Source organism: Enterobacter sp. 302C9 (assembly GCF_034106085.1).
Taxonomy (GTDB): Bacteria; Pseudomonadota; Gammaproteobacteria; order Enterobacterales; family Enterobacteriaceae; genus Enterobacter; species Enterobacter asburiae_B.
Window position 1 is genome coordinate 280,987 of the sequence record NZ_JAWNBW010000003.1, and the last position, 56,748, is coordinate 337,734.

Annotated in this window: 54 protein-coding genes, 1 tRNA gene, 1 other RNA gene and 1 pseudogene (2 of these 57 cut by a window edge); 28 read left to right on the forward strand and 29 right to left on the reverse strand. The window is 56.4% G+C overall.

Going from position 1 to position 56,748, the window contains the following annotated elements:
* A pseudogene (gene pgaB, locus UR289_RS09350) lies at window positions 1–1,757 on the reverse strand (poly-beta-1,6-N-acetyl-D-glucosamine N-deacetylase PgaB); it reaches 181 nt to the left of the window's first position.
* A gap of 8 nt (window positions 1,758–1,765) precedes the next feature.
* Window positions 1,766–4,204 (reverse strand): poly-beta-1,6 N-acetyl-D-glucosamine export porin PgaA, encoded by a 2,439-nt coding sequence (gene pgaA / locus UR289_RS09355; RefSeq protein WP_320709841.1) that lies wholly within the window; start codon window positions 4,202–4,204, stop codon window positions 1,766–1,768.
* A gap of 672 nt (window positions 4,205–4,876) precedes the next feature.
* Between pgaA and UR289_RS09360 the strand changes: the two genes are divergently transcribed.
* The 3 genes from UR289_RS09360 (at window position 4,877) to UR289_RS09370 (ending at window position 6,442) form a co-directional block, all read left to right on the forward strand.
* Window positions 4,877–5,428, forward strand: coding sequence for a helix-turn-helix domain-containing protein (locus tag UR289_RS09360; protein WP_064673297.1), 552 nt, complete (start codon window positions 4,877–4,879; stop codon window positions 5,426–5,428).
* A 131-nt stretch (window positions 5,429–5,559) separates the two neighbouring features.
* The gene (locus tag UR289_RS09365) at window positions 5,560–5,853 is read left to right on the forward strand and encodes a DUF1493 family protein (RefSeq protein ID WP_231113503.1); all 294 of its coding nucleotides are present in this window, start codon (window positions 5,560–5,562) and stop codon (window positions 5,851–5,853) included.
* Window positions 5,854–6,019: 166 nt separating this feature from the next.
* On the forward strand, window positions 6,020–6,442 hold the full coding sequence (locus UR289_RS09370; protein ID WP_320709844.1) for a hypothetical protein: 423 nt from the start codon (window positions 6,020–6,022) through the stop codon (window positions 6,440–6,442).
* A gap of 140 nt (window positions 6,443–6,582) precedes the next feature.
* On the opposite strand, the gene UR289_RS09375 is transcribed toward UR289_RS09370, so the two are convergent.
* Both UR289_RS09375 and UR289_RS09380 read right to left on the reverse strand, forming a co-directional pair.
* Window positions 6,583–6,658 (reverse strand) — tRNA-Phe (locus UR289_RS09375).
* Between the two features lie 95 nt (window positions 6,659–6,753).
* Window positions 6,754–7,470: a DUF554 domain-containing protein gene (locus UR289_RS09380; RefSeq protein ID WP_029740735.1), complete on the reverse strand. Its 717-nt coding sequence runs from the start codon at window positions 7,468–7,470 to the stop codon at window positions 6,754–6,756.
* Between the two features lie 181 nt (window positions 7,471–7,651).
* Here UR289_RS09380 and UR289_RS09385 point away from each other — a divergent pair, with 181 nt between their 5' ends.
* Window positions 7,652–9,787, forward strand: a complete 2,136-nt coding sequence (locus UR289_RS09385) for an ornithine decarboxylase (RefSeq protein WP_320709845.1) — start codon at window positions 7,652–7,654, stop codon at window positions 9,785–9,787.
* A gap of 113 nt (window positions 9,788–9,900) precedes the next feature.
* Here the strand turns inward: UR289_RS09385 and UR289_RS09390 are convergent, their stop codons facing one another.
* Window positions 9,901–10,593: a response regulator gene (locus UR289_RS09390; RefSeq protein ID WP_320709847.1), complete on the reverse strand. Its 693-nt coding sequence runs from the start codon at window positions 10,591–10,593 to the stop codon at window positions 9,901–9,903.
* The gene (locus tag UR289_RS09395) at window positions 10,583–12,208 is read right to left on the reverse strand and encodes a sensor histidine kinase (protein ID WP_033146622.1); all 1,626 of its coding nucleotides are present in this window, start codon (window positions 12,206–12,208) and stop codon (window positions 10,583–10,585) included. Before UR289_RS09395 ends, UR289_RS09390 begins: the two co-directional genes overlap by 11 nt.
* A gap of 345 nt (window positions 12,209–12,553) precedes the next feature.
* On the opposite strand from UR289_RS09395, the gene UR289_RS09400 reads away from it, so the two are divergent.
* From UR289_RS09400 to citG, 8 genes are read left to right on the forward strand one after another with little or no spacing between them, the layout of a single operon-like run.
* The gene (locus tag UR289_RS09400; protein WP_033146621.1) at window positions 12,554–13,915 is read left to right on the forward strand and encodes a 2-hydroxycarboxylate transporter family protein; all 1,362 of its coding nucleotides are present in this window, start codon (window positions 12,554–12,556) and stop codon (window positions 13,913–13,915) included.
* A 17-nt stretch (window positions 13,916–13,932) separates the two neighbouring features.
* Complete coding sequence (locus tag UR289_RS09405) at window positions 13,933–14,796, forward strand: fumarylacetoacetate hydrolase family protein (RefSeq protein WP_021242089.1); 864 nt, start codon at window positions 13,933–13,935, stop codon at window positions 14,794–14,796.
* Window positions 14,797–14,806: 10 nt separating this feature from the next.
* On the forward strand, window positions 14,807–15,829 hold the full coding sequence (gene citC, locus UR289_RS09410) for a [citrate (pro-3S)-lyase] ligase (protein ID WP_033146620.1): 1,023 nt from the start codon (window positions 14,807–14,809) through the stop codon (window positions 15,827–15,829).
* Between the two features lie 16 nt (window positions 15,830–15,845).
* Window positions 15,846–16,139, forward strand: coding sequence for a citrate lyase acyl carrier protein (gene citD, locus UR289_RS09415; protein ID WP_008499773.1), 294 nt, complete (start codon window positions 15,846–15,848; stop codon window positions 16,137–16,139).
* On the forward strand, window positions 16,136–17,011 hold the full coding sequence (gene citE, locus UR289_RS09420) for a citrate (pro-3S)-lyase subunit beta (RefSeq protein WP_069303293.1): 876 nt from the start codon (window positions 16,136–16,138) through the stop codon (window positions 17,009–17,011). Before citD ends, citE begins: the two co-directional genes overlap by 4 nt.
* A 10-nt stretch (window positions 17,012–17,021) precedes the next feature.
* Window positions 17,022–18,539, forward strand: a complete 1,518-nt coding sequence (gene citF / locus UR289_RS09425; protein ID WP_320709853.1) for a citrate lyase subunit alpha — start codon at window positions 17,022–17,024, stop codon at window positions 18,537–18,539.
* A gap of 2 nt (window positions 18,540–18,541) precedes the next feature.
* A complete protein-coding gene (gene citX, locus UR289_RS09430) occupies window positions 18,542–19,081 on the forward strand; it encodes a citrate lyase holo-[acyl-carrier protein] synthase (protein ID WP_087823215.1) in 540 nt (179 codons plus the stop codon).
* Complete coding sequence (gene citG / locus UR289_RS09435) at window positions 19,059–19,862, forward strand: triphosphoribosyl-dephospho-CoA synthase CitG (protein ID WP_087823216.1); 804 nt, start codon at window positions 19,059–19,061, stop codon at window positions 19,860–19,862. Before citX ends, citG begins: the two co-directional genes overlap by 23 nt.
* Window positions 19,863–19,941: 79 nt before the next feature.
* Here citG and UR289_RS09440 read toward each other — a convergent pair whose 3' ends face one another.
* The 4 genes from UR289_RS09440 to mutY form a co-directional block, all read right to left on the reverse strand.
* Complete coding sequence (locus UR289_RS09440) at window positions 19,942–21,198, reverse strand: nucleoside permease (protein WP_320709855.1); 1,257 nt, start codon at window positions 21,196–21,198, stop codon at window positions 19,942–19,944.
* A gap of 272 nt (window positions 21,199–21,470) precedes the next feature.
* Entirely contained in the window at window positions 21,471–22,547 is a 1,077-nt protein-coding gene (gene mltC, locus UR289_RS09445) for a membrane-bound lytic murein transglycosylase MltC (protein WP_033146615.1), read from the reverse strand.
* 56 nt (window positions 22,548–22,603) lie between these two features.
* A complete protein-coding gene (locus UR289_RS09450; protein ID WP_023309138.1) occupies window positions 22,604–22,876 on the reverse strand; it encodes an oxidative damage protection protein in 273 nt (90 codons plus the stop codon).
* 26 nt (window positions 22,877–22,902) lie between these two features.
* Window positions 22,903–23,955, reverse strand: coding sequence for an A/G-specific adenine glycosylase (gene mutY / locus UR289_RS09455; RefSeq protein ID WP_172620502.1), 1,053 nt, complete (start codon window positions 23,953–23,955; stop codon window positions 22,903–22,905).
* Between the two features lie 144 nt (window positions 23,956–24,099).
* Here mutY and trmB point away from each other — a divergent pair, with 144 nt between their 5' ends.
* From trmB to UR289_RS09470, 3 genes are read left to right on the forward strand one after another with little or no spacing between them, the layout of a single operon-like run.
* The gene (gene trmB / locus UR289_RS09460; protein ID WP_033146613.1) at window positions 24,100–24,819 is read left to right on the forward strand and encodes a tRNA (guanosine(46)-N7)-methyltransferase TrmB; all 720 of its coding nucleotides are present in this window, start codon (window positions 24,100–24,102) and stop codon (window positions 24,817–24,819) included.
* Entirely contained in the window at window positions 24,819–25,145 is a 327-nt protein-coding gene (locus UR289_RS09465; protein WP_014885198.1) for a YggL family protein, read from the forward strand. Before trmB ends, UR289_RS09465 begins: the two co-directional genes overlap by 1 nt.
* 56 nt (window positions 25,146–25,201) lie before the next feature.
* Entirely contained in the window at window positions 25,202–25,918 is a 717-nt protein-coding gene (locus UR289_RS09470) for a DUF2884 domain-containing protein (protein ID WP_024906551.1), read from the forward strand.
* Window positions 25,919–26,000: 82 nt separating this feature from the next.
* Here UR289_RS09470 and UR289_RS09475 read toward each other — a convergent pair whose 3' ends face one another.
* The 6 genes from UR289_RS09475 to UR289_RS09500 form a co-directional block, all read right to left on the reverse strand.
* Entirely contained in the window at window positions 26,001–26,339 is a 339-nt protein-coding gene (locus UR289_RS09475; RefSeq protein WP_087823217.1) for an endonuclease domain-containing protein, read from the reverse strand.
* Window positions 26,340–26,402: 63 nt separating this feature from the next.
* Window positions 26,403–27,545 (reverse strand): radical SAM family heme chaperone HemW, encoded by a 1,143-nt coding sequence (gene hemW, locus UR289_RS09480; RefSeq protein WP_320709859.1) that lies wholly within the window; start codon window positions 27,543–27,545, stop codon window positions 26,403–26,405.
* Entirely contained in the window at window positions 27,538–28,131 is a 594-nt protein-coding gene (locus UR289_RS09485; RefSeq protein WP_320709862.1) for an XTP/dITP diphosphatase, read from the reverse strand. The genes hemW and UR289_RS09485 overlap by 8 nt, the downstream gene beginning before the upstream one ends.
* Window positions 28,132–28,134: 3 nt before the next feature.
* A complete protein-coding gene (gene yggU, locus UR289_RS09490) occupies window positions 28,135–28,431 on the reverse strand; it encodes a DUF167 family protein YggU (RefSeq protein WP_320709864.1) in 297 nt (98 codons plus the stop codon).
* On the reverse strand, window positions 28,428–28,994 hold the full coding sequence (locus tag UR289_RS09495) for a YggT family protein (RefSeq protein WP_224979626.1): 567 nt from the start codon (window positions 28,992–28,994) through the stop codon (window positions 28,428–28,430). Before UR289_RS09495 ends, yggU begins: the two co-directional genes overlap by 4 nt.
* Window positions 28,995–29,015: 21 nt before the next feature.
* A complete protein-coding gene (locus UR289_RS09500) occupies window positions 29,016–29,717 on the reverse strand; it encodes a YggS family pyridoxal phosphate-dependent enzyme (protein ID WP_320709867.1) in 702 nt (233 codons plus the stop codon).
* Window positions 29,718–29,734: 17 nt separating this feature from the next.
* Here UR289_RS09500 and UR289_RS09505 point away from each other — a divergent pair, with 17 nt between their 5' ends.
* Window positions 29,735–30,715 (forward strand): type IV pilus twitching motility protein PilT, encoded by a 981-nt coding sequence (locus tag UR289_RS09505; protein ID WP_320709869.1) that lies wholly within the window; start codon window positions 29,735–29,737, stop codon window positions 30,713–30,715.
* Window positions 30,716–30,725: 10 nt separating this feature from the next.
* Here UR289_RS09505 and ruvX read toward each other — a convergent pair whose 3' ends face one another.
* From ruvX to metK, 8 genes are all read right to left on the reverse strand, one after another.
* On the reverse strand, window positions 30,726–31,142 hold the full coding sequence (gene ruvX / locus UR289_RS09510) for a Holliday junction resolvase RuvX (protein WP_029739223.1): 417 nt from the start codon (window positions 31,140–31,142) through the stop codon (window positions 30,726–30,728).
* On the reverse strand, window positions 31,142–31,702 hold the full coding sequence (locus UR289_RS09515; RefSeq protein ID WP_008499752.1) for a YqgE/AlgH family protein: 561 nt from the start codon (window positions 31,700–31,702) through the stop codon (window positions 31,142–31,144). The genes ruvX and UR289_RS09515 overlap by 1 nt, the downstream gene beginning before the upstream one ends.
* Before the next feature lie 87 nt (window positions 31,703–31,789).
* The gene (gshB, locus tag UR289_RS09520) at window positions 31,790–32,737 is read right to left on the reverse strand and encodes a glutathione synthase (protein WP_033146605.1); all 948 of its coding nucleotides are present in this window, start codon (window positions 32,735–32,737) and stop codon (window positions 31,790–31,792) included.
* Window positions 32,738–32,756: 19 nt separating this feature from the next.
* Complete coding sequence (gene rsmE / locus UR289_RS09525; protein ID WP_320709872.1) at window positions 32,757–33,488, reverse strand: 16S rRNA (uracil(1498)-N(3))-methyltransferase; 732 nt, start codon at window positions 33,486–33,488, stop codon at window positions 32,757–32,759.
* 51 nt (window positions 33,489–33,539) lie between these two features.
* A complete protein-coding gene (endA, locus tag UR289_RS09530; RefSeq protein WP_023333343.1) occupies window positions 33,540–34,247 on the reverse strand; it encodes a deoxyribonuclease I in 708 nt (235 codons plus the stop codon).
* Between the two features lie 94 nt (window positions 34,248–34,341).
* Window positions 34,342–34,839 (reverse strand): SprT family zinc-dependent metalloprotease, encoded by a 498-nt coding sequence (locus UR289_RS09535; RefSeq protein ID WP_033146604.1) that lies wholly within the window; start codon window positions 34,837–34,839, stop codon window positions 34,342–34,344.
* Between the two features lie 58 nt (window positions 34,840–34,897).
* Entirely contained in the window at window positions 34,898–36,295 is a 1,398-nt protein-coding gene (gene galP, locus UR289_RS09540; RefSeq protein WP_023309123.1) for a galactose/proton symporter, read from the reverse strand.
* 359 nt (window positions 36,296–36,654) lie between these two features.
* Window positions 36,655–37,809: a methionine adenosyltransferase gene (metK, locus tag UR289_RS09545; protein WP_010435443.1), complete on the reverse strand. Its 1,155-nt coding sequence runs from the start codon at window positions 37,807–37,809 to the stop codon at window positions 36,655–36,657.
* Between the two features lie 663 nt (window positions 37,810–38,472).
* On the opposite strand from metK, the gene yqgB reads away from it, so the two are divergent.
* The 3 genes from yqgB to speB all read left to right on the forward strand — a co-directional run bounded on the left by yqgB (window position 38,473) and on the right by speB (window position 41,718).
* The gene (gene yqgB / locus UR289_RS09555) at window positions 38,473–38,604 is read left to right on the forward strand and encodes an acid stress response protein YqgB (RefSeq protein ID WP_127341063.1); all 132 of its coding nucleotides are present in this window, start codon (window positions 38,473–38,475) and stop codon (window positions 38,602–38,604) included.
* Window positions 38,605–38,612: 8 nt separating this feature from the next.
* Entirely contained in the window at window positions 38,613–40,589 is a 1,977-nt protein-coding gene (gene speA, locus UR289_RS09560; protein WP_023309121.1) for a biosynthetic arginine decarboxylase, read from the forward strand.
* Window positions 40,590–40,797: 208 nt separating this feature from the next.
* Window positions 40,798–41,718, forward strand: coding sequence for an agmatinase (gene speB, locus UR289_RS09565; RefSeq protein ID WP_014071686.1), 921 nt, complete (start codon window positions 40,798–40,800; stop codon window positions 41,716–41,718).
* Window positions 41,719–41,769: 51 nt separating this feature from the next.
* On the opposite strand, the gene UR289_RS09570 is transcribed toward speB, so the two are convergent.
* Entirely contained in the window at window positions 41,770–43,038 is a 1,269-nt protein-coding gene (locus UR289_RS09570) for an OprD family outer membrane porin (RefSeq protein ID WP_320709875.1), read from the reverse strand.
* 210 nt (window positions 43,039–43,248) lie between these two features.
* The gene (locus UR289_RS09575) at window positions 43,249–44,007 is read right to left on the reverse strand and encodes a M48 family metallopeptidase (RefSeq protein ID WP_021242066.1); all 759 of its coding nucleotides are present in this window, start codon (window positions 44,005–44,007) and stop codon (window positions 43,249–43,251) included.
* A 272-nt stretch (window positions 44,008–44,279) separates the two neighbouring features.
* Here UR289_RS09575 and tkt point away from each other — a divergent pair, with 272 nt between their 5' ends.
* The 7 genes from tkt (at window position 44,280) to UR289_RS09610 (ending at window position 52,671) form a co-directional block, all read left to right on the forward strand.
* Window positions 44,280–46,271, forward strand: a complete 1,992-nt coding sequence (tkt, locus tag UR289_RS09580) for a transketolase (protein WP_045355615.1) — start codon at window positions 44,280–44,282, stop codon at window positions 46,269–46,271.
* A gap of 341 nt (window positions 46,272–46,612) precedes the next feature.
* Window positions 46,613–47,632, forward strand: coding sequence for an erythrose-4-phosphate dehydrogenase (epd, locus tag UR289_RS09585; protein ID WP_032660071.1), 1,020 nt, complete (start codon window positions 46,613–46,615; stop codon window positions 47,630–47,632).
* 49 nt (window positions 47,633–47,681) lie between these two features.
* Window positions 47,682–48,845: a phosphoglycerate kinase gene (gene pgk, locus UR289_RS09590; protein WP_023333323.1), complete on the forward strand. Its 1,164-nt coding sequence runs from the start codon at window positions 47,682–47,684 to the stop codon at window positions 48,843–48,845.
* Window positions 48,846–48,937: 92 nt separating this feature from the next.
* A complete protein-coding gene (gene fbaA, locus UR289_RS09595; RefSeq protein WP_029739216.1) occupies window positions 48,938–50,017 on the forward strand; it encodes a class II fructose-bisphosphate aldolase in 1,080 nt (359 codons plus the stop codon).
* Between the two features lie 186 nt (window positions 50,018–50,203).
* Window positions 50,204–51,058, forward strand: coding sequence for a small-conductance mechanosensitive channel MscS (gene mscS / locus UR289_RS09600; RefSeq protein ID WP_033146600.1), 855 nt, complete (start codon window positions 50,204–50,206; stop codon window positions 51,056–51,058).
* 145 nt (window positions 51,059–51,203) lie between these two features.
* Complete coding sequence (gene argO / locus UR289_RS09605) at window positions 51,204–51,839, forward strand: arginine exporter ArgO (protein ID WP_021242063.1); 636 nt, start codon at window positions 51,204–51,206, stop codon at window positions 51,837–51,839.
* 91 nt (window positions 51,840–51,930) lie between these two features.
* Window positions 51,931–52,671, forward strand: a complete 741-nt coding sequence (locus UR289_RS09610) for an oxidative stress defense protein (protein WP_182931171.1) — start codon at window positions 51,931–51,933, stop codon at window positions 52,669–52,671.
* A gap of 48 nt (window positions 52,672–52,719) precedes the next feature.
* On the opposite strand, the gene argP is transcribed toward UR289_RS09610, so the two are convergent.
* Window positions 52,720–53,613, reverse strand: a complete 894-nt coding sequence (argP, locus tag UR289_RS09615) for a DNA-binding transcriptional regulator ArgP (RefSeq protein ID WP_008499727.1) — start codon at window positions 53,611–53,613, stop codon at window positions 52,720–52,722.
* A gap of 127 nt (window positions 53,614–53,740) precedes the next feature.
* Here argP and rpiA point away from each other — a divergent pair, with 127 nt between their 5' ends.
* Window positions 53,741–54,400, forward strand: a complete 660-nt coding sequence (gene rpiA, locus UR289_RS09620; protein ID WP_014885151.1) for a ribose-5-phosphate isomerase RpiA — start codon at window positions 53,741–53,743, stop codon at window positions 54,398–54,400.
* 266 nt (window positions 54,401–54,666) lie between these two features.
* Complete coding sequence (gene serA / locus UR289_RS09625) at window positions 54,667–55,899, forward strand: phosphoglycerate dehydrogenase (RefSeq protein WP_023309113.1); 1,233 nt, start codon at window positions 54,667–54,669, stop codon at window positions 55,897–55,899.
* A gap of 108 nt (window positions 55,900–56,007) precedes the next feature.
* Here serA and UR289_RS09630 read toward each other — a convergent pair whose 3' ends face one another.
* Window positions 56,008–56,604, reverse strand: a complete 597-nt coding sequence (locus UR289_RS09630) for a 5-formyltetrahydrofolate cyclo-ligase (protein WP_032660084.1) — start codon at window positions 56,602–56,604, stop codon at window positions 56,008–56,010.
* A gap of 24 nt (window positions 56,605–56,628) precedes the next feature.
* Window positions 56,629–56,748: non-coding RNA, 6S RNA (gene ssrS / locus UR289_RS09635), on the reverse strand; it runs 64 nt beyond the window's last position.

Below are 56,748 nucleotides of genomic sequence, written 5' to 3' on the forward strand. Positions count from 1 at the left end.
TCCCTGGCCTGCAGCTCGAAAATGGTTTTATCAAGCGCGCCGGGGCGTGCGGCGACCGCGTTAACCAGACGCGTCAGCCAGGCATCGCTCTCGTCTGCCGGAACGGACTCCATCAGCGGCATGGCCATCGGCACCGTCCAGTCGTACTCCGCCAGAAAATCATCAAGATTCTGCGCGAACCACGCCTCGCTTTCGGGCTGCAGAATGGGTAAGGCGAACATATTGCGCGCGGTTTTTATCTGCGGGCCGCGGATATGCTTCACCGCCAGGCTCAGGGCGTGGGTAAACCCGATGAGCGTCTGGCTTTTCTGGCGCGTGGTGTTCTGACCGGCATCGTCCACGTCCGTCAGCGCCGCATCGTCATGGAACAAAATCCCGTTGAAGCTGGCATAGCGGGCCAGATCTTCATAGATGTCCGTCACCTGCTGGCGCACCTGCGGGTCCCACGGGGAGAGCCGGATATAGGGCTCGGTGGCTTCGCGCAGCTGGCCGGTTTGACGATCCCGGCGCTGCACGCGCGGCAGGGAAAGATCGAGATCGAACGAGAGCACCGGCATCCACGCGAGGACTTTTACCCCGGCGCGGGTTTGCAGCTGCCAGGCGACAAAATTAAAGAGATCGGCCCGAACCGGCAGCCGACGGTTGGGGAAATAGAGCGCCTTGATCCTGCCGTCGCCCTGCGGGTCGGCAAACGCCTGCAGGAAAACATGGCTGATCTTCATGTCGTAAACCCGCTGGATCAGCCTGTTGATATTTTGGGTCTGCTGGGCCGGATCGGGATCGTAAACGTAGTCGAGATCGACGTGCATGACGCGCACGGGATCGCGCTCCTAAACCTGGCTGACCGTGCTGGCAAACGCCTTGAGCGAGGGATTCCCGGCGATCAGCAGGCGGGGGATGTTGCCCAGATCCTGCACGTTCCCCAGCCCGTCCTCAAGGGTGAAGGCCAGCCGGTAACCCTGCTGTCTGGCGATCGCAAGCGACGTACCGCTGGCGGCGCCGTAGGGCCAGACCCAGGCGCGCGGCGCCTTGCCCGTCACCTGCGTGATTTTTTCAGTCACTTTGCGAACGTCATCGCCGATCCGCTGGTTGAACTGCTGGTCGGTTTCATAGCGACCCGTGGCTTTGTCATAAAAGCGGTTGGCGATGGCCGGCTCGCGGCTGCCCTGCGGGTTGGCCGGAATGCCGTAATGCGAGGCCCAGGTATGCGATCCGATCTCAATCAGCGGGGAGTGGCTGAGCTCGCGCACCATGTCCCACGTCGCGAAGCGCTCGCGGGGCGTCATCAGGCCGCCGAAGTTAACTTTTTGATTTGCCGGCGTATCCACCCAGCTGCCCACCGGCGCCCACAGCGCGGGGACGTTCCAGGCCTGAAGCAGCGGCCAGACGCGGGTGTAAAAGCTGCTGTAGCCGTCGTCAAAGCTGAGCAGAACGGCTTTTGGCGGCAGCGTTTTTTTCCCGTCATGGGCATCGAGAATGTCCTGCACGCTGATGGCGTGATAGCCGTTGTGCAGAAGCCAGCTTATCTGCTCGTTTAACGCGCTGGTGCGAACGGAGAGATAGCGCTGATCGGCGGCATCGTCTTCGACGTCGTGGTAGGCCAGGACCAGAAACTGGTTCTCCGGCCAGGGTTTACTCGCCTCCAGCTGCGGCCTCTCTTTGGGCGCAATGAACGAGATCGCCTGCGCGCAGACGCTCGCGCTGAGGCAGAGCCAGCCGAGGAGTATCAGGCTCACGGAAAAACGTGTGTTCAGCATATTCATCCTTAAAAGCGTAAAGTCGCGTCAAACGTGACGGAGAGATTGCTCTCGCGTTTGCCGTCGTAAGGGCGTTTATCCCAGTTCAGCATCACGCCGGTATCAATGACGTTGTTCCACTGGACGCGCTGTCCGTAACCCAGCAGGGCGATGGCACCAGCGGACTGATTTTTCTGCCAGTAGCTGCCGCCTCCGACCACGAACTGCTGGCTCCAGAGGGTGTCGTAATGTCGGTACATTTCATGGTCAACGGCCAGGGCAGCCGTCACGGACAGATCCCGCGCCGGGTTGTAGTAGAGCGTGTCGCGCAGGCTGTTTTTACTGGCGGCGATCCCCGGCTCGAGATCCAGCGTCAGGGACGGGGTCTGCCAGAGACGCTCCTTGCCCGTGAGGGTGTATTCCTGGCGGCGGTTATGATCGGAGAAGCGGCTGAGGGCGGCGCTGAACTGGTACTCACGCCGCTCGTTTTGATACCAGCGCACCCCGCCTTCACCCCGGTTGGCGCTAATACCGTTGCGTAACGCCCGAAGGGGCGTAGTGCGCGACAGGCGTTCCAGGCTGCCGCTGACCTGCCAGCTATCGTTCACAAAGTACGTTGTTGCGAGGCGAGCGCCCGGCTTGTTTTCGCCGTGATAGCGGTTGCTGGAAAGCTCGGCTTCGAGCTGGAGGTCGCGTGGCCGCCACTCGACGCCGCCCAAAAGGTGACGGCTGGTGCCTTTGCCCTCATCGAAATTACTCTGCGCGTAGCGGGTGCCCGCAAACAGCCGCCAGCTGTCCGCTACGGGTGGGCCATAGAGCGTGGCGTCCCAGCTCAGGTCGTGCGTCCCGCTGACGGGGCTATCGGAGTGCAAACCCTTGCTCGCGTTGAGGCGCAGCTCGGACATGTGGTGGACCGTCCTGAGCCTGTCGAGACGCCTGGCGCTGCGGTCGGCAGGCGCGCGGGCAAGCACGTCGTCGGCCAGTAAATCCATCTGTCGCCACTCCTGTAGATCCATCGCGACGTAAGCCTGCTGTTGCTCTAGCTCTGTATTGGACGGCTCCAGCGCCTCCGCCTTTTTCAGCGTTTGCTCGGCCGCGCGCGGCAGGCCCCGCGCCTGAAGCAGGGTGGCGTAGTCAATCTGTAATCCCTGATTGCCCGGCGCCGTTGTCGCCAGACGGTGCGCCAGCGTTTCGGCTTCCGGCAGGGCATTCGTCGCCAGCAAATAGTTAAAGCGGAGCGACTGCCCGGTAAGCCACCGATCGTTCGGCTGAGGGGTAGGGGAGCCGAAATCGTAGCGGGTCCACGGGACGTTGCGGGTCTGGCGCTCAGCATATCGGCGGGCGGATTGATAATCTCCCGTATCCAGCCAGGCGTAGAAAAGCGCGTGCTCCTCGTCCTGCGGGTCGGAAGCGTATTGCGGATAGCGTTGCAGAAGCGCGAAGGCGGCGGCCGCGTTTTTCTCCTGAAGATACGCGGAAATCACCCAGCCGATTGCCCAGCCCGGCACCGGATGCTGGGCTGCCGTAAGATCCTGATATTCGCTAATCACCCGTGGGTAATCAGCATGGGCGTATAGCGCGCCAAGCCTGTCTATACGCGCCAGAACGACGTCTTCCGCCGCCTGCGGATCTTTTTGCCAGCGGGAAAGCAGATCGTCGTATCGATTCAGCGTGGATTGCGCAAGCTGCAGGCGCTCCTTTTCTGTTCTGCCGGGCACATCGGCAAGGCGAACCCGTTCGGCGGCGGCATTACGCTCAAGACGGCGATGCTCCGCGGGGGACAGCGTGACGCTTTGTGAAAGCTGGAGCGCGGGGGTGTTCACCCGGCTATCCGTTAGCGCGTCGATCAGCTCGCTGAGGAGCGCTTTATTCTCAGGCGCGATATTCAGCGCGCGCGTGTCTGCCAGAAGCCGATCCCAGCTTTTTCCCTGGCGTAACCAGGCATACGAGAGCGTCTCAAGATGTGCCTGAGAGGGATTTTCCGCCACCAGCCGTTGGGCTTCCTGCAGAGCAAGCGTGTCCATGCGGGCATCGGCGAGAGTTTTTATGTAGCCGATACGATACTCGTCGTTATCCGGCGCAAGGCTACGCGCCTCTTTCCAGCGCGCCAGGGCTGGCTGCCAGGCTTTTTTATTCCGCCAGGATTGCGCGACGGCAGCAACGCCGTGGGCGGGCAGCGGCATATAAATACCGTAACGCTGCCAGACCTGAATAACCTCGTCATCATGACCTGCCCAGGACGCAACCTGTAACCAGTCCGCAACGTGTTCTGGCGTCAGGGCATGCTGCTGCTGATAACGCTGAAGATAATCGAGAAACGGCGAGTAATTACCGTTACGCGCCTGTTGAATCTGTTGCTCATATACGGATTCAGTAGCCTGAGCCAGAACAGGAAAGAGGAATAACAGAAACAATAATGTTGGGGCGCGATAAAAGAATAACGTATTGAAGCGAAGCGATCTTTCCATATCTATTTGCCATTTGTTTATCATGAATCCATTGCATAACACGGCCGCCTTTAAACTCAGGGTTAAAGGCCATAAATGAGAACATTAAATCTGAATGCAGTGATGTTACGGGGTACTTACCTAAAGGTAATTATGGATCCTTATCTCAGTGGACTGGGTGAAAGCTAATGTACACCTGATATGTTGCCGGATAAATATGTTGAAATGGGGCTGTGTTGTTTTGAGATAATTCTGTATCGAGTGGTTTTTGGCGGTTTTATTGAAATGATTGTTTATTTGTAACTGATTGATATATTGGTATTTTATTTATATTGTGACAGCTTTGTATATATTTTTAATGTGGTTTATCTGCCTCAATTAAAGTACTTTCTGGTGCATGTTTGGGAAGTTTCATGACAAAAACTCTTAATGTTTAGAGAAGTGACTTTTCTGCGATTGTTTTTTATTTATAATTAATGGCAGCCATTGAATGATAGTCTACAGGAAGTCTTACTCATCAATGTCTGTATTGAGGGATGTCCAAAGCCAGAATACATTTATCGTTAATATAACAGCGCTATAAAACGAAGGCGGCCTTCTTTGCGAGGGATCGTGCTTGCTTTAATCTAAAAGGGATGGTTAGTGGCAACTTCAATTGTTTTAGTGACTCAGGATCGCTACCTTGTCAGGGGGATGCGGATATTTTTCCCGGATATTATCCTGCTCGACTCGATTGACAGAAACATATTTGATAACGGTGCAGATGAATATTCTGTATTGATTGATAGTCGTTCTCCGCTCCGTTTATATGATTACCTGATACGCCATCCGGCTAGAACGAAAAAAACAATCTGCTGCGTTATGCTCGATATGCGACACCGCGAGGAGAATCTGCTCAGTATGAAGTTATTTATGAACACGTCGCTGACTGCGCCGGATATGGCGTCGTTATTTAACCTGGTGCTCAATATGAAGGGCAGGCGCCTGACCACGAAGTGGCTGCTTAACTTACGGCTTAGCACACACGAAGCGATCATGCTGCGGTTGCTGAGGGCAGGGATGCCGATGGAAGCCATTGCCGATGAGCTGAATACGTCGGTGAAAAGCCTCTATCGCAAACGCACGGCGCTCTCGGAACGCCTGGGGGCGGAGAACTTCAACGAGGCGTGTTTGTTTATCTTTAAAAACAAACTGCTGGACGCAGGTGGGAACGATCCCTGGGGTGGGGAAAAACCAAAAGCATAGAACTGACTTGAGGGCGGTATTCTGAGTTTTGAGAAAACTGGACGGTGACGACATCCTTGTTTTAGCTATGGATTTACTCTGGCTCAAAACGAGAGAAAGGACGTTGTAATGGACACGGTTGAAGAGTCTGGTTGGAAATTTTTCTGATGCTACATGATGAGCAAGAATTGTTAGATTACCTCACTGAGAATTACAGTGACCGTAAATCTCCGGCAAAGAAAGAATGGACCTTCCAGGAGCATTTCAATCTCATACCTGAAGATCTTGAGGACATGCTGCTTGACCTTTTCCCCCGGTACGGAATTGAGTACAGCAACTTTGTGATGGACCATTATTTTGAACCGGAGCTGTTTTGGTTTCAGTTTCGGCTCAGAAAAAAATTCCGCGATCGGCAGTACAAACCGCTATCTACCGGCGGATGTTAGGTGGCAGAAAATGATCGGGTGGCGGTTGGATTTTGGGGGAGAGGAAACGCGTATTATAATGAAAAACGAATAGTATCTTCTGCTCTTCAACCCCGTTTATGAACTGCCAGAGGCTAAGCCATGTGTTTTATCCTGAGCGGGTGATACCAGAAGGAGACTCCTGGAAGTGATTGAAAAATTTAAAAGGACGTTAGAAATGAATAAATATCTGTCTGGTCTGTGTGTTGTTTCTTTTTTTTATTTTTCTTCAATAGGTTACGCGCACTCTGCGGGGCAAAATAAAGTTCAGGTTAGTATCAAACCCAGCAGCGCTAATGGAGGATATATCCCGGTAATTTCTGATGCAGATGAAATCGAGCCTTCTGATTTCAGGGAGTCGGATCTACAGGAGATGCAGAATAGCCTGAGTAAGATGAAGTCCGACAACCGCAAAGTCGATGAACTAACTCAGAAGGTTTTACAGCTTGAGAGAAAGAATTCTGAGCAGGAGAGTAAGATCGAGCGATTGCAAAGAAGCCTTGATGACATGAAGCGGAGCAACGACAACCTTTCAAATCAGGTCAGCAATTTATCCGGCAAAATTAAGTGATAAAAAAGAGCCACCGCCTGTATTAACTTACCGGGCTATTAGCGTAAGCGTGCCTGCATTAAAGCCACGCTTATCAGCGCCCAGAAATCGGCCGTAGCCATAAAGCAAAAACCCAGCCATAGGCTGGGTTTTCTAAATAGTGGTGCCCGGACTCGGAATCGAACCAAGGACACGGGGATTTTCAATCCCCTGCTCTACCGACTGAGCTATCCGGGCAACGGGGCGCATTAAACCCGATCTGCCCCGTGGCGTCAACGAAAAATGTTGTTTTCGTTACAGACTGCGCAATCTCTCACCATTTCGCCGCATCCTTAAGCGAAAAAGTGCGTCCAGAGCGCGGAGAGCGGCATGGCGAGCAGCAGTGCGGGCAGCATGTTCACCACGGCAAACATCTTAATCCCACAGATGCGCAGCCCGGTCGCCAACAGCAGCAGGCCGCCGACGGCGGTAAAGTCTGCCATCATTGCCGGCGTGGTGAGCGGGAGAATCAACGTGGCGCAGGTGGCGAGTGCCAGCTGAATTAGCAGCATCGGCACGCAAATCGCGGCAACGGCAATGCCGAGCGTGGTGGCAAAAATAGTGGCCGTAAAGAAATCAAGAAACGCCTTCGCAATCAATATGCTTGGGTCGCCCGTCATCCCCTCCTGCATCGAACCGAAAATCCCGGTGCCGCTGGCGCAAAACAGAATAATGATGGCGACGTAGTTCTGAATAAACGACTCGTGCGTACCGTGTTTCGCCTTGCCGCCCGGTCGGGCAATCAGGTTTTTGGCTTTACTCACCGCGCTGTTAATGCCTTTTTCCAGATAGCAAAATTCGCCAATCAGCGCGCCGAGCAGGGTGGCCAGCACCATCACCGGCAGGTTGGCGCATTTGATCACTAAAAGAATACCGATCCCTAACGATGCCAGGCCGAATATTGAGGGCATGGAGGTGCGAATACGCTCCGGCAACCGCTGGCTCAGAACGGCGCCGAGTACGCCGCCCAGCAATACGGCGCCTGCGTTAATAAATGGCCCGATAACCAAAGTTAACTCCTGTTATTTAATCATTGATATTGCATTATTATGGCACGGCAGGGCTGCGCGGGCCTTAGCTTTGGTTGATTTCGTGCATACTGATTCCTTCTTGCACCTCAAAATAAAAGGTGACATTATTGCGCGAATTTTCTCCTCCCTGTCTCACCGCCCGGTGAGGGTAACTGCGCCTATGAAAACCATGAAAATTGCCGTCAGCCGCGAGCTGCTCTCCACTGTGTCTACGCACCGCGAAAAGGTGACGCTGGACAGCACTGATTTTACCGATGTGGCGGCCGTCGTCATCACAACAGCTGAAAGTCGCAGCGGCATTCTTGCACTGCTGAAACGCACGGGCTTTCATTTACCGGTGTTTATTTTCTCGCAGGAGCCTACGGACGTACCCGACGGCGCTACCGCGGTTATCTCGGGTAAAGCTCAGGAGTTTCTGGAACTGGAGACCGCTGCCAGTCGTTACGAAGAGAATCTGCTGCCGCCCTTTTTTGACACCCTGAGCCAGTATGTGGAGATGGGCAACAGCACTTTCGCCTGTCCGGGCCACCAGCACGGGGCCTTTTTCAAAAAACACCCGGCAGGGCGACAGTTCTATGATTTCTTCGGTGAGAACGTGTTTCGCGCCGACATGTGCAACGCCGACGTGAAGCTGGGCGATCTGCTGATCCACGAAGGGTCCGCCAAGCACGCGCAAAAGTTCGCGGCGAAAGTGTTCAACGCGGACAAAACCTACTTCGTGCTGAACGGCACCTCAGCGGCCAATAAGGTGGTGACCAACGCGCTGCTGACCCGCGGCGACCTGGTGCTGTTCGATCGCAATAACCATAAGTCTAACCACCACGGAGCGCTGATCCAGGCGGGCGCCACGCCGGTTTATCTTGAGGCCGCGCGTAACCCGTTTGGCTTTATTGGCGGGATTGACGACCACTGCTTTGACGATGCCTATCTGCGGGATCTTATCCGCGAGGCGGCGCCGGAGAAGGCCGACGAGGCGCGCCCGTTCCGCCTGGCGATCATTCAGCTTGGCACCTACGACGGGACGATCTACAACGCCCGCCAGGTGATCGACAAGATCGGTCATCTCTGCGACTACATCCTCTTTGACTCCGCATGGGTGGGTTACGAGCAGTTTATTCCGATGATGGCGGAAACGTCCCCGCTCTTGCTGGAATTGAACGAGAACGATCCGGGAATTTTCGTGACCCAGTCGGTGCATAAACAGCAGGCCGGGTTCTCGCAAACGTCGCAGATCCATAAAAAGGATAACCACATTCGCGGTCAGGCGCGTTTCTGTCCGCACAAGCGGTTGAACAACGCGTTTATGCTGCATGCCTCCACCAGCCCGTTTTATCCGCTGTTCGCAGCGCTGGATGTGAATGCCAAGATCCACGAAGGTGAAAGCGGACGCAGGCTGTGGGCGGAGTGCGTCGAGCTGGGGATTGAAGCGCGCAAGGCAATCATTGCGAATTGCCATATGATCAAACCGTTTATCCCGCCGGTGGTGGCGGGGCGGCCGTGGCAGGATCATCCGACGCACGCCATCGCCAGCGAGCTGCGCTTCTTCAGCTTTGAGCCGGGGGCCAAATGGCACGGCTTTGAGGGCTATGCCCGCGAGCAGTACTTTGTCGACCCGTGCAAGCTCCTGCTGACCACGCCGGGTATCGATGCTGAAACCGGGGAGTACACGGATTTCGGGATCCCGGCGACGATTCTGGCGCACTACCTGCGCGAAAACGGCATCGTGCCGGAGAAATGCGACCTCAATTCGATCCTGTTCCTGCTGACGCCTGCCGAAAGCAGCGAGAAGCTGGCGCAGCTGGTGGCGATGCTGGGCCAGTTCGAACAGCATATTGAAGACGACACGCCGCTGGCGGACGTGCTGCCGACGATCTTCCAGAAATACCCGGTGCGCTACCGGGATTACACCCTTCGCCAGCTGTGCCAGGAGATGCACGATCTCTACGTCAGCTTTGACGTGAAGGATCTGCAGAAGGCGATGTTCCGCAAGGAGAGCCTGCCTGAGGTGGTGATGAACCCGCAGGATGCGAACCGGGCCTATATTCGCGGTGACGTGGAGCTGGTTCGCATACGTGATGCCGCAGGGCGCATTGCTGCCGAAGGGGCGCTGCCCTATCCGCCGGGCGTGCTGTGCGTGGTGCCGGGTGAGGTCTGGGGCGGGGCGGTACAGCGTTACTTCCTCGCGCTGGAGGAGGGCGTCAACCTGCTGCCGGGCTTCTCGCCGGAGCTGCAGGGGGTTTACAGCGAGAAGGATGCCGACGGGATTAAGCGGCTGTATGGGTATGTATTGAGATAGTGCGGGCTGTTGCCCTCACCCTAACCCTCTCCCACAGGGAGAGGGGATTGCACGGGGCCGTCTTTTCACCCTCGCCCCTTTGGGGAGAGGGCCGGGGTGAGGGGAACGTTTCATCAAACCGCACTACGCTTGTACATCCTCCTCGGATGCCCAATCTTGCCGTACAGCATCTCCACCGTCAGAAAACCTGCCTCCACGCAGTGCTCCAGATAGCGCCGGGTGGTGGTTTTGCTTAATCCGGTTTCGCTCACCACCTCATCCACGGTAAAGCAGTGCGTTGCCTTGTCGTTGAACAGCGTCTGCACACGCGCCAGCGTATTTTCCTCAATGCCTTTACTGCCGTTGTCCAGGCGGTAGTTTTTCGCCTGGAGCTGATACAGCGAATCCACGTTCTGCTGGTCGACAATCTTCCACACGCGCTGCTGTTCCGCAAACTGCACAAACCGCTCCAGCGACTGGCTGAGCCGCTTCCAGGAGACGGGTTTGAGGATGTAGTCGAACGCGCCGTTGCGAATCGCCTGGCTGCAGGTGTCCATATCGCTGGCGGCAGTAATAAAAATCACCGAGCAGTTGGCGCGGGCCAGCATGGGGTTATTGATAAGCGAGATGCCTTTGCCGTCCGGCAGGTAGTTATCCAGCAGCATCAGCTGCGGCTGTTTGCTTTCAAGCGCTGCCTGGGCCGCAGCCAGCGACGAGGCAATGCCCACCAGCCTCAGACGCGGGTGTTTGCCTATCAGCTCCGCGTGCAGTTGCGCCAGTTCGTTCTCGTCTTCAACAATCAGTACGTCGATAAGTTCATGTTGCATAGTCGGTGTCTTCCAGTTGCCGGGCGATTCCCGTGGCCGGGATAAACAGGGAGAAAATGGCGCCGCGCGGGGTATTATCGGCAACTTCTATCGCGCCGCCAGCCTGTGTGACGTAGCTTTCGATCAGATACAGGCCAATCCCATGATCGCCGCGCGTTTTGGTGGTGATGCCGCGTTCAAAGATCCGGTCACGCATCTCCGGTGTAATGCCAACGCCCTGGTCGGCGACTTCAATAATCAGCTCCTTTTCGCTGAGCTTTATCAGCACTTCTACCGGCGCGTGGGGAAGCGGCGACCGCTGTGTCGCTTCGATGGCGTTATCCAGCAGGTTGCCAATAATCGAAATCAGCTCTTGCTCACCAAGGGGCAGGAACGGTCTGTCCAGCCGACAGCCCGGGTCGAAACACAGCTCGACGCCTTTCTCCCGCGCGCGGGCGGCTTTCCCCAGCAGCAGGCCGCACAGGGTCGGGGAACTGAAGCGCGAAGAGATAAAGTCCAGCAGCTCCTGGGCATGTTCCGACTGCGCCTGAATGTAGCCAATGGCTTCCTCATAGCGGCCCATGTGCAGCAGGCCGGAGAGGGTGGTCATCCTGTTTAACTGCTCGTGGCGCATAATGCGCAGGTTATCGACATAGCGTTTTACCTGGCTGAGCTGGGCGCTCAGCGAGTCGATCTCGTTGCGATCGCGGAAGGTGATCACCCAGCCCTGCAGCGACCCCTCAAGCATGATGTGCACCCGGCTGGCAATCACCGTGAGATCGTTAAAACGACAAATCTCGTCATGGGTATCTTTCGCCAGCATCGTCTGCGTGTCGAAGAACGGGACCGGATCGATCACCTGGCTTATCAGCTGTCCGCGCAGCTCGCGGGCCGGCTGGCTCAGGCCCAGCAGCTTGCGCGCCGCCTGGTTGATGACTTCAATCCGCCGCCGATCGTCAATGGCAATCACGCCTTCATAAATAGACTCCATCATCGCCTTCTGCTGGCGCACCAGCAGGCCGATCTCGCGCGGCTCAAGGGAGAAGATCTGCTTCTTGATGCTGCGGGTAAAGAACCAGGAGAAGATAAAGAGAGCGATCAGCAGCAGCACGGCGGCAATCAGGATATTGACCACTTTGCTGACGGTAATGGTATCAAGGTAGCTGGTCAGATAGCCTACTGAAACAATGCCGACCACCTGTCCGGCGGCGTTGAAGATGGGGGCTTTACTGCGCAGCGAAATGCCCAGCCCGCCTTTGCGAATGGTGGTGGTGCTTTTACCCTGCAATACGGCTTCATTGTCTCCGCCAACCAGGGTTGTGCCCACTCTGTCGGCAAAGACGGAATGAAAAAGATGCTGCCCCTTATTATCACCAATCACAATAAAGCTGGCGTCACTGTGCGCAGAAATCTTTTGCATAAAATCATGGATGGCGCTGATATTCTTTTGTTCAACTTCATTACGCAATGTCGGAATAAGCGCAATCTCTTCAGCCTGTATTTTGGCACGCGTACTCATTTCCTGATAAAGCTGTTTCCCGACGTCGGCATAATAATATCCGCCCAGCAGCGCGAAAAGCACCGAGAAAAAGGCAACCAGCGAAATAAACAGCTTAATCTGGAAAGAAACTTTCATAACTATCACGCGAGGTAGCAGCAAAGATCGCCAATATATCATCTTTTTTCGCGCTGACGCCCGCTTTGCCGAAAACTTGTGATCCCTTGCACAGCGGGCGCTGTAAAAGCGTTATGCTGAAGGCTAACGTGCTTCGGGCTTCCCGGACAAATGTTATTTGTTTGTTCAATTCGGAAAAGAAACCATAAAAACCACGGCAATAAATAAGGTATAAATCACATTAAATAAAAGAAACCATTAAAACCATAGCTGCCATTAAAACTTCGCTTTTAATATGCCATCCCTCACATAAAGTAAGCCTTTGTGACTCTAAGCTGAACGCACAAAATAACCAAGGGGCTTATTATGAGCACAACTGACGATTCTTTCTCTGTTACCCACGACCCGATTGAAATTCAGCGGCCTTCGCTCAAAGAGCGCTGGTGGCATATTATGGATACCTGGAAAGTTGGGATTATTCCTCTGCCGCTGTTCGTTCTGGCGGGCGCGCTGATTGCGATTGATTGCCTGGGCGGAAAACTGCCGAGCGATATCGTGGTCATGGTGGCAACGCTGGCCTTCTTCGGCTTTGCCTGCGGCGAGTTTGGCAAACGCCTGCCGATTGTCGGCAAGCTCGGCGCGGCGGCGATTTGCGCCACCTTTATCCCTTCCGCGCTGGTCTATTATGGTCTGCTGCCGGACGTGGTGGTCGAGTCCACCACCAAGTTCTACAAATCCACCAACATTCTCTATCTCTACATCTGCTGCATTATCGTCGGCAGCATCATGAGCATGAACCGCACGGTGCTGATTCAGGGTTTCCTGCGCATCTTCTTCCCGATGCTGTGCGGTGAAGTTGTCGGCATGCTGGTGGGAATGGGCGTCGGCCTGGCGCTGGGTCTTGAGCCGTTCCAGATCTTCTTCTTTATCATTCTGCCGATTATGGCGGGCGGCGTCGGGGAAGGGGCAATCCCGCTTTCCATCGGCTATGCCACCCTGCTGCACATGGACCAGGGCGTGGCACTCGGCCGCGTGCTGCCGATGGTAATGCTCGGCGGTCTGACGGCAATCATCATCTCCGGCTGCCTGAACCAGCTCGGTAAACGCTTCCCGCACCTGACTGGTGAAGGTCAGCTGATGCCTAACCGTGCGAATGCCGATGCCACCGTCTCTCAGCCTGCATTTTCCGGCAAAGCGGACGTCACCACTATCGCCTCCGGCGCGCTGCTGGCGGTGCTGCTCTACATGCTGGGCATGCTCGGCCACAAGCTGATTGGCCTGCCAGCACCAGTTGGCATGCTGTTTATGGCGGTCCTGGTGAAACTCTGCAACGGCGCCTCTCCGCGCCTGCTGGAGGGCTCTCAGGTGGTGTACAAATTCTTCCAGACCTCCGTGACCTACCCAATCCTCTTCGCCGTCGGCGTGGCTATCACCCCGTGGCATGAACTGGTGGCGGCGTTCACCGTCAGCAACCTGCTGGTAATTGTCAGCACCGTTTCCGCACTGGTGGCAACCGGCTTCTTCGTCGGCAAAAAGATTGGTATGCACCCGATTGATGTCGCCATCGTCTCCTGCTGCCAGAGCGGCCAGGGCGGTACCGGCGACGTGGCGATCCTGACCGCAGGCAACCGTATGAGCCTGATGCCGTTCGCCCAGATTGCTACCCGTATCGGCGGGGCGATTAACGTCTCTGTCTCACTGCTGATTCTGGGCAACTTCCTCGTTTAAGTTTTCAGGAAAGAACAATGAAACTCGCAAGCTTTTTATACCAGGGAAAACGCAGCTACGGCATCGTCCAGGCCGACGGCGTGATTGATTTAGGCCGCCGTCTCGGCGACCGCTACAGCGACCTCAAGGCGCTGCTGCAGGGCAACGGGCTGGCGCAGGCCACCCGCTACCTGAACGATGCCGTGGACGTTCCGATGAGCGCCATCACCTTCTTACCGGTGATTGAGCAGCCGGAAAAAATCCTCTGCGTGGGCATGAACTATGCCGACAAGCGCAAGGAGTTTGACCAGCATAACCCGGCCCCGACGCTGTTTGTCCGCTTCCCGGATTCACAGACCGGCCACAACGAGCCGGTGCTGAAGCCGCGCCATTCAAGTGAATTCGACTATGAAGGCGAGCTGGCGGTGATCATCGGCAAAGGTGGGGAGAACATCAGCCGCGACGACGCCCTGCGCCACGTAGCGGGCTACAGCTGCTACATGGACGGCTCCGCCCGCGACTGGCAGCACACCTGGTTCACCGCCGGTAAAAACTGGCGCAAAACCGGCGCGTTTGGGCCGTGGATGGCGACGGCAGATGAGATCCCTGATCCGCACCAGCTTGCGATCCGCACCTGGCTGAACGGCCGCATGGTGCAGGAAGACAATACCAGCAGCATGATCCACAAGGTGGCGGAGCTTATCGAATACATCAGCACCTTTACCCGCTTAAGCCCGGGCGACGTGATCATCACCGGCTCGCCTGGCGGAGTGGGTAAAAAGCGTAACCCGCCGCTGTTTATGAAAGAGGGCGATCGCATTGAGGTGGAGATCGAGCATATCGGTCATCTGAGCAACGTGATCGTGGAAGCGCCGGCCGTTGGGCTTGCGGCGGCACACTGAGTAAGGCGGCATGAACAGTCAACCCATCGATTTTCGCCACACCCTCGTGGCGAAACATCCGGAACGCTTAAGCCAGATCCGTTACCTGCTGGCAGACAGCGGCCTTGGCCTGGACAACGACATCACGCTGTTTGTCGAAGCCTGGTCCGGCTCGCAGCTGGTGGGTTGCGCAGGGCTTGCTGCCAACGTCATCAAATGCGTGGCGGTCAACGAGCAGCTTCGCGGCGAGAACCTCAGCGCGCGGCTGCTGGCAGAGGTGGAAAATGCGGCGCTGGAGTGCGGCCATTTTCACCTCTTCCTCTGCACCCGTCCGTGCAACCGGGAGCGCTTTGCCCGCAGCGGCTTCTGGCCGATTGCCCAGAGCGGAAACAACGCGGTGCTGATGGAGAACACCCCGCAGGGGATCGAACGCTACTGCCGTTCCCTGCGCGCGAAGCGCAAGTGCGGGGAGAACGTTGGCGCGATAGTGATGAACGCCAATCCGTTCACCCTCGGCCACCGCCATCTGGTGGAGCAGGCGGCGCAGCGGTGCGATGCCCTGCACCTGTTCGTGGTGCGTGAAGACGCCTCGTTCTTCCCGTTCAGCGCGCGCCTCGAGATGGTGCGCGCGGGCGTAGCGCATCTGCCGAACGTGTTGGTGCATGAAGGCTCGCAGTACATCATCTCCCGCGCCACCTTCCCGGCCTACTTCCTGAAGGAGACCGGCAAAGTGCAGCAGGCGTGGAGCGAGATCGACGTGCTGATCTTCCGGGACTTCATCGCCCCGGCGCTCGGCATCACGCACCGCTTCATCGGCTCGGAGCCGTTCTGCGATATCACCCGCCAGTACAACCAGACGCTGCACGACCTGCTGGCCTCGCATATCGAGGTGGTGGAAATGCCGCGCATCAAGGCCACCGGCAACGCTATTTCAGCGTCCGAAGTGCGCCGCTTACTGAAGACACAGCAGTTTTCCCGGATCCGGGAGATTGTCCCGGACTCCACCTTCGCGCATCTCGAAACGCATTACCGTGCGAGTGCGGAAGTCGCTTAACTACCAGGAATTTATCATGAAAATTGTAAGGGAGGCGCTGGCCGGAACGCAGGAGTCCAGCGACCTGATGGTGAAAATCGCTCCCGCTCACGGCGAGCTGGAGATAGTCATCCACAGTGAAGTGATTAAGCAGTTTGGCGAGCAGATTCGCCAGGTGGTCAACGACACATTGCGCGCCATGAACGTGCACCAGGGATTAATCATTATTGAAGACAAAGGGGCGCTGGACTGTGTGATCCGCGCCCGCCTGCAAAGCGCGCTGATGCGTGCCGCCGATGAACAGGCCATCAACTGGGGGGCGCTGAAATGAGCAAACTCCGCCGCAGCATGCTGTTCCTGCCGGGCGCTAACGCCGCCATGCTCTCAACCGCCTTTATCTACCGTCCCGACTCCATCATGTTTGATCTTGAGGACGCCGTCGCCCTGCGCGAGAAGGATACCGCGCGCATGCTGGTGTTCCACGCCCTGCAGCACCCGATGTATCAGGATATCGAAACCGTAGTGCGTATTAACCCGCTCAGCACGCCATTTGGCCTGCTGGATCTGGAAGCCGCCGTGCGGGCCGGCGTGGACGTGATCCGCCTGCCGAAAACCGACACGCCGGACGATATCTACGAGCTGGAAAGCCATCTCGAGCGTATCGAACAGGAGTGCGGCCGCGAGGTTGGCTCCACCCGCGTGATGGCGGCGATTGAATCGGCCATTGGCGTCATCAACGCCGTGGCGATTGCCCGCAGCTCTCCGCGCCTCATCGGGATTGCGCTGGCCGCCTTTGACTACGTGATGGACATGCAGACCGAGCGCGGCGACGGCACCGAGCTGTTCTACGCCCGCTGTGCCGTGCTGCACGCCGCCCGCGCGGCGGGCATCGACGCCTTCGACGTGGTGTGGTCAGACGTTAACGACGAGGCCGGGTTCCTGCGCGAGGTCGATCTGATCCGCAAGATGGGCTTTAACGGCAAATCGCTGATTAACCCGCGCCAGATTGACCTGCTGCACAACGCCTACGCCCCGACTCAGGAAGAGGTGGATCACGCCAAAAGGGTGATTGAGGCGGCAGAAGAGGGTGAGCGTAACGGCCTGGGCGTGGTGTCGCTCAACGGCAAAATGGTGGATGCACCGATTATTAACCACGCGCAGGTGGTGCTGGAGCGCGCGGCGGCCTCCGGCGTGCGTCGGTAAGGATAAAATAATGGATCAGACAGAACTTCTTCACGTGAACTTCCCCCATCTGCGGGACTTAAAACCCTTTGATACCGCCCACAGCGCCACGCCGTGGCTGGCGGACAGCGACGCGAAGCACAGCCGCAAGCTCTGCGCCTCTGTTGAAGAGGCGGTTAAGCGTTGCGGCCTGCAGGACGGGATGACCATCTCCTTCCACCACGCGTTTCGCGAAGGCGACCGGGTGATCAACACCGTCGTGGCGCTGCTGGCGCGAATGGGCTTCAAAAACCTGACGCTGGCCTCCAGCTCGCTGATGACCTGTAACGACGCACTGATCGAGCATATCGAAAGCGGCGTCATCACCCGGATTTACACCTCGGGCATGCGCGGCAGGCTGGCGGATGCCATCTCCCACGGGCTGATGGACGAGCCGGTGCAAATTCATTCCCACGGCGGGCGCGTGAAGCTGCTTCAGGACGGCGAGCTGAATATCGACGTAGCGTTTCTCGGCGTGCCGTGCAGCGATGAATTTGGCAACGCCAACGGCACGCACGGCAAATCGTGCTGCGGCTCGCTGGGCTATGCGATGGTGGACGCGCACTTCGCCCGCAAGGTGGTACTGCTGACCGAAGAGCTGGTGCCGTTCCCCAATATGCCCGCCAGCCTGGTTCAGGACCAGGTGGACTACATCGTGCAGGTTGAAAGCGTGGGCGACCCGGCGAAAATCAGCGTCGGCGCGGCGCGCGTCACCAGCAACCCGCGCGAGCTGATGATCGCCCGCTATGCGGCGGACGTGATTGAACACTCCGGCTACTTCAAACCGGGATTCTCGATGCAGACCGGCTCCGGCGCGGCGGCGACCGCCTGCACGCGCTTTATGGAAGAGAAGATGGAGCGCAGCGGCGTGAAGGCGCGCTTTGCGCTCGGCGGCATCACCGGCAGCCTGGTGGATTTACACGAGAAGGGGCTCATCGAAAAGCTGCTCGATACCCAGTGCTTTGACGGTCAGGCGGCGGCCTCGCTGGCGCGCAACCCGAACCACGTGGAGATCTCCACCAACGTTTACGCCAACCCCGGCAGCAAGGCTGCAAGCTGCGACCAGCTCGACGTGGTGATCCTCAGCGCTCTCGAGATCGACGTCGATTTTAACGTCAACGTTATCACCGGCTCCGACGGCGTGATGCGCGGCGCGTCCGGCGGACACTGCGACGTGGCCGCCGCGGCAAACCTGACCATCGTCGTCGCGCCGCTGCTGCGCAGCCGTATTCCGACGGTAGTGAAGCGCGTCACCACGCGCCTCACGCCGGGTGAGAGCATCGACGTGCTGGTCACCGACCACGGCATTGCGGTCAACCCGGCGCGCCCGGAGATCCGCGAGCGCCTGCTGGAAGCCGGGCTCAAAGTTGTGGATATCAGCGCGCTTTACGAGCGGGCGATTTCCCTGACGGGCGTACCGAAACCGATTGAATTTACCGACAAAATCGTCGGGGTGATCCGCTACCGCGACGGCAGCGTGATCGACACCGTGCGACAGGTAAAGGAGTAGTTATGACAATAGCGACACCCGTGCGGGCGGGTGTCAGCCTGGACGAACTGCTGGCGGCGAAAGAGCGCCGCGCAGCGCGCCAGGCTGACATGCTTGAGCACTATCAACAACCGGTGATTTCCCTCACGCTGGTCACGCCAGGGGAAATCAAAGACAGCCTGCGCTATCGCAATACCATGGGCGTGGCGCTGCAAATGTGCGACCAGCTGCTGTGGGAAAACCGCTGGCAGGTGCTGGACCGTCAGGTGCTGTGGCTCCCGACCGGGCCAGAAGCCCTGTGGTGCGTGGCCCATCCCGCGGTGGAAATCAAAGCGCACTGCGCGGAGCTGGAGCAGACGCACCCGCTCGGCAGGCTGTGGGATCTGGACGTGATCTGCCCTCAGCACGGCCACGTCGGGCGTCAGTCGCTGGGGGCGAATCTCAGACGCTGCCTGATCTGCGACGAACCCGCTCATGCCTGTTCCCGTTCGCGCAATCACCCCCTTGAGCAGGTGGTTTCCCGCGTGGAGAAGACGATCGATGACTGGTTTGCTCGCGACTAAACCGCGCCCGGTTGACGTGCCCGCGCTTGCCGAGGCGGCGCTATGGCAGGAGCTGGAGCTGACGCCCAAGCCGGGGCTGGTGGACAAGCTCAATAACGGTTCCCATCGCGATATGGACCACGCGCTGTTCGTCCGCAGCATTGCGGCGATAACGCCGTGGTTTTCGCGCTTTGCCGAACTCGGTAACGCGCATGCGGATAAACCCGCTGACGCACTGCTTCGCATTATCCGCCCGATGGGGATGGCCTGCGAGCAGGCGATGTACGCCGCGACGAACGGAGTGAACACCCACAAGGGCGGGATTTTTGCCCTGGGTTTACTGTGCTTCGCTGCCGGACGTGTGAAAAATATCTCCGCAGATAGCCTCTGTTGTGAGGTGAGTAACATCTGCAGCGGGCTGGTGTCGCGGGAACTGGCCGCGCGCAGCGGACAGGCGACGGCGGGCGAGCGGCAGTTTCAGCTGTACGGCTTAACCGGCGCGCGCGGAGAGGCGGAAAGCGGCTTTGCGACGGCGCGTAAGGCGCTGGCGCAGTGGAGCGGACTGTCGCTTCACGGCCTGCTGTTGCGCCTGATGGCGGTTAATCAGGACAGTAATCTCGTCTCACGCGGCGGCATTGAAGGGCTACGCTACGTTCAGGGATACGCGCGGGAATTACTGGCGAGTGGCTGGGATCGCGAGGCGCTGCTTAAGATGGATAAGGCATTGATTGAACGCAATCTGAGCCCGGGCGGCAGCGCGGATTTACTGTCAGTGGGGTGGGTGCTCTCTGCAATAAAATAGCCGGGTGGCGGCTTCGCCTTACCCGGCCTACGGTCTGGTTTTGTAGGCCCGGTAAGCGCAGCGCCACCGGGCACAACAATCAATGCGTGATCGGCTGCGCACCGTGCGGCTCGCGCACGTGCTTGTACTTGAACAGCGCGATGAACGCGAAGAACAGCACCAGCGAGTACGCCGCGAAGATCAGCCAAACGGGCTGCCAGTTGGTGATGCCGTTGGTGGTGTACATCTCAACCACTTTACCGCTTACCACGCCGCCCAGAATACAGCCGAAGCCGTTGGTCATCATCAGGAACATACCCTGCGCGCTGGCGCGGATTTCAGGCTTCACCTCTTTTTCCACAAACACCGAACCAGAGATGTTGAAGAAGTCGAAGGCGCAGCCGTAAACAATCATCGACAGCACCAGCAGCACGGTACCAAACGCGCTCGGGTCACCGTAGGCGAACAGGCCGAAGCGCAACATCCATGCTGCGATACTGATCAGCATGACGTTTTTGATGCCGTAGCGGCTCAGGAAGAACGGGATGGTCAGGATGAACAGCGTCTCAGAGATCTGAGAGATGGACATCATCACCGACGCATGTTCAACGATAAAGCTGCCGGAGAACAGCGGGTTGTTATCGAAGCTGTGCAGGAAGGTGTTGCCGAACATGTTGGTGATCTGCAGCTCTGCGCCCAGCAGCATGGAGAAGATAAAGAAGATCGCCATGCGTTTGTTTTTAAACAGCGCGAACGCGTCCAGGCCGAGCATGGTGCTCCAGCTCTGGTTTTTCTGCTGGTTAGAAACCGGAATGGTTGGCAGCGTCAGGGTGAAGATCGCCAGCACCACGGAGAGCGCCGCACCGATATAGAGCTGCATATGGCTCAGTTCGAAGCCCGCGAAGCTCACGCCCCACATCGCCATGATAAAGCCGATGGTACCCCAGATACGGATTGGCGGGAAATCGGTCACGATATCCAAATCCGCGGATTTCAGGCGGTAGTAGGAGATGGTGTTGATCAGGCCAAGCGTTGGCATATAGGCCAGCGAGTTAAGCAGGATCACCATGAACATCGCCCCCGGCGTGGTCACCTGGGCTGCCATAAACAGCGTCCCCGCGCCCACCAGATGGCAAAGCATGTACAGCCATTTCGCACTCAACCATTTATCCGCCACGATGCCCAGCAGCGTTGGCATGAAGACAGCCGCAATACCGAGCGAGCTGTATACGGCACCGATTGACGCACCGTCGAACTTGAGCGTCACAAACATATAGGAGCCGAGTGTGGTCAGCCAGCTACCCCACAGGCAGAACTGCAGAAACGACAATATTTTAAGCTGCAGCTTAAGGTTCATGTTACTTTCCTCACAAGTGAGCGGGAGATATGTTGTTTTGGGAACATTCAGGGTTGTTATTTGATGCAATTCTATCAGTTGGCAACAATATGTTTTGTTACCTCCCGCAAAAAAATGCAATCCACATTAATTTGCAGTTTGGATTGTGATGCAAATAACATTTTCGTATGGGTGGGGTTGGATAGGTGCGGCCTGATGCCCTCACCCTGACCCTCTCCCACAGGGATAGGGGAAACAGAACACCTTCTCCCAGAGGGGAGAAGGTGTGCCGATCACCGGCGACGATAGTTCTTCTGCGCCGTATTCACCTTATACAGATAGCGACGGGATTCCGCAGACGGGTGACGAGTGGTGAGGGTAGAGTAGACATCCCCCGGCGCCATGCTGTTGATGATGTTCGCGGCCTGCACTTTGTCATTCGAGAAGACGCGCAGCACGCTGCCCGCGCCGCCGTTATAGGCGGTGATCACCGCATAGCGGCGCGACGTTGGGTTATCAATTCCGCCCAGGTACACATTGTTCAGCATCGCCAGGTAGGCGGTGCCGGTATCAATGTTGCTCTGCGGATCGAACAGATAGCTGCGGCTCGGCGTGCCGGATTTCCCCTGCGCGCGGAAGACGTCTTTACCGGCGCTGTGCTGCACAACCTGCATCAGCCCCAGGGCGTCGGAACGGCTCACCGCGTACGGGTTGAACGAGGATTCGGTCTGCATAATCGCCAGGATCAGCGACTCATCCACGCCGTACTTGCGCGAGGCCTGACGCACCATCCCAATGTACTTATGCGCACGCTTGTCGAGGTGGTTCGGGACGAGGTTGATGGTGACGCTGTAGATAATCTTCAGACCGTTAGAGCGGCTTTTCAGGCGCGTCTGCAGCAGGTAGTCGGCAAATTTCGTGGCGCGACCTTCCCAGCGGATCGGCTGACCGGTCTGATCGACGACCTGGCCGTACAGGAACGGCTCTTTCGAGATAGTGATATCGTCGGCATCGGAGTAGAGATCGATAGAACCCGGATCGTCACCCATCAGCAGGGTTTTGACGATCGCCTGACGCAGTCGTGCCGCAGGGTCGGTGCCTGCGATGGTCTCAATCGTGATCGTACCCTCATCAAAGTTGATGTGGCTACGGGTCTGATAGGCGTCGGTGTACTTAACGTAGTCCTTAGGTCCGGCAATAAGAACTTCGTTAAATCCCCATATGTTCTCGATGTTGTGGGCAAACTGCCCCATCAAAATGTCAAAACCGTTGGTGTCCTTGATCCAGGCTTCGTTGTAATCTTCGCCTTTTTTTGACGAACACGAGACAAGCAACGGCGCAACAAGGGCTAGCGCTAAAAGTTTTTTCATCATTCCGGGAGTGCGTGTTGTGTTTGCTTTAACGGCGGGGTTTCCCCCGCACGCTGTTATTTTTCCGGTGGCGTATAGCCTTCGATGTGCACGTCTTTACCTTCGAACAGGAAGCTCACCATCTCCTGCTCCAGCAGCTTGCGGTGTTCCGGGTTCATCATGCTGAGTTTTTTCTCGTTGATCAGCATGGTCTGCTTTTTCTGCCACTGTCCCCAGGCTTCTTTGGAGATTTCATTGTAGATGCGTTTACCCAGGTCGCCCGGATAAAGCTGGAAATCCTGGCCTTCAGCGTCACGCTGCAGGAAAGTACAAAAAATCGTTCTGGCCATACTCATTCCTCTTTTTCTTGTCGATGCTAAACCATTGCACCGGCACGTAATTGCTGTAACAGGCGCTCCACGGGAGCCGCCAGTCCGACTGATGGCGGTTGCGCTAAGTTATACCAGAGAGCGGTGCCTTCATCCATGCACGAGGCAAATGACGACACGGGAAGCCACATGGGTACAATGTCCAGGTGGAAATGGCTGAACGTATGGCGAAACGCGGTCAGCTGCGTCAGGTTATCGGCAGCAATCCCGCGCTGTTTAAGCCATTCACGCAGCAAATCTTCATCTTCAAACTGTGGGAAGCAGTATAGACCACCCCACAGACCGCTCGGTGGACGCTGGGCGAGGAAGACCTCGTCGCCGTGCTGCATCAGCAGCATATAGCCGGTGCGCTCCGGCAGCGTCTGTTTGGGTTTCTTACCTGGATATTGCGCCCATGAATGGTTGGCATACGCCACGCAGAGATTATTCACCGGGCAGAGTTCGCATTTCGGTTTTGAGCGCGTGCAGACCAGCGCGCCGAGATCCATCATCGCCTGGTTGAAACGCTCGACGCCGTTGGCCGGGGTGACCGCTTCACTTATTTCCCAAAGGCGTTTTTCGACGTCCTTCTTCCCCGGCCAGCCGTCGACGGCGTAGCAGCGTGCCAGCACGCGCTTCACGTTGCCGTCGAGGATCGGGAAATGCTTCCCTAAAGACAGGGAGAGAATGGCGCCTGCGGTTGAACGTCCTACACCGGGCAAGTCCGCCACCTCGTTGAAGGTTTCCGGGAATTTCCCGTTGTGGCGCGTCGCGACCTGCTGTGCGGCCTTGTGAAGGTTACGCGCCCGGGCGTAATAGCCAAGACCGGTCCACAGGTGCAGGACCTCGTCCAGCGGCGCGTTGGCCAGATCGGTCACCGTCGGGAAGCGCGCCATAAAACGCTCGAAGTAAGGGATCACCGTGGCGACCTGCGTTTGTTGCAACATCACCTCGGAGAGCCATACTTTGTAAGGTGTTTTTTCAATTTGCCAGGGCAGGGTTTTACGCCCGTATTTGTCGTACCAGTCCAGCACCTGGGCTGAAAATTGAGAGGCTTGCATGGTCATCGATTCGCATAATCAGGGACGCAGATTGCAGCACAGCGTCAATCTGCTGTAAACCGGATCTTTCCCATGCTTGCATAGAAGCCTTAACTTTGGATAATGCCCGTTTCCCGAACATTCTCACAAGCAGACAACTCTTTTATGAAAAACGACGTCATTTCACCGGAATTTGATGAAAACGGTCGCCCGCTGCGCCGTATTCGCAGCTTTGTCCGCCGTCAGGGCCGCCTGACAAAAGGGCAGCAACATGCGCTGGACAACTACTGGCCGGTGATGGGCGTTGAGTTCAGCGAGCAGCCTCTGGACTTTACCGAACTGTTCGGCCGCGAAGCACCCGTCACGCTGGAGATCGGGTTTGGTATGGGCACCTCGCTGGTGGCCATGGCGAAAGCGCGACCGGAGCAGAACTTCCTCGGTATCGAAGTCCACTCCCCGGGCGTGGGTGCATGCCTGGCAACGGCCCATGAAGAGGGCGTTGAGAACCTGCGCGTGATGTGTCACGACGCGGTGGAAGTGCTGCATAAAATGATTCCTGACAATTCTTTAACCATGGTTCAGCTCTTTTTCCCTGACCCGTGGCACAAAGCACGTCATAATAAACGCCGTATCGTTCAGGCGCCGTTTGCCGAGCTGGTGAAAAGTAAGCTGAAGCTGGGCGGTGTCTTCCATATGGCGACCGACTGGGAACCGTATGCGGAACATATGCTGGAAGTGATGTCGTCGCTGGACGGGTATAAAAACCAGTCTGAGAGTAACGATTATGTACCGCGTCCGGAATCGCGTCCGGTAACGAAATTTGAACAGCGTGGCCACCGTCTTGGTCACGGTGTATGGGACTTAATGTTCGAGAGGGTGAAATAATGGCAAAGAATCGTAGCCGTCGTCTGCGTAAAAAGATGCACATCGAAGAATTCCAGGAAGTGGGCTTCTCCGTTGCGTGGCGTTTCCCGGAAGGCACCAGTGTAGAACAGATCGATCAGGACGTGGATGCGTTCATCAATGACGTGATTGAGCCAAACAAGCTGGCCTTCGACGGTAGCGGCTACCTGGCCTGGGAAGGTCTGATCTGCACCCAGGAAGTGGGTAAATGCACCGAAGAACATCAGGCCCTGGTACGTAAATGGCTTGAAGACCACAAGCTCGAAGATGTCCGCGTCAGCGAACTTTTTGACGTTTGGTGGGACTAATAAAGCAGTAAGGGGCCAGCATTAGCTGGCCCATTTTGTCTGAGGGAGTGTTTAAGATGCGCAAAACGTTGCTGGCTGTTGCTTTGATGGCAACCGGATTCACCGCCCATGCGGATTATCAATGTAGCGTCACCCCGCGTGATGACGTGGTGTTAAGCCCGCAAACCGTGCAGGTCAAAGGCGAGAACGGCAATCTGGTGATTACGCCGCAGGGGAACGTCACCTTTAACGGCAAGCAGTACAACCTGACTGCCGCACAGCGTGAGCAGGCGAAAGACTATCAGGCCGATTTGCGTACCGCGCTGCCATGGATTAATGAAGGCGCGCTGACCCGCGTTGAGAAAAGCCGCGTCGCGCTGGATAAGATCATCACCAAAGAGGTGGGTGAGAGCAGCAATATGCGCACCCGCCTGACGAAGCTGGACAAGCAGCTTAAAGAGCAGATGAACCGCATTATCGAGACGCGCTCCGACGGCCTGACGTTCCACTACAAGGCGATCGATCAGGTCCGCGCTGACGGGCAGCAGCTGGTGAATCAGGCGATGGGCGGCATCCTGCAGGACAGCATCAACGAAATGGGGGCAAAAGCCGTGCTGAAGGGCGGCGGTAACCCGCTGCAGGGCGTGCTGGGCAGCCTAGGCGGCTTGCAGACCTCCATTCAGAACGAGTGGAAGAACCAGGAAGATGATTTCCAGCAGTTCGGCAAAGACGTGTGTAAACGCGTGGTGTCGCTGGAAGATAGCCGGAAGGCGCTGGTGGGGACGCTTAAGTAAGATCTCTGCGCGCTGGGCCCCTCACCCCGGCCCTCTCCCCATGGGAGAGGGTGTAATCGTTCCCTCTCCCTGTGGGAGAGGGTTAGGGTGAGGGCATCAGGCATTGCAGTCGTTGCAGAATAGCTATCAACACCTCCTCCTCATTAGCCCTGAATTCATTATTCCAGAACCGCAAAACTTCCCAGCCGTTTGCGTTTAAGAATGCTGTTCTTCGTAAGTCATACGCCTCTTCATTCTGATGCTGACCCCCGTCCAGCTCAACGATCAGCTTTGCCTTAAAGCAGGCGAAATCCACGATGTACGGACCAACAGGCTTCTGCCGACGAAACTTATACCCAAAGAAGCGACGACCCCTGAGCAAATACCAGAGGCGTAATTCTTCGGGCGTCATTTGTTTGCGGAGTTGTTTTGATTTTTCCATCCCCACACTCTGCCAGCCTTTCCCTCAGCCGGCAGAGCGGGATGCAAAATCCTGAATCAGCCTTCAGGATTCTTCGGCGAGGAACAGCTCAAGAAGAGAGTTTAAGAACAGCTTGCCGTGCTCGGTGATCTGCCAGTATTCCTCGCTCTCGGTGAGATACCCCTGCGCCAGCGCCTCGTCGATCTGCGGGCGAATCACCGATTCCGGCAGCCCGGTGTAACGCGCAAATTCCGCGCGCGGCGCGGCTTCCAGCAGACGGAAGCGGTTCATAAAGAACTCAAACGGTTTATCCGCCGCCTCGACGTCGTGCTGACGCTCCAGGTAACGCCCTTCCATATACCCGCGCGGGTGGCGGGTTTTAGCGGTGCGCAGAATGCGCCCGTCCGGGAAGGTCACCTTGCCGTGCGCGCCGCAGCCAATTCCCAGGTAATCGCCAAAGCGCCAGTAGTTCAGGTTGTGCTGGCACTGGTAGCCCGGCTTCGCATATGCGGACGTTTCATACTGCTGATAGCCCGCAGCGGTCAGCAGCCTGTGACCCTGCTCGAAGATATCCCACAGCGCGTCGTCGTCCGGCAGCACCGGCGGGCGGGAACCGAACAGCGTGTTTGGCTCGATGGTGAGCTGGTACCACGACAGGTGCGGCGGGTTCAGTTCGATCGCCTGGCGCAGGTCGTCCAGCGCCTCTTGCAGAGACTGATCCGGCAGGCCGTGCATCAGATCGAGGTTAAAGCTGCGAAGGCCCAGCCCGGTCGCCAGGTGTGCCGCGCGCTTTGCCTCTTCCGGGCCGTGAATGCGCCCCAGACGTTTCAGCTTCGGCTCGCTAAAGCTCTGCACGCCGATGGAGATGCGGTTCACGCCCGCGCGCTGATAGTCGACAAAACGGTCGGCCTCAACGGTGCCGGGGTTGGCTTCCATCGTAATTTCCGCATCCGCCGCCAGGTTCAGGCGCGCACGCACGCCGTCCAGCAGCGTCTGCATCGCCGGGCCGGACAGCAGGCTCGGCGTACCGCCACCAATGAAAATGGTCTTAACTTCACGTCCCTGTGCGTAAGCGACATCGGCGTCCAGGTCGGCCAGCAGATGCGCAACGTAGTCATCGTGCGGCACTTCGCCCTTCAGCGCGTGCGAGTTGAAATCGCAGTACGGGCATTTCTGCACGCACCACGGGATGTGAATATACAGACTCAGAGGCGGCAAATTAGCCATTACGCAGTGCTTCCAGTAACAGTTTCAGCGCGCGTCCACGGTGGGAAATCGCGCTTTTCTCTTCGCGGGTCAGTTCCGCAGCGGTTTTGCCCTCGGTCGGGACAAAGAAAATCGGGTCGTAGCCAAAGCCGCCGTTGCCAGCTGCTTCATGGGTAATCACGCCCGGCCAGCTGCCGTGGCAGACAATCGGCGTCGGGTCTTCCGCGTGGCGCATATAGACCAGCACGCAGTGGAACTGCGCGGTGCGCTGTTCGTCCGGTACGTCTTTCAGGGCGACAAGCAGCTTTTCCAGATTCTGCTGGTCGGTGGCGTCAACGCCGGAATAGCGCGCAGAGTAAATCCCCGGCGCACCGCCGAGAAAATCCACGGCCAGGCCGGAGTCGTCGGCAATCGCGGGCAGGCCGGTAATCTGCGCGGCGTGGCGCGCTTTCAGGATCGCGTTTTCGATAAACGTCAGCCCCGTCTCTTCGGCGGAATCCACGCCAAGATCGGTCTGGGCGACCACGTCCAGCCCAAAATCATTTAATAGCGAGGCCAGCTCGCGCACTTTACCGGCGTTGCCGGTCGCGAGAACAACTTTCTGCATGGTTTAGTCCTGTTCTTTCACAGCCGCGACTTCCGTCGGGATAGATTGCGGATTAAGGATTTTTACCTGTTTATGTCGCCCAAGTTCACCTTTTTCAATGATGACCTGGCTTTTGGCGACGCGAAACTGTTTTGCCAGATATTTGGTCAGATGCGCGTTCGCCTGGCCGTCAATCGGTGGGGCGGTGATGGCGACTTTCAACTCGTCGCCATGCAGCCCGACAATACCGTCACGGCTGGCTTTCGGCTGAATATACAGCCGCAAAACCAGCCCGTCAGCGCAGGTGCTTACGGCACTCATAGCGCCATCCACAGCCCCGGCAGCAGCATATCGCCCGTGGACTGTAACAGCTCAGCGATCCCCATATTTACCACGTACAGCAGCAGAACCAGGATCATCGGCGAGAAATCAATACCGCCCATCGAAGGCAGCAGGTTGCGAATCGGGCGCAGCAGCGGCTCGGCCAGTTGGATCAGCGCATATTCTACCGGACTACGGCCCTGGCTCACCCAGCTCATGATGGCCATGACCAGCAGCACCCAGAAAATCAGCAGGCCGATGGTTTTGATTAAAATCAGGACCGCAGCAATCCAGATAATCGGCTGGAAGGTGATGACCATAAACAGCACGATCGCTTTGATAACGCTCAGAATAAACGCCACCAGCAGAGACGAACTGTCGATGGGACCCATCGCCGGGATAACGCGGCGCAGCGGTCCGACAACAGGTTGCGTGATTTTCACGACAAACTGCGAGAACGGATTGTAAAAATCACAGCGGGCCCACTGCATCCAGACGCGCAGCAAAAGCGCCATCGTATACAGCTCAAGCACTGTTGAGAGCAGGAAAGTCAACGTCTTCATGGCGTTCCTCAGGTTTCCTTATTATTTTGAGTAGTCGCGCGCACCGAAAATTGCCGTGCCGATGCGCACCATAGTGCTGCCTGCCGCGATGGCGGCTTCCATATCATCCGACATGCCCAGTGAAAGCGTGTCTACCGTGTTATAGCGCGCTTTAAGCGCCTCAAATGCTACAGCCATTTGCTGTGCCACGGCAAACTGCCTTTCATAACTTGACTCAGGCGCAGGAATGGCCATCAGCCCGCGCAGGGTCAAGCGCGGCAGTTCGGCCACCTCGGCGGCCAGCGCCTCCAGCTCGCTCAGCGCAATGCCGGACTTGCTGTTTTCGTCGCTGATGTTGATCTGAATAAGCACGTTGAGTGCCGGCATTTCTGCCGGACGCTGGTCATTCAGACGGGTAGCGATACGCAGGCGGTCGATGGTGTGGCACCAGTCGAAGTGCTCTGCCACCAGACGGCTTTTGTTCGACTGCAGGGGGCCAATAAAGTGCCACTGCAGATCCGTATTTCCCTGTTCCTGGAAGTAGCGAATTTTATCCACGCCTTCCTGCACGTAGTTTTCACCAAACGCCCGCTGGCCTGCATCAATAGCTTCTGCGATGGCGCTCGCAGGCTTGGTTTTGCTGACTGCAAGCAGCGTAATTTCTTCTGAAGCACGGCCGCAACGCGCTGCGGCGGCTGAGATTTTGTCCCGGACCTGTGCCAGGTTATGCGCAATGTCGTTCATTTTCCGAGGAGTAGTCTATGGATGTGGAAGAAATTGTGGCCCTTAGTGTAAAGCATAACGTCTCCGATCTACACCTGTGCAGTGATTCGCCACCGCGCTGGCGCAGATTAGGCCGGCTTGAACCCGCTCCCTTTCAGCCTCCCGACGTTGGGGCGTTATTAAAAACGTGGCTTAACGATGAGCAGCAGGGGATATGGTGGGTAAAGGGGCAGGTGGATTTTGCCGCGACGGTAACAGGAGGCCAGCGCCTGCGCGGCAGTGCCTTTAAGCAGATGAGAGGTGTTTCTGTGACGCTGCGGCTGTTGCCGCGTAGCTGCCCGCAACTCTCTTCGCTGGGCGCGCCGCGGGTAATCCCGGAGCTGTTATCCAATGACGCCGGGCTGATTCTGGTCGCGGGGGCGACCGGCAGCGGCAAATCCACTACGCTGGCGGCGATGGTCGATTTTCTCAACCACCATGCTGACGGCCATATCCTCACGCTTGAAGATCCGGTGGAGTTTATCTACCAGAGCGAACGTTGCCTGATCCAGCAGCGGGAGATAGGTCAGCACAGCCCGTCATTTGCCGAAGCGCTGCGCAGCGCCTTACGCCAGGATCCGGACGTTATTCTGCTGGGGGAGCTGCGCGACAGCGAAACGATCCGCCTGGCGCTGACGGCGGCGGAAACCGGACATCTGGTGCTGGCGACGCTGCATACGCGCGGGGCATCGCAGGCGATTGAGCGGCTGGTCGATACGTTCCCGGCGCAGGAGAAAGATCCGGTGCGTAACCAGCTGGCCGGCAGCCTGCGGGCGGTGCTGGCGCAGAGGCTGCTTCCCGATCTGCAGGGCGGGCGCGTCGCGTTGTATGAACTGCTGGTGAACACTGCGGCGGCGGCGAATTTGATTCGTGAAGGGAAAACGTGGCAACTGCCCGGCATCATCCAGACCGGTCAGCAGGCAGGAATGCAGAACTTTGACCAGAGCCTGGCGGAGAGACGGGCGCAGGGGCGGCTGTAGGCCCCTGTGGTTAAAAGCCCTGGTCGAAATAGCTTTCGAGGATAATCACGGCAGAAGCGGAGTCCACGCTGCCTTTGTTGAGCGCCCGGAAGCCGCCGTGCTCAAACAGGCCCGCGCGCGCTTCGACGGTGCTAAGACGCTCGTCGTGAAGCTTCACGGAGACGCCAAAGCGGCCATGGATTTTATTGGCGAACTTACGCGCCCGGGCGGTAAGCGGCTGTTCTGTACCGTCCATGTTCAGCGGGAGCCCAACAATCACGTCATCCGGCTGCCACTCTTTGAGCAGACGCTCGATAAGATTCCAGTCTGGCGTGCCGTCGTTGGCCTTCAGGGCCGTAAGCGGACGCGCGGTACCGGTGATGCGCTGACCCACGGCGACGCCAATGCTTTTAGTACCAAAATCGAAGGCCAGAAGCGTTCCGCTCATCAGGCGTGCCCCGCTACGCCAGGCATGGTCAGGATATCAATGCCAATCAGCTTCGCCGCGTCACGCCAGCGATCGGCGATCGGGGTTTTAAACAGGATATTCATGTCCGCAGGCGCGGTAAGCCAGGCGTTATCGAGGATCTCTTGCTCAAGCTGGCCTTTCTCCCACGACGAATAGCCCAGCGCCACCAGCACTTCAGAAGGCTGCTCAGCGGTGCCCAGCGTTTCAAGCACGTCGCGCGAGGTCGTGATGACGGTGTTATCCGAAATTCGAATACTGGAAGAGAATACCGGCGGCGTATGCAGGATAAAGCCGCGATCTTCTGCAAGAGGTCCACCCAGCATCACGGGTTTATCAAGCCGGATTTCCGGCAGTCGCGCTTCAGCCGGTATTTTCAGCTTGTCCAGAATTCCTTCAACCTGAAGATTTTCCAGTGGTTTATTGATGATAATACCCATCGCGCCGTCTTCATTGTATTCACAAATATAAACCACGGCGCGGCGAAAAATCGGGTCCTGGAGAGCAGGCATGGCAATAAGAAAGTGATGCTGTAAATTCATTGTCAGAGGTACTGTTTCCTGGTTTAAAAAGCGACAGCGCCCAGTATGGGGACAAACACAGGCGCTGTCACTAATAGTATTGTTAGGTTATTTCTGTAAACGTTTTTCGATAGCGTCCATCAGCATTCCGGTGATCGAAATCGGGAATTCCGCTTCAATTTCACGAATGCAGGTCGGGCTGGTGACGTTCACTTCGGTGAGACGATCGCCGATGATATCCAGGCCAACGAAGATCAGGCCTTTGGCTTTCAGCGTCGGACCAACGCGGCGGGCAATTTCCCAGTCGCTTTCGGTCAGCGGGCGCGGCTCACCGCGGCCACCGGCCGCCAGGTTCCCGCGGGTTTCGCCACCCTGCGGGATACGCGCCAGGCAGTAAGGAACCGGTTCGCCATCTACCACCAGAACGCGTTTATCGCCGTCTTTGATCGCCGGAATATAGTTTTGCGCCATGCAGTAGCGCGTACCCAGTTCGGTCAGCGTTTCGGCAATCACGCCAATGTTCGGGTCGCCTTCTTTCACGCGGAAAATCGACGCGCCGCCCATGCCGTCCAGCGGCTTCATGATGATATCGCCGTGCTTCTGCCAGAATTCTTTCAACTGGGCTTTGCTGCGGGTCACCAGGGTTTCCGGCGTAAGGTCAGAGAACCAGGCGGTGTAGAGCTTCTCGTTGCAGTCGCGCAGACTCTGCGGCTTGTTGACGATCAGCGTGCCTTTCTCTTCAGCACGTTCAAGGATGTAGGTGCTGTAGATGTATTCGGTGTCGAACGGCGGATCTTTACGCATCAGGATGACGTTGAGATCGGCCAGGGCAATATCCTGCTCGGTGCCGAACTCGTACCATTTGTCGTAGTTCTGCTCGACGTTAACGATGCGGGTGCGCGCGCGGGCTTCACCGTTGATCAGGTAAAGATCGTTCATCTCCATATAGTGGAGTTCATAGCCGCGACGCTGCGCTTCCAGCAGCATGGCGAAGCTGGAATCTTTCTTGATGTTAATGTTTGCGATGGGGTCCATCACGATGCCGAGCTTGATCATGTTCTTCTCCGTTAATGCTTCAACCCAGATCGCCAAACCGTACCTGTAGCGCGGTAATGGCCGTGAGTGCCGTTGTCTCAGTGCGCAGAACGCGAGGTCCCAACAGAATATCAGTAAACTGGTAACGTGCCGTCATCGCAATTTCATCCGCCGACAGGCCGCCTTCGGGGCCAATCAGCAGGCGTACGCGCTCAACGGGCAGAGGTAGCGTATTGATGCTGGCGCTGGCGCGCGGATGAAGATTGAGCTTCAGCCCGCTCTCCTCTTCTGCACACCAGTCCTCCAGATCCATCGCCGGGCGGATCTCCGGAATACGGTTGCGGCCACTCTGTTCGCAAGCCGCAATGGCAATTTTCTGCCACTGCTGGATCTTTTTGTTCAGACGTTCCGCATCCAGTTTAACGCCACAGCGTTCAGAAAAAAGTGGCGTAATGAGGCTTACACCCAGTTCAATGGATTTCTGAATGGTGAACTCCATTTTCTCGCCGCGCGACATCACCTGGCCCAGATGGATGTGCAGCGGTGATTCCCGGTCAGCCACTTCGCCACGCAGGACGTTAACGTGTACGCTTTTTTTATCAGACCGCGTGATTTCCGCGTCGAAAACCTGGTTCGAGCCGTCGAACAGCTGTATTGCCTGACCTGCGCCCATGCGCAGCACGCGGCCAACGTGGTTGGCGGCGTCATCAGACAGGGCGATTTCGCGGCCTGCGGTAATCAGTTCAGGATGGTAAATGCGGGGAATGCGCATAGTCAGAAATTCCATGTGTCATGCGATATAAGCGAATTGCCGTAGTGTAGGTTAGCTCTTTTGCGCCTGGCAAGCCCGCTGGACGTAAGGGTTGTGATTCCCCTGGACTCTGGCGATGCGTTCGTCGCGCTGGCATTCCCACTCCGTCACCGGGTACTGCTTGTCCCAGGCATTGAACAGCTGCGTCTGCTGGCGGGAGAGGTTGAGGTCGTAACGGTCACGCATATAGAAGTAGGTGCGGGCAATGCTGCCGCGCGCGCGGGCAGGGGGCTCGGCGACTTTCTCTTTAAAATCAACCTTCATACCGCACTGGCCGTACTGGCCTTCGCCACCGTTCCACTGGCTGTACATGAAATTACCCCGGTCTCCGTTCACTTCACCGACGGCAGGCTGCAGGTTATGCATATCGCTTTCCATCTGGCGATAAACCGGATCTTTGGCGCAGTTTTTACGTCCGCCATCCTGCCAGCACTGGCGCTGGTGGCCAAACTGCCAGGCCGGAACGACATGTTCCCATTCAATGCGGCTGGCGCGGTTTTCGTTTTTACGCACCTTATAGCCGCAGGACTCAAGGTCAACGACCCCTTTTTTACCCTGCCAGTTAATTTTACAGCCGCAGTAGAAATCGCCCGGCACATCGGCGTTCACCTTCACGCCTGCTGCCTTGGCCTGGGAAAAACTGTTGATACCGTCGGCCAGAGCATGGCCTGAGAGCGCCGTCGTCAGAAAGGCGACCGCGAGAGAAAAATTACGGGACATCTTACACTCCGTGTCAAAACGAGCCCGCAACGTAACGAATGTTGTTCCCGTATGCAATCAGTCAGATCAGGAAAGTTCCTGAAAGTTCAGATGATTATTCCGCAACCAGCGGCTCGCCGCATTTGACGCAGCGGTAGGTCGCCTCGCCGCGCACCACGCGATTATGGCGGCGGACGGTAAGCTGGTGCTGCTGACACTGGCAGCGGTAGGGGAAGGTATTGCGGCGCACCGATTCCAGCTCGAACTGATGGGTACGGCGTGCCGGAACGCCGAGCACCGCTTCCATCATCCACTTCCACTCCTTGCCGTGGGGCGCGACGCGTCCGAAGTGTTTCCACACCAGCAGATGCGCCAGCTCGTGCGGTACCACTTCCTCGATAAACGCCTGCTGGTTTTCCATCATCAGCACCGGGTTAAGGCGGATCTCATAGGGCTCGAGCCAGGCAGTACCCGCTGCGGTTCCGCGCTGCTGATATACGATCTTAGGTTCAGGGTAATTACGGCCGAGCTTCAGGTTCGCCTGGGCGAGTTTTTCCCGCAGGCTGCGCATAACGGCTTGCTGAACGGCAATGGGGAGACGGGGTGCTTTCATAGGGGCAGAGCATAAAGCGCGAAGCGGGGAGGCGCAAGAGGCGCCTCCCGCATGAGGATCAGTCGTGGGCGCCGATTTCGCGCAGCGGACGACCTTTCATCAGGTTACGTTCAATATGTTCCAGAGAAACGTGTTTGGTTTCTGGAACCAGCCAGATAGTCAGCACAATAAAGAAGATGTTCAGACCAGCGTAGACCCAGAAGGTGTTCGCGTTGCCCAGGGTATTGAGCATGGTCAGGAACGTTGCGCCGACGATCATGTTGGCAATCCAGTTGGTTGCGGTAGAGCAGGTGATACCAAAATCACGCCCTTTCAGCGGCTGGATCTCAGAGCACAGCACCCAAATCAGCGGGCCGGCGCTCATCGCAAACCCGACGATAAACATCAGCAGCATGCCGACCGCAAAGTACTGGGCGGTTGGTGAGTGAATGCCCACATGCATCATGGTACCGAGGACACCCATACCGGCCGCCATCACCAGGAAGCCCAGCGTCAGGGTTGGCTTACGTCCCCAGCGGTCCACCAGGCCGATGGCGATGAAGGTCGCCAGCACGTTGGTCAGACCCACGATGACGGTCCCCCACATCTGCTCGGTGGTGTTGGTATAGCCCGCCAGCTCAAAGATTTTTGGCGCGTAATACATGATGACGTTCATCCCGGTGAACTGCTGCATCACCTGAAGCAGGACGCCGAGGAACACCGCGCGGCGGAAGTTGCTGTTCTCTTTAAACAGCGCCCAGCCGGACTGCTTGACCTTCAGGCTTTCGCGGATCTCTTCCAGCTCGTTTTTCGCTTCGGCGCTGGTGTCGCGCAGGCGCATCAGTACGCGTTCGGCATCGTGGAATCGACGTTTGGCGGCGAACCAGCGCGGGCTGTCCGGCAGGAAGAAGACGCCAATCAGCAGCAGAATGGCCGGGATGATGATCACGCCGAGCATCCAGCGCCATGCGCCGCTGTAGCTAAACGCGGTGTCGGAAAGGTACGCGCCCAAAATACCGATGGTGATCATGAGCTGGTACATCGAAATCATACTGCCGCGGATTTTCTCCGGCGCGATTTCAGACAGGTAAAGCGGGGCGGTATAGGACGCCACGCCCACGGCCAGGCCGAGCAGCACGCGGGAAACCAGCAGAACCTCAACGTTAGGCGCAGCGGCAGAGAAGAGTGAACCGGCAACGAACAGGATCGCGCCGATCATCAGGCTCTTTTTACGCCCGAGCTTGAAGGAGAGCCAGCCGCTGCCGACGGCACCCACTGCGGCGCCAAACATCATGGAGCTGACCACCCACTCCTGGGTGTGAGCGCTGATCTGGAACTCGTCAGTGATGAAAGGTAATGCACCGGCAATCACGCCGATATCCAGGCCAAAAAGTAATCCTGCCAGGGCGGCGAGGAAACAGACGAAGAATGTCATCGCCTTGTTGGACGTACGCCCCTGTTTTTTATTGTCAGGCATTATGCCCTCCAGTTGGGTTATCAGTTTTATTGATGTAAAGGGTAGGTGAGTGACCCGTAAAAATATGTGAGATTAATCACATAGGTGTAATCGGTTACACTAGCGTGCAACCGTAAAAATAATTAAAGCTTTGAAAATATAGAGGTAAACGAGGTGATATGCATCGCGAAAGAACACATTTCAGACTTAACTGAAAGGCGATGTAACAGCAGAAGAAAGGCGATCATGCAAAGAGAATATTCTGAAAGCGAGGCGCATCCGGTGCGGTGTAATCGGTACCATATGTGCACCTTTGCGGCGCCACCTACAAAAAAAGGCCAGCCCGAAGGCTGGCCTTTTATCACGCAGATGTCAGTCGATTACTTCAGACCGGCAGCTTCACGCAGCAGGGCGGCTTTGTCGGTTTTTTCCCATGGGAAATGTTCACGACCAAAGTGACCGTATGCCGCGGTTTCTTTGTAGATTGGGTGCAGCAGATCCAGCATCTGAATCAGGCCGTATGGACGCAGGTCGAAGAACTCGCGCACCAGCAGCGTCAGCTGTTCTGAAGGCACTTTCTCGGTACCGAAGGTTTCAACCATGATGGAGGTTGGCTCAGCTACGCCGATCGCGTAGGAAACCTGGATCTCACAGCGGTCAGCCAGGCCGGCTGCAACGATGTTTTTCGCCACATAACGTGCCGCGTACGCCGCAGAACGGTCAACTTTAGACGGATCTTTACCAGAGAACGCACCGCCACCGTGACGCGCCATGCCGCCGTAGGTATCAACGATGATTTTACGACCGGTCAGACCGCAGTCGCCCATTGGGCCGCCGATAACGAAGCGTCCGGTTGGGTTGATGAAGAATTTGGTCGCAGAGCTCAGCCATTCGGTCGGCAGAACAGGCTTGATGATTTCTTCCATCACTGCTTCCTGCAGGGATTTCTGATCGATATCTTCGGAATGCTGGGTAGAAAGCACTACCGCGTCAATCCCAACGATTTTGCCGTCGTCATACTGGAAGGTGACCTGGCTTTTCGCATCCGGGCGCAGCCACGGCAGGGTGCCGTTTTTACGCACTTCAGCCTGACGCTGCACCAGACGGTGTGCGTAGGTGACCGGTGCTGGCATCAGCACGTCGGTTTCGTTGGTTGCATAGCCGAACATCAGGCCCTGGTCGCCCGCGCCCTGTTCCAGCGGATCGGCACGGTCAACGCCCTGGTTGATGTCTGGAGACTGTTTGCCAATCGCGCTCAGAACCGCGCAGGAGTTGGCATCAAAGCCCATATCAGAATGCACATAGCCGATCTCACGCACCGTGTTACGGGTGATCTCTTCGATATCAACCCATGCGCTGGTGGTGATCTCACCGCCAACCAGAACCATGCCGGTTTTGACATAGGTTTCGCACGCTACGCGCGCTTTAGGATCCTGCGCCAGGATCGCATCCAGCACCGCATCGGAGATTTGGTCAGCAATTTTATCAGGATGTCCTTCTGATACGGACTCGGACGTAAACAGGTGTTTTGCCATGTTTTATTTCACCTAAGAGGAATTTGGTTAGCTCAAGCTGCTGTGCGGAATAGCCAAAGGAGATAATTCTACCAAGGCCTGCAGGTTTTTGACACTGGCAGTATGAGTGTTAATCAGTATAGATGGATTAACATCTGGACGGCTATTTTAGGTCACTTCTTCGCCCGATTTCCAGTTTTTTTTGACTAACCTCTCACTCAGTTGAAATTGCTGCTGGCAATAATTCCTGACGGCCCCGGCAACACGCACATTTATCTTTTGCTTTTTACCCCTGTTCTCGGTATAAAACGCGGCGCGCGGCTCATATAAAATAAGCGCTCGATGAACTCATCGTGTCGCCACTTCCAGCCGGGTTAAGCAGTGAACTTTTAGCTTTGGCTTGTGGTCCGTTTCAACAGAGGCGGCCGTGGAGGTGATACGAGATAATGAACCATCGTTTTCCGCACATTCAGCGCAGCCGTTCTGGCGCGTATTTGATTCCCGCAACCCGCATTTCTAGTCTGCAAACCTGCCGATGTTATACCCATCTCGGCGCTTCTCAGGATTCCAGGGCCGGTCACGCTTTGTGAAAACTGAACAAGGGCGCTCTTGTTAATACAAGAGTTTTCTCGTGGTTTCGCCGAACCTTGTCATACAGAGTTCGGATACGTGTTTTACAATGATATGAATAAGAAACCGGTCGCACGGTCTGGTTTTCAGCATACTCTGCTGGGAAACGGAGCCGTTTATGGGTTGTTATCGCCGTATAACGCTGCGATAGTAGTCAACTGTTTTACACTTATTACAAAGAGTTGAGGTTCGCTATGTCTGACGACATGTCTTCTTTTTCGCCTTCGTCAGCGGGCGAACAGGGTGTACTACGTTCTATGCAGGAGGTTGCGATGAGCTCCGAGGAAGCCAGCAAGATGCTGCGCACTTACAATATTGCCTGGTGGGGCAATAACTACTACGACGTCAACGAACTGGGCCACATCAGCGTCTGCCCGGATCCGGACGTTCCTGAAGCGCGCGTGGATCTCGCGAAACTGGTGAAAGCCCGTGAGGCTCAGGGCCAGCGTTTGCCTGCACTGTTCTGCTTCCCGCAGATCCTGCAACATCGCCTGCGTTCTATTAACGCCGCGTTCAAGCGCGCGCGTGAGTCCTACGGCTATAAAGGCGACTATTTCCTGGTTTACCCGATCAAGGTGAACCAGCACCGCCGCGTGATTGAATCCCTGATCCACTCCGGCGAGCCGCTGGGCCTGGAAGCAGGCTCCAAAGCGGAGCTGATGGCGGTTCTGGCGCATGCGGGCATGACCCGTTCAGTGATCGTCTGTAACGGCTATAAAGACCGTGAATACATTCGTCTGGCGCTGATTGGCGAGAAGATGGGCCACAAGGTCTATCTGGTTATCGAAAAGATGACCGAAATCGCCATCGTGCTGGAAGAGGCCGAACGTCTGAACGTGGTGCCGCGCCTTGGCGTGCGTGCGCGTCTGGCGTCACAAGGTTCCGGTAAATGGCAGTCCTCCGGCGGCGAGAAATCCAAGTTCGGCCTGGCGGCAAACCAGGTGCTGCAGCTGGTGGAAATCCTGCGCGAGCGCGGTCGTCTGGACAGCATTCAGCTGCTGCACTTCCACCTCGGCTCGCAGATGGCCAATATTCGCGACATCGCCACCGGCGTGCGTGAATCCGCGCGTTTCTACGTGGAGCTGCACAAGCTTGGCGTGAATATTCAGTGCTTCGACGTGGGCGGCGGCCTCGGCGTGGACTACGAAGGGACCCGCTCGCAGTCTGACTGCTCGGTGAACTACGGCCTGAACGAATACGCGAACAATATCATCTGGGCGATCGGTGATGCCTGTGAAGAGAACGGCCTGCCGCACCCGACGGTGATCACCGAATCCGGTCGCGCGGTGACCGCGCACCATACGGTGCTGGTCTCTAACATCATCGGCGTTGAGCGTAGCGAAATCTCAGAAGCGACGCCTCCGGCAGACGATGCTCCGCGTTCCCTGCAAAGCATGTGGGAAACCTGGCAGGAAATGCACGAGCCGGGCACGCGTCGTTCCCTGCGCGAATGGCTGCACGACAGCCAGATGGACCTGCATGATATTCACGTGGGTTATTCTTCAGGCACCTTCAGCCTGCAGGAGCGCGCGTGGGCGGAGCAGCTCTACCTGAACATGTGCCATGAAGTGCAGAAACAGCTCGACCCGAGCAACCGCGCGCACCGTCCGATTATCGACGAGCTGCAGGAGCGTATGGCGGATAAGATTTACGTCAACTTCTCGCTGTTCCAGTCGATGCCGGATGCCTGGGGTATCGACCAGCTGTTCCCGGTTCTGCCGCTGGAAGGGCTGAACCACGCCCCGGAACGCCGTGCGGTGCTGCTGGACATCACCTGTGACTCCGACGGTGCCATCGACCACTACGTTGACGGCGACGGTATCGCAACGACGATGCCAATGCCGGAATACGACCCGGAGAACCCGCCGATGCTGGGCTTCTTTATGGTCGGCGCGTATCAGGAGATCCTCGGCAACATGCACAACCTGTTCGGTGATACCGAAGCGGTGGACGTGTTCGTGTTCCCTGACGGCAACGTGGAAATTGAGCTGTCCGATGAAGGGGACACCGTGGCGGACATGCTGGAATACGTTCAGCTGGATCCGAAAAAACTGCTCACTCAGTTCCGCGACCAGGTGAAAAACACCGGTCTGGACGATGCGCTCCAGCAGCAGTTCCTGGAAGAGTTTGAAGCGGGCCTGTACGGGTACACCTACCTGGAAGACGAGTAGGAAAACGCCCTCTCCCACAGGGAGAGGGCGGGGTGAGGGCATCAGACCGCACAATGCCCTATACTCACTTGAACCCGTATGCATTACCGGCGATAATTCGCCCCAATAAGCGATTTACGAATCAATCCCTTCCTCGTCGGGTTTAACGACGCGGAGGGGATTTTTTTTCATCTGTTTTTAATGTATCGACTTTAAAAGAGGTCAGGACATGAGCACTTTAGGTCATCAGTACGATAACTCTCTGGTATCTAACGCGTTTGGTTTTTTACGCCTTCCGATGAACTTCCAGCCGTACGACAGCGACGCTGACTGGGTGATCACCGGCGTGCCGTTCGATATGGCAACATCTGGCCGCGCGGGTGGTCGTCACGGCCCGGCAGCGATTCGTCAGGTTTCCACTAACCTGGCCTGGGAGCATAACCGCTTCCCATGGAACTTTGACATGCGCGAGCGCCTGAACGTGGTGGACTGCGGTGACCTGGTGTACGCCTTCGGCGACGCGCGTGAGATGAGCGAGAAGCTGCAGGCGCACGCCGAGAAGCTGCTGGCTGCCGGTAAGCGCATGCTCTCCTTCGGCGGCGACCACTTCGTGACCCTGCCGCTGCTGCGCGCCCATGCGAAGCACTTCGGTAAAATGGCGCTGGTGCACTTCGATGCACATACCGACACCTACGCGAACGGCTGCGAGTTTGACCACGGCACCATGTTCTTCACCGCGCCGAACGAAGGTCTGATCGACCCGAACCACTCCGTGCAGATCGGCATTCGCACCGAGTTCGACAAAGACAACGGTTTCACCGTGCTGGATGCGGGCCAGGTTAACGATCGCGGCGTCGACGACATCATCGCTCAGGTGAAGCAGATCGTGGGTGATATGCCCGTGTATCTGACCTTCGACATCGACTGCCTGGATCCGGCATTTGCACCGGGCACCGGTACGCCGGTCATCGGCGGTTTGACCTCAGATCGTGCCATCAAGCTGGTGCGCGGCCTGAAGGATCTGAACATTGTCGGGATGGACGTGGTGGAAGTGGCGCCTGCGTATGACCAGTCCGAGATCACCGCGCTGGCCGCAGCGACTCTGGCGCTGGAAATGCTCTACATTCAGGCAGCCAAAAAAGGCGAGTAAGCCTCGCCTGGCGTGAAAAAAACCTCTCTCTTGAGAGGTTTTTTATTGCCTTCAGAACACGTTAAACGGGTATTCCACGTAAGCGCGGATCTCGTCCCCGCCCACGTTGTACTCGCTGGCGTTGCCGGAGACGCGCAGTACGGAGTAGCGCAGTTTAAGCTTCAGATCCTTCGCCGGACCATCCTGCACCTGGTACTGGATCTGGTTAAACCACTCGTGCTCTTTGCCGTTGCTGGTTTCAGAGGTTTTAATATTATCCCCACGTACGTAGGCAGTGGTCCAGCTCAGGCCCGGTAAGCCAAGGCCGGCAAAGTCCAGACCGTAGGATGCCTGCCAGGAACGTTCATCTTCGCCGTTAAAATCAGACCAGTAGGAGTTCGCCAGCCAGATGGTGTTACCGCCGTCACCCACGCCGCCCTTGTCGCGATAGCCGCCGTAGTTGTAGCCGGTGCTGCCGCTGCTCTGCTGGTACGCCACTTTGAACGTGTGAATATCCCAGATGTAGCTCGCCGCCAGGCTCCAGATGGTGTTGCTGCGGCCCGTGTCGAGGCTGTCCGCGTAGCTCTGATCCAGACGGGAGTTATAGCCGTTGAAGTCGAGCACCAGCTGCTTCCCGGTGCTGAACGGCTGTTTGAAGTTCATGCCCAGGTACTGCTTGTTCATCACCTCTTCATTATGAGAGGCGTACAGCGCGCCGCTGAACTGGTCGTTAAACTGATAGCTCGCACCGCCGAAGGAGAGGCTCTTCAGCCCGCTGTCGTGGCGGTCATCGCTTTTACGCTGCTCGTCGGTGAAGTAACCGGCGTTGATTTCCAGACCGTCGATCTCTTTCGAGGTCAGCATGGTGCCGGTGTAGCTTTCAAACAGCAGGCGGGAGCTGTCGGCATTCACGATGGGCAGCTCAGGGCGCTGATTTCCGTAGCTCAGCACGGTGTTTGATATACGCATTTTGGCGGTGGCGCCAAACTTTGCCAGATCGGATTTTGCCCGGCCATCCTCTTCCTGTTTAAAGAAGTCGATGCCGCCTGCGCCGCTCTTGCCACGGCCGCCGTCCAGGCGCACGCCGTATTGAGCAATACCGTCCACGCCAAAGCCCACCAGCCCTTCGGTATAGCCGGATGCAAACGTGGCGATGATCCCCTGACCCCACTCGGCTTTGTCCTGCTGGCCCTGATGGTAGTCGCGGCTGATATACGCATTGCGTAAAAACAGATCCAGATGGCTGTCGTCAATAAAACCCTGGCTGTTGGATTGCTGGCTTGCAGCGGCAGGTAATGCAGCAAATAAACTTAAAGCAATTAATGATAATTCTTTTTTCACGGAGGGAACGTCTCTGTCTGGATATAGTAATTTGAATAACTGCGAGGGTGATAATTACCGGAAAAAGTGACCTTTGCAATAATTATGTGACCAGACATTTCAAGGTGATAAGGCAGATTTGGCGCGGCTTTCAGAGGTGTTATCGATACGTGCTGTTAAGTTAACAATTCATGCGAAATAAAAAGGAGGCAAAATTGCCTCCTTCCAAAATTATTTAATTCCGTCTGCGGCCATACGGTCGCGAATATGCTGTGCGCGTTCTTCTGAGGCCGGGTGATCGTCAAACATGGAGCTTTGGCGTCCGGCTTCCAGCTTGGCCAGTTTTTCGAAGCTGGTGGCTAAGCCTGATGGATTAATGCCGCGTTTGCGCAACAGATCGTAGGAGTAGTCATCCGCCTCGGACTCCTGACGCTGTGAGAACTGAGAGTTAACCAGCTTTTCACCCACGTCGCCAAGCTGTGACTGCGACAGGCTGCCAACGATACCGCCCGCAGAGGCCGCAGCTGCGCGGATGGCATTGGTGCCCAGGGCAACCTGCATCCCTTTCTTCACGTGGCCCAGAGCAACGTGGCCCATTTCGTGGCCGATGACCGCTTCTACTTCGTTGTCGGTCATCATGTCCATCAGCCCGCTATAGACGCGGATACAGCCGTTCGCCATCGCGAAGGCGTTCACGTCTTTCGCCATGTACACCTTGTAGTTCACCGGCTGGCCGTTGATGTTGTCGCCCAGCGCGGAAGCAATCTTATTCAGACGCTGCGTGTAGGTACTGTTAGCCGGCGCAAGCGTGGCTTTTCCGTCCATATCTTTACAGGCCTGGTCGCTCAGCGCTTTCACCTGCGCATCGCTCAGGGAATAGGCCTGAAAGGCCTCTGCGCCTGACGTCATCAGACCGTTAGAATCCATATTCTGACAGCCGCTCAGCAGGAGCGTTGTACCCAGGGCCAGCACTATTGCACGCATTTTCATGAGGTTGCTTCCGTACTCGTTAAACTGAATAAAATCCGAAAAGGGCACCGTCAGCGAAGCCGGTGTCGGGCTAAGTATAAGGAATATCTACAGGGCCGGGCGAGCAGATTGCGCAACATGCGAGCATGATCCAGAGATTTCTTAACAAGCAAAAGAATGCTCCATGTACATGACTTGCGGCTTGGGTTACATTGTTGGCACTTTTTTCCGGCGTAGCCCAAAACGCGCTGTCGTCAAGGGCATGGCCTTTAACAGTCCGATCTGGAGTTAAAATGTCCTCACGTAAAGAGCTTGCTAATGCTATTCGTGCGCTGAGCATGGACGCAGTACAGAAAGCCAAATCCGGCCACCCAGGGGCTCCTATGGGTATGGCTGATATCGCCGAAGTCCTGTGGCGTGATTTCCTGAACCACAACCCGCAGAACCCGTCATGGGCTGACCGCGACCGCTTCGTGCTGTCCAACGGCCACGGCTCTATGCTGATCTATAGCCTGCTGCACCTCACCGGCTACGATCTGCCAATTGAAGAGCTGAAAAACTTCCGTCAGCTGCACTCTAAAACTCCAGGTCACCCGGAAGTGGGTTACACCGCTGGCGTAGAAACCACCACCGGCCCGCTGGGTCAGGGTATTGCTAACGCTGTGGGTATGGCGATTGCTGAGAAGACGCTGGCGGCGCAGTTCAACCGTCCTGGTCACGACATCGTAGACCACTTCACCTACGCGTTCATGGGCGACGGCTGCATGATGGAAGGCATTTCTCACGAAGTGTGCTCCCTGGCAGGTACCCTGAAGCTGGGCAAACTGGTTGCGTTCTATGACGACAACGGTATCTCCATCGACGGTCACGTTGAAGGCTGGTTCACCGACGACACCGCAGCACGTTTCGAAGCCTACGGCTGGCACGTAGTGCGTGGCGTTGATGGTCACGATGCTGACTCGATTAAACGTGCAGTGGAAGAAGCGCGCGCAGTGACGGACAAACCGTCCCTGCTGATGTGCAAAACCATCATCGGCTTCGGCTCCCCGAACAAAGCGGGTACTCACGACTCCCACGGTGCGCCATTGGGTGATGCGGAAATCGCACTGACTCGCGAAGCGCTGGGCTGGAAACACCCTGCATTCGAAATCCCATCTGAGATCTACGCTCAGTGGGATGCAAAAGAAGTAGGCCAGGCGAAAGAAGCGGCCTGGAACGAGAAATTCGCTGCCTATGCGAAAGCGTTCCCGCAGGAAGCGGCTGAATTCACCCGTCGTATGAAAGGTGATATGCCGTCTGACTTCGACGCGAAAGCGAACGAATTCATCGCTAAGCTGCAGGCGAACCCGTCTAAAATCGCGAGCCGTAAAGCGTCTCAGAATGCGATTGAAGCGTTCGGCCCATGGCTTCCAGAATTCCTGGGCGGCTCCGCTGACCTGGCGCCATCTAACCTGACCCTGTGGTCTGGTTCTAAGCCAATCAACGAAGATACTGCCGGTAACTACATCCATTACGGTGTACGTGAATTCGGTATGACCGCGATTGCCAACGGTATCTCCCTGCACGGTGGTTTCCTGCCGTACACCTCTACCTTCCTGATGTTTGTCGAATATGCACGTAACGCCGTGCGTATGGCCGCGCTGATGAAACAGCGTCAGGTGATGGTCTACACCCACGACTCCATCGGTCTGGGCGAAGATGGTCCAACTCACCAGCCGGTAGAGCAGGTGGCTTCCCTGCGCGTGACCCCGAACATGAGCACATGGCGTCCATGTGACCAGGTGGAATCCGCGGTGGCGTGGAAATACGGCGTTGAGCGTCAGGACGGTCCAACCGCGCTGATCCTCTCCCGTCAGAACCTGGCACAGCAGGAGCGTACGCCTGAGCAGCTGGCAAACATCGCTCGCGGTGGTTACGTGCTGAAAGATTGCGCGGGCCAGCCAGAGCTGATCTTCATCGCCACCGGTTCGGAAGTTGAGCTGGCTGTTGCAGCGTGGGAAAAACTGACTGCCGAAGGCGTGAAAGCGCGCGTGGTTTCCATGCCGTCTACCGATGCGTTCGACAAGCAGGATGCTGCTTACCGTGAATCCGTCCTGCCTAAAGCGGTTTCCGCTCGTGTAGCAGTGGAAGCGGGTATCGCTGACTACTGGTTCAAATACGTGGGCCTGAACGGTGCTATCGTCGGTATGACCACCTTCGGTGAATCTGCTCCTGCAGAACAACTGTTCGAAGAGTTCGGCTTCACCGTTGAGAACGTTGTCGCGAAAGCGAAAGAACTGCTGTAATCGTTTGTACGGTGCGGGCTGATGCCCTCACCCCAACCCTCTCCCACGGGGAGAGGGTGCATACACTAAAAAACGGTAACCTCTCGGTTACCGTTTTGCTTTTACCTTGCTGCCATTATTCCACCTAAAATGTGACGCAAGTCATATAGCGCGCTTATTCATCTGGACAGACATTCCTTTTATTCCCCGATTCGCTTATTCTTGCTGAAGCGTTTCAGTCGATTAAATGTTCGACAATTGACCAATCAATCGCAGTTTGTGACAGCAAGGATTCCCCTTCGGGCGTAGCTGGATTACTCTTTCAGCCACCTCAAACTCAGGGATTGCTTTGCAGGAGATCTATGACCGTACGCGTAGCGATTAATGGCTTCGGTCGCATCGGACGTAACGTGGTTCGTGCTTTATATGAATCAGGACGTCGGGCGGAAATAACCGTGGTGGCAATCAATGAACTGGCGGATGCTACGGGCATGGCGCATTTGTTGAAATATGACACCAGCCACGGACGCTTTGCCTGGGACGTACGCCAGGAAAGAGATCGACTTTTTGTTGGTGACGACGCTATTCGTGTGCTGCATGAGAACAGCATCTCCGGGCTACCCTGGCGTGAACTGGGTGTGGATGTGGTGCTTGACTGTACCGGCGTGTACGGCAACCGTGAACATGGCGAAGCGCATCTGGCAGCAGGCGCGAAAAAAGTCCTGTTTTCTCATCCCGGCAGTAACGACCTCGACGCGACCGTCGTGTTTGGCGTCAACCAGCATGAGCTGCAGGCCGAACACCGCATTGTTTCCAACGCCTCCTGTACCACTAACTGCATTATTCCGGTCATCAAACTGTTAGACGATGCGTATGGCATTGAATCCGGCACCGTGACCACGATTCACTCCGCCATGCACGATCAGCAGGTTATCGACGCCTACCATCCGGATTTACGACGCACTCGCGCAGCGAGCCAGTCAATCATTCCGGTGGACACGAAACTGGCTGCAGGGATCACCCGAATTTTTCCGCAGTTTAATGACCGGTTTGAAGCGATTGCCGTGCGTGTTCCGACGATTAACGTCACCGCAATCGACCTTAGCGTGACGGTGAAAAAACCGGTAAAAGCCTGTGAAGTCAACCTGTTGCTGCAAAAAGCGGCACAGGGGGCATTTCATGGTATAGTTGACTATACGGAATTACCGTTGGTCTCAGTAGATTTTAACCACGACCCGCACAGCGCCATCGTCGATGGCACGCAAACGAGAGTCAGTGGCGCACACCTTATCAAGACGCTGGTCTGGTGTGATAACGAATGGGGCTTTGCTAACCGAATGCTCGACACCACGTTAGCAATGGCCGCTCAAGGTTTCAGGTAAGACGCATTGTGCGTCTGCAAAACTTTAAGAATCAACGAGAGGATTCACCATGTCTGTAATTAAGATGACCGATCTGGATCTGGCTGGTAAACGCGTTTTCATCCGTGCCGATCTGAACGTACCGGTTAAAGATGGCAAAGTGACCAGCGACGCGCGTATCCGTGCATCTCTGCCAACCATCGAACTGGCTCTGAAGCAGGGCGCGAAAGTGATGGTCACCTCCCACCTGGGTCGTCCAACTGAAGGCGAGTACAACGAAGAGTTCTCTCTGCTGCCAGTGGTTAATTACCTGAAAGACAAACTGTCCAACCCGGTTCGCCTGGTGAAAGATTACCTGGACGGCGTTGAAGTTGCAGCCGGTGAACTGGTTGTTCTGGAAAACGTTCGCTTTAACAAAGGCGAAAAGAAAGACGACGAAACTCTGTCCAAAAAATACGCTGCACTGTGCGACGTATTCGTGATGGATGCATTCGGTACGGCTCACCGTGCTCAGGCGTCAACCCACGGTATCGGTAAATTTGCAGACGTAGCGTGCGCCGGTCCTCTGCTGGCTGACGAACTGGAAGCGCTGGGTAAAGCACTGAAAGAACCTGCTCGTCCAATGGTGGCTATCGTTGGTGGTTCTAAAGTTTCTACCAAACTGACCGTTCTGGATTCCCTGTCTAAAATCGCTGACCAGCTGATCGTTGGCGGTGGTATCGCGAACACCTTCGTTGCCGCTCAGGGCCACAACGTGGGCAAATCCCTGTACGAAGCAGACCTGGTTGACGAAGCCAAACGTCTGCTGAGCACCTGCGATATCCCGGTTCCAACTGACGTTCGCGTAGCGACCGAGTTCTCCGAAACCGCAACCGCGACCCTGAAATCTGTTAACGACATCAAAGATGAAGAGCAGATTCTGGACCTGGGCGACGTTTCTGCACAGAAACTGGCTGAAATCCTCAAAAACGCAAAAACTATCCTGTGGAACGGTCCTGTTGGCGTGTTCGAATTCCCGAACTTCCGCAAAGGTACTGAAATCGTTGCTAACGCTATCGCAGACAGCGAAGCGTTCTCTATCGCAGGCGGTGGTGACACCCTGGCAGCAATCGACCTGTTCGGTATCGCTGACAAGATCTCCTACATCTCCACTGGTGGCGGCGCATTCCTCGAATTCGTGGAAGGCAAAGTACTGCCAGCAGTAGCAATGCTCGAAGAGCGCGCTAAGAAGTAAGCCATTCAAGGGCAGGGAAACCTGCCCAATTTTCAGCGCGCTTTTAAGAGCTCGCACCTTTTCTAACGGCCGAAGATACAGGACTAAGCAACATGTCTAAAATTTTTGATTTCGTAAAACCTGGCGTTATCACTGGTGATGACGTACAGAAAGTGTTCCAGGTAGCTAAAGAAAACAACTTCGCTCTGCCAGCAGTTAACTGCGTGGGTACCGACTCCATCAACGCCGTACTGGAAACTGCTGCTAAAGTTAAAGCGCCAGTTATCGTTCAGTTCTCTAACGGCGGCGCTGCGTTCATCGCAGGTAAAGGCGTGAAAACTGACATTCCTCAGGGTGCTGCAATCCTGGGCGCTATCTCTGGTGCGCACCACGTACACCAGATGGCTGAGCACTACGGTGTTCCAGTTATCCTGCACACTGACCACTGCGCGAAGAAACTGCTGCCGTGGATCGACGGTCTGCTGGACGCGGGTGAAAAACACTTCGCGGCTACCGGTAAGCCACTGTTCTCTTCTCACATGATCGACCTGTCTGAAGAGTCACTGCACGAAAACATCGAAATCTGCTCCAAATACCTGGCGCGCATGGCCAAAATGGGCATGACTCTGGAAATCGAACTGGGTTGCACCGGTGGTGAAGAAGACGGCGTGGACAACAGCCACATGGACGCTTCTGCACTGTACACCCAGCCAGAAGACGTTGATTACGCTTACACCGAGCTGAGCAAAATCAGCCCACGCTTCACCATCGCAGCGTCCTTCGGTAACGTACACGGCGTTTACAAACCAGGTAACGTGGTTCTGACCCCGACCATCCTGCGTGATTCTCAGGAATATGTTTCCAAGAAACACAACCTGCCGCACAACAGCCTGAACTTCGTCTTCCACGGCGGTTCCGGTTCTTCTGCTCAGGAAATCAAAGACTCCGTAAGCTACGGCGTAGTGAAAATGAACATCGATACCGACACCCAGTGGGCAACATGGGACGGTATCCTGCAGTACTACAAAACCAACGAAGCTTACCTGCAGGGTCAGCTGGGCAACCCGAAAGGCGAAGACCAGCCGAACAAGAAATACTACGATCCACGCGTATGGCTGCGCGCTGCCCAGACTTCAATGATTACTCGTCTGGAGCAGGCATTCAAAGAACTGAACGCGGTAGACGTTCTGTAATTTGAGCTGCTAACAGCATCAGAAGGCCCGCAAATGCGGGCCTTTTTTTATGCTTTTTCAATACTCTGCCAGGCCGGTTTTTGTGATCTGTTTGGCAATACTTGCGCTTTTTGTTTACCCTTTACGGACCTGCCTGTCTCCATGGGGGATGGATTTTGTGTTTTGGTTTAACAAAAGGAAGAATAAATGGAACAACTCGATGTTGTAGACAGCATCAATAACGCCGGTAACTGGCTGGTGCGCAACCAGGCGCTGTTGCTGAGCTATGCCGTCAATATCGTCGCGGCGATTGCCATCATCATCGTCGGGATGATCGTGGCGCGCATTGTATCGAACACGGTTAACCGCGTAATGCTGGCCCGTAACATTGACGCCACGGTGGCTGACTTCCTCTCCGCGCTGGTGCGCTACGGCATTATCGCCTTTACGCTGATTGCGGCGCTGGGCCGTGTGGGCGTGCAGACCGCCTCCGTCATTGCCGTTCTTGGTGCCGCCGGTCTGGCTATTGGTCTGGCGCTGCAGGGCTCGCTGTCAAACCTGGCGGCTGGCGTTCTGCTGGTCACCTTCCGTCCGTTCCGCTCCGGCGAATACGTTGACCTTGGCGGCATTGCCGGAACCGTGCTGCAGGTGCAGATTTTCTCAACCACCATGCGTACCGTCGATGGCCGCATCGTGGTCGTGCCGAACGGGAAAATCATCGCGGGCAACATCATTAACTTCTCCCGTGAGCCGGTGCGTCGTAACGAACTGATTATCAGCGTGGCGTACGACTCCGACATCGATCAGGTGAAGTCGCTGATTAGTAATATCATTGCTTCAGACGATCGCATTCTGAAAGATAAAGAGCAGACGGTTCGCCTGAACGAACTGGGCGCTTCCTCCATTAACTTCGTGGTGCGTATCTGGAGCAAAAGCAGCGATCTGCAAAACGTGTACTGGGACGTGCTTGAGCGCATTAAGCGCGACTTCGATGCCAACGGCATCAGCTTCCCGTACCCGCAGATGGACGTAAACGTCAAAAAAGTCAAAGAAGCCGAATAACTTCTCCCGCAGGCCCGGTAGGCGCTAGCGCCACCGGGCTTTATTTTCATAAGCGCTGCTAATCCCCAATTAATATTATCAATTTCCTCTAATGTAATTCGCGCAGTATAGTCTTCTTCCAGAACAATACTGTGAGAATTTCGTCATGTTATCTTATTACTTTCAAGGGCTTGCCTTAGGTGCGGCCATGATCCTTCCCCTTGGCCCGCAAAATGCGTTTGTGATGAACCAGGGCATTCGCCGCCAGTATCATCTGATGATTGCCCTGCTGTGCGCGGTAAGCGATTTACTGCTGATCTGTGCCGGAATTTTTGGCGGCAGCGCATTGCTCATGCAGTCTCCCTGGCTGCTGGCGCTGGTCACCTGGGGCGGCGTGGCGTTTCTGCTCTGGTACGGTTTTGGTGCCCTGAAAACCGCGATGAGCAGCAACCTCGAACTGGCGAGCGCGGAAGTCATGAAGCAGGGCCGCTGGAAGATTATCGTCACCATGCTGGCGGTCACCTGGCTTAATCCGCATGTTTATCTGGACACCTTCGTGGTGCTGGGCAGTCTGGGCGGTCAGCTGGACGTTGAGCCGAAACGCTGGTTTGCGCTGGGTACGGTTAGCGCCTCTTTCCTCTGGTTCTTCGGTCTCGCCATTCTGGCTGCATGGCTGGCTCCTCGTCTGCGTACGGCCAAAGCCCAGCGCATCATTAATACGCTGGTGGGGCTGGTGATGTGGTTTATTGCCTTTCAGCTGGCAAAAGAGGGGATTCACCACGTTCAGGAATTGTTCAACTAATCCTTGTCTTATGGACAACTGAACAAGACCCGCTAAGCTTGCTGGCATGCGCCCTGTTAATGGGCACTCTTCGCAACATGGAGGAATAACAGTGAAGTTTAAGGTGATGGCCCTGGCGGCATTAGTAAGTTTTGGTGCGGTGTCGGTGCAGGCAAGTGAACTGCCGGATGGCCCGCACATCGTCACTTCAGGCACCGCAAGCGTGGACGCGGTACCCGATGTTGCAACGCTGGCAATTGAAGTCAATGTATCTGCGAAAGATGCGGCATCTGCCAAGAAGCAGGCTGACGATCGTGTTGCGCAATACCTCTCTTTCCTCGAGCAGAACGGTGTCGGTAAAAAAGATATCAACTCCGCGAACCTGCGTACTCAACCCGATTACGACTACCAGAATGGTAAAAGCATCCTGAAGGGCTACCGTGCCGTGCGTACCGTCGAAGTGACCGTGCGTCAGCTGGATAAGCTTAACTCGCTGCTGGATGGCGCGCTGAAGGCGGGTCTGAACGAAATTCGTTCCGTGTCGCTGGGCGTTGCGCAACCGGAAAAATACAAAGACGAAGCGCGTAAAGCGGCGATTGATGATGCCATTCACCAGGCGGAACAGCTGGCTTCTGGCTTTAAGAGCAAGCTCGGCCCGGTTTACAGCGTGCGTTACCACGTCTCTAACTACCAGCCAAGCCCGATGGTGCGGATGATGAAGGCTGATGCAGCCCCGGTGTCTGCTCAGGAAACTTACGAGCAGCCAACCATCCAGTTTGACGATCAGGTGGATGTGGTGTTCCAGCTGGAGCCAACCCAAACTCAGCAAACTGAGGCGGTTAAGGCACAGTAATTTGCCCTCACCCTAACCCTCTCCCGCAGGGAGAGGGAATTCAAGCGATTAATCCTGTCTCAACACCTTGTGCCCGTACGCCAGCAGCGCGTCGGTGACGTTGCGCATCATGCGGCTTTCTGGCGCAAACCGGTGCCAGTAGAGCATCCGGCGCTGATACAGCCCCGGCGTCAGGTCAATCAGCTCACCGCTTTTCAACTCTTTCTCAATCTGCAGATGCGGGATCATGCAGCAGGTGGTGCCCTGACGCGCAAGCTGCACAAAGGCTTCAGACGAGTTGACGATATGGCACGGCACGCTGCCCGGCGGCAGATCGAAGTTTTGCTGCAGGAACGCCTGATGCATATCGTCCAGATGGTCGAACGCCACGGCAGGGGCTTTCAGCAGCGCGGCGCGGGTGACGCCGTTCGGGAAGTAGCGCTCGGCAAAGGCTTTTGAACCCACAAACAGGTAGTCCAGCGCGCCCAGCTGATCGACAAGACAGCTTGGCAGCGCCTGAGGCTGGATACTGACCGCCCCAACCACTTCACCGCGACGCAGGCGTTCCTGGGTACGGGTTTCATCTTCCACCTGGAGATTCAGGCGGATAGGGGAGTCCGCTAATACCGGCGCAAGGGCCGGCAGCAGCCAGGTTGCCAGGCTGTCGGCGTTGACCGCCAGAGAGAGCAGCAGCGGCGTAGAGCCCGTTTGTTCGTCACCCAGCCACTCGTCTTCCAGCAGTTCAACCTGGCGCAGCAGGGCGAGAAGCTTTTGCCCTTGCTCGGTTGGACGTGGCGGCACGGTACGCACCAGCAGCGGCTGGCCGAACATGTTTTCAAGCTGTTTGATACGCTGTGATACGGCGGACTGGGTGATGCAAAGCTTTTGCGCCGCGCGCTCAAAACCGCGTTCACGAATAACTGCATCAAGTGCCTGTAGTGTTCTGTAGTCCGGACGTTTCATTGCTCTGGCTGGCTCCTTAATTTTGCTTATTCTGCACTATGACACAATTTTCCCTTCGTGGCAGACGAATTCCATTCGACGTGTTCTATAATGCGCCCTGAGTTTTCACACCACAGGCAAAACGATCATGACGCAGGATGAACTGAAAAAAGCAGTAGGATGGGCCGCTCTCCAGTACGTGCAGCCGGGTACCATTGTCGGTGTCGGTACGGGATCAACCGCGGCACACTTTATCGATGCACTGGGCACGATGAAGGGGCAAATCGAGGGCGCGGTTTCCAGCTCTGATGCTTCCACGGAAAAGCTGAAAAGCCTCGGCATCACCGTTTTCGATCTCAATGAAGTGGATCGTCTGGGGATTTACGTTGATGGTGCGGATGAAATCAACGGCCACATGCAGATGATCAAAGGCGGCGGCGCGGCGCTGACGCGCGAGAAGATCATCGCCTCCGTTGCGGACAAGTTTATCTGCATCGCGGACGCCTCCAAGCAGGTCGACATTCTGGGTAATTTCCCGCTGCCGGTCGAAGTGATCCCAATGGCGCGTAGCGCGGTTGCCCGTCAGCTGGTGAAGCTGGGCGGTCGTCCGGAATACCGTCAGGGCGTAGTCACCGATAACGGTAACGTGATCCTCGACGTTCACGGTCTGGAAATTCTTGACGCGATTGCGCTGGAAAATGCCATCAACGCTATCCCAGGCGTAGTGACCGTAGGGCTATTCGCCAACCGTGGCGCGGATGTGGCGCTGATCGGCACCGCTGACGGCGTGAAAACCATCGTAAAATGATCTGACGGGGGGAGTCCTCCCCCCGCTAAAAAATTTTTGAAAAGCTAAATTCGGTGACTTGTGTCACGTTTTTACGCCTCATTTGCCGATCCTGCCGCGTTTGTAAATTTCCATAGCATTTTCCTCTGACATTTTGCTCTGTATGACTTTTCTTCAGAGTGCCAACGCAAACGTTCATATTGCTGCAATAGTTTTTTTTGATATGTTGGCTACAGCGGATTCATATCCAGCACAACATCAGTTCAGACAAAAACAGGGTCGGGTAAATGGCAAAGGTATCACTGGAGAAAGACAAGATTAAATTCCTGCTGGTCGAGGGCGTGCATCAAAAAGCAATCGATAGCCTTCGTGCGGCAGGTTACACCAACATCGAATTTCACAAAGGCGCGCTCGATACCGAAGAGCTGAAAGCGTCCATCCGTGATGCCCACTTCATTGGCCTGCGATCCCGTACTCACCTGACTGAAGAGGTTATTGCCGCGGCGGAAAAGCTGGTGGCTATCGGCTGCTTCTGTATCGGTACCAACCAGGTTGACCTGAATGCTGCCGCCAAACGCGGTATTCCCGTCTTCAACGCCCCGTTCTCCAACACCCGCTCCGTGGCGGAGCTGGTGATTGGCGAACTGCTGCTGCTGCTGCGCGGCATTCCTGAAGCGAACGCCAAGGCGCACCGCGGCGTGTGGAACAAACTGGCGTCCGGCTCATATGAAGCGCGTGGTAAAAAACTGGGGATTATCGGTTACGGCCACATCGGTACGCAGCTCGGTATTCTGGCGGAATCCCTGGGTATGCACGTGTTTTTCTACGATATCGAAAGCAAGCTGCCGCTGGGCAATGCGACCCAGGTTCAACACCTTTCTGACCTGCTGAATATGAGCGACGTGGTGAGCCTGCACGTGCCGGAAAATGCGTCCACCAAAAACATGATGGGTGCGGAAGAGCTGGCGCTGATGAAGCCGGGCTCGCTGCTGATCAACGCCGCGCGCGGCACGGTTGTCGATATCCCGGCCCTGGCGGATGCGCTGAAGCGTAAGCACCTGGCGGGCGCGGCCATCGACGTCTTCCCGACGGAGCCTGCGACCAACAGCGATCCGTTTACCTCTCCGCTGTGCGAATTCGACAACGTGATCCTGACGCCGCACATCGGCGGCTCTACCCAGGAAGCGCAGGAGAATATCGGTCTGGAAGTGGCGGGTAAGCTGAGCAAATATTCCGACAACGGTTCTACGCTCTCTGCCGTGAACTTCCCGGAAGTGTCTCTGCCGCTGCACGGTGGTCGTCGTCTGCTCCACATCCACGAAAACCGTCCTGGCGTGCTGACCGCGATCAACCAGATCTTTGCCGAGCAGGGCGTCAACATTGCCGCGCAGTATCTGCAAACGAACTCGCAGATGGGCTACGTGGTTATTGATATCGAAGCGGATGACGATGTTGCTGAGAAAGCGCTGCAGAGCATGAAGGCGATTCAGGGGACGATTCGCGCGCGTCTGCTGTACTGATTGTGGCGAGGTAAATGCGAAACGGTAACGATAGTTACCGTTTTTTATGTTTTCTCCCTCTCCCCGTGAGAGAGGGCTGGGGTGAGGGCATCAGGCCGCACGCCTGTTTCACCACTCCCACAACTTCGATGGCGTCACTACCGCCGGCAACGGCACATCCCATTTCTCCACCGGCAACGCCTCCACGCCCTGACAATCATGCGCATAGCCCACCGGCTGCAACCCGTACTGCTGCCAGTTTTGCAGCGTCCGGTCATAAAAACCGCCGCCCATCCCTAAACGCTGGCCCTGTTCATCAAACGCCACCAGCGGCGTAATCAATACATCCAGCTGTGACAGCGGGAGCACGTCGCGCACGTCGAGTTTCGGTTCGGTGATTTTCAGGCGATTTACCACCAGTTCGCTGTGCGGATGGTAGTGCAGAAACAGCAAATTACCTTCGCTGAACGGGTGCAGCACCGGCAGATAGACCTTCTTCCCGGCGCGCCAGAGCTGTTCTATCAGCGGTTGGGTATCCAGCTCTCCATCAAATGACAGAAATAGCGCAACGGTGTGCGCCATCACGACAGGGGGATACGCCATCATACGGGCGGCGGCCTGCTGGGCAAAATGCGCTTGCTGATCGGCGGTTAACGCACGGCGGCGCTGACGAATTAACTGACGGATGTCCTGGCGTGAAGCAGAAACTTCAGGGAATTGGGTCATGGTAGTCGGTAGAAGAAAAGAGAGGGAATCTCCGAGATGCCGCCGCAGGCTGTAACCCTTGAACCCTTGGTTCAAGGTGAATGTGTCGTCATAGTTTTAAGGCTTCTCGGACGGACCGAGCATGCTCACCAACCATGGAGCGCC

Bases quoted from the DNA above. Each gene is read 5' to 3' on its own strand.
- pgaA (WP_320709841.1), bottom strand. From the start codon at position 4,204: ATGGAAAGATCGCTTCGCTTCAATACGTTATTCTTTTATCGCGCCCCA.
- UR289_RS09360 (WP_064673297.1), top strand. From the start codon at position 4,877: ATGCGGATATTTTTCCCGGATATTATCCTGCTCGACTCGATTGACAGA.
- UR289_RS09385 (WP_320709845.1), top strand. From the start codon at position 7,652: ATGAAAACCATGAAAATTGCCGTCAGCCGCGAGCTGCTCTCCACTGTG.
- UR289_RS09390 (WP_320709847.1), bottom strand. From the start codon at position 10,593: ATGCAACATGAACTTATCGACGTACTGATTGTTGAAGACGAGAACGAA.
- UR289_RS09395 (WP_033146622.1), bottom strand. From the start codon at position 12,208: ATGAAAGTTTCTTTCCAGATTAAGCTGTTTATTTCGCTGGTTGCCTTT.
- UR289_RS09400 (WP_033146621.1), top strand. From the start codon at position 12,554: ATGAGCACAACTGACGATTCTTTCTCTGTTACCCACGACCCGATTGAA.
- UR289_RS09405 (WP_021242089.1), top strand. From the start codon at position 13,933: ATGAAACTCGCAAGCTTTTTATACCAGGGAAAACGCAGCTACGGCATC.
- citC (WP_033146620.1), top strand. From the start codon at position 14,807: ATGAACAGTCAACCCATCGATTTTCGCCACACCCTCGTGGCGAAACAT.
- citD (WP_008499773.1), top strand. From the start codon at position 15,846: ATGAAAATTGTAAGGGAGGCGCTGGCCGGAACGCAGGAGTCCAGCGAC.
- citE (WP_069303293.1), top strand. From the start codon at position 16,136: ATGAGCAAACTCCGCCGCAGCATGCTGTTCCTGCCGGGCGCTAACGCC.
- citF (WP_320709853.1), top strand. From the start codon at position 17,022: ATGGATCAGACAGAACTTCTTCACGTGAACTTCCCCCATCTGCGGGAC.
- citX (WP_087823215.1), top strand. From the start codon at position 18,542: ATGACAATAGCGACACCCGTGCGGGCGGGTGTCAGCCTGGACGAACTG.
- citG (WP_087823216.1), top strand. From the start codon at position 19,059: ATGACTGGTTTGCTCGCGACTAAACCGCGCCCGGTTGACGTGCCCGCG.
- UR289_RS09440 (WP_320709855.1), bottom strand. From the start codon at position 21,198: ATGAACCTTAAGCTGCAGCTTAAAATATTGTCGTTTCTGCAGTTCTGC.
- mltC (WP_033146615.1), bottom strand. From the start codon at position 22,547: ATGAAAAAACTTTTAGCGCTAGCCCTTGTTGCGCCGTTGCTTGTCTCG.
- UR289_RS09450 (WP_023309138.1), bottom strand. From the start codon at position 22,876: ATGGCCAGAACGATTTTTTGTACTTTCCTGCAGCGTGACGCTGAAGGC.
- mutY (WP_172620502.1), bottom strand. From the start codon at position 23,955: ATGCAAGCCTCTCAATTTTCAGCCCAGGTGCTGGACTGGTACGACAAA.
- trmB (WP_033146613.1), top strand. From the start codon at position 24,100: ATGAAAAACGACGTCATTTCACCGGAATTTGATGAAAACGGTCGCCCG.
- UR289_RS09465 (WP_014885198.1), top strand. From the start codon at position 24,819: ATGGCAAAGAATCGTAGCCGTCGTCTGCGTAAAAAGATGCACATCGAA.
- UR289_RS09470 (WP_024906551.1), top strand. From the start codon at position 25,202: ATGCGCAAAACGTTGCTGGCTGTTGCTTTGATGGCAACCGGATTCACC.
- UR289_RS09475 (WP_087823217.1), bottom strand. From the start codon at position 26,339: ATGGAAAAATCAAAACAACTCCGCAAACAAATGACGCCCGAAGAATTA.
- hemW (WP_320709859.1), bottom strand. From the start codon at position 27,545: ATGGCTAATTTGCCGCCTCTGAGTCTGTATATTCACATCCCGTGGTGC.
- UR289_RS09485 (WP_320709862.1), bottom strand. From the start codon at position 28,131: ATGCAGAAAGTTGTTCTCGCGACCGGCAACGCCGGTAAAGTGCGCGAG.
- yggU (WP_320709864.1), bottom strand. From the start codon at position 28,431: ATGAGTGCCGTAAGCACCTGCGCTGACGGGCTGGTTTTGCGGCTGTAT.
- UR289_RS09495 (WP_224979626.1), bottom strand. From the start codon at position 28,994: ATGAAGACGTTGACTTTCCTGCTCTCAACAGTGCTTGAGCTGTATACG.
- UR289_RS09500 (WP_320709867.1), bottom strand. From the start codon at position 29,717: ATGAACGACATTGCGCATAACCTGGCACAGGTCCGGGACAAAATCTCA.
- UR289_RS09505 (WP_320709869.1), top strand. From the start codon at position 29,735: ATGGATGTGGAAGAAATTGTGGCCCTTAGTGTAAAGCATAACGTCTCC.
- ruvX (WP_029739223.1), bottom strand. From the start codon at position 31,142: ATGAGCGGAACGCTTCTGGCCTTCGATTTTGGTACTAAAAGCATTGGC.
- UR289_RS09515 (WP_008499752.1), bottom strand. From the start codon at position 31,702: ATGAATTTACAGCATCACTTTCTTATTGCCATGCCTGCTCTCCAGGAC.
- gshB (WP_033146605.1), bottom strand. From the start codon at position 32,737: ATGATCAAGCTCGGCATCGTGATGGACCCCATCGCAAACATTAACATC.
- rsmE (WP_320709872.1), bottom strand. From the start codon at position 33,488: ATGCGCATTCCCCGCATTTACCATCCTGAACTGATTACCGCAGGCCGC.
- endA (WP_023333343.1), bottom strand. From the start codon at position 34,247: ATGTCCCGTAATTTTTCTCTCGCGGTCGCCTTTCTGACGACGGCGCTC.
- UR289_RS09535 (WP_033146604.1), bottom strand. From the start codon at position 34,839: ATGAAAGCACCCCGTCTCCCCATTGCCGTTCAGCAAGCCGTTATGCGC.
- galP (WP_023309123.1), bottom strand. From the start codon at position 36,295: ATGCCTGACAATAAAAAACAGGGGCGTACGTCCAACAAGGCGATGACA.
- metK (WP_010435443.1), bottom strand. From the start codon at position 37,809: ATGGCAAAACACCTGTTTACGTCCGAGTCCGTATCAGAAGGACATCCT.
- yqgB (WP_127341063.1), top strand. From the start codon at position 38,473: ATGAATAAGAAACCGGTCGCACGGTCTGGTTTTCAGCATACTCTGCTG.
- speA (WP_023309121.1), top strand. From the start codon at position 38,613: ATGTCTGACGACATGTCTTCTTTTTCGCCTTCGTCAGCGGGCGAACAG.
- speB (WP_014071686.1), top strand. From the start codon at position 40,798: ATGAGCACTTTAGGTCATCAGTACGATAACTCTCTGGTATCTAACGCG.
- UR289_RS09575 (WP_021242066.1), bottom strand. From the start codon at position 44,007: ATGAAAATGCGTGCAATAGTGCTGGCCCTGGGTACAACGCTCCTGCTG.
- tkt (WP_045355615.1), top strand. From the start codon at position 44,280: ATGTCCTCACGTAAAGAGCTTGCTAATGCTATTCGTGCGCTGAGCATG.
- epd (WP_032660071.1), top strand. From the start codon at position 46,613: ATGACCGTACGCGTAGCGATTAATGGCTTCGGTCGCATCGGACGTAAC.
- pgk (WP_023333323.1), top strand. From the start codon at position 47,682: ATGTCTGTAATTAAGATGACCGATCTGGATCTGGCTGGTAAACGCGTT.
- fbaA (WP_029739216.1), top strand. From the start codon at position 48,938: ATGTCTAAAATTTTTGATTTCGTAAAACCTGGCGTTATCACTGGTGAT.
- mscS (WP_033146600.1), top strand. From the start codon at position 50,204: ATGGAACAACTCGATGTTGTAGACAGCATCAATAACGCCGGTAACTGG.
- argO (WP_021242063.1), top strand. From the start codon at position 51,204: ATGTTATCTTATTACTTTCAAGGGCTTGCCTTAGGTGCGGCCATGATC.
- argP (WP_008499727.1), bottom strand. From the start codon at position 53,613: ATGAAACGTCCGGACTACAGAACACTACAGGCACTTGATGCAGTTATT.
- rpiA (WP_014885151.1), top strand. From the start codon at position 53,741: ATGACGCAGGATGAACTGAAAAAAGCAGTAGGATGGGCCGCTCTCCAG.
- serA (WP_023309113.1), top strand. From the start codon at position 54,667: ATGGCAAAGGTATCACTGGAGAAAGACAAGATTAAATTCCTGCTGGTC.
- UR289_RS09630 (WP_032660084.1), bottom strand. From the start codon at position 56,604: ATGACCCAATTCCCTGAAGTTTCTGCTTCACGCCAGGACATCCGTCAG.